We start from the raw sequence: 57,671 nt of genomic DNA on the forward strand, positions 1-57,671 counted from the left end.
GGCTGGCGGTAAATGATGATGAAAAGCTAAGATTGCAAAATGATTTAGGTGATAAAAATTTCATGTTATTACGAAATCATGGTGCATTAACTATGGGCAAGACCATAGGTGATGCTTTTATGCATATGTATGATTTAACCCGTGCCTGTCAGATACAGTTACATGTAATGGCAACAGGTATGCCACCTATTTATGCGCCACAAAGTATTATTGATGGCATTAAAGCCCAAGCAAATATTGTTCATCATGGCGAAACTGGCGGTCAAAAAGCGTGGCCAGCTATGCTACGTCGAGTTTATCGTGCTGATCCAACTTTCGCAGAGTAGTGCTAATCTTTTTGCTGTATAACCCAATTTAGGCGTCAAGAGTACTTATACCAATCCACATAAGAAAGTGCTCACTTAGCGAGAGTTTAAAGACTAATAGGCAAGGCTTTGATTGTAGATAATGGTTATTCCCTTATCAAAATCAATAACGTAGTATATTAGTCTTTAAAACTCGCCCTTGGGAATGTATGGGACATCATGATAACTTTACAAAATGAGTTAAATATAGAACAACTATATATTTACTCATTTTGTTTGTTCTAATGTCGTCCATATCATTCTAAGTGGTCACTCCTTTATGCGGAATGGTATGGATGACATTCGTCAACGCCGTGCTCTTTCCTTTAACTTGAATTATACCGCTGCAAGATGAGCGACTACTATCCAATAATTGAATGAATAAAAAATAAAATCGAGAAACAAATGAAAATAACTCACGTTGAAGTTTTTGATATCCATTGCCCTAAGCGCATTGGCTGGAATCCTGTTTTTATCCGTATTCACACCGATGAAGGTATTAGCGGTGTTGGTGAGGCGGGTTTAGCTTATGACTGGGGTCATAGTGCTGCTGCTGCCATGATTAAGGAAATCAGTGAAGCGATACTGATAGGGTTTAATCCTTTTAATACTGAGCTTTTATGGTCACGTATGTTACGCGAAAGTTTTTGGGGCTTAGGCGGCGGACCCGTTTTATATTCAGCGATGAGTGCTATTGATACCGCACTTTGGGATATTAAAGGTAAAGCGTTGGGCGTACCGGTGTATCAATTACTCGGCGGTAAGGTCAATGATAAATTACGTACTTATGCCAGCCAACTTCAATTTGATTGGGATACTGAAATCAAGAAATTAATTGAGCCTGAGGAATATGCTGAGGCGGCGTTAAAAGCCGTGGCACAAGGTTATGACGCGGTTAAAGTTGACCCCATAGTATATAACGCTGATGGTACTTCTTCCTTTGACCGCACTAAACTATTTACTAAGCCGCAAATGCGTCTATTTGGTGATAGGTTGCGTGCTATTCGTGCTGCGGTTGGTGAAGATGTTGATATTATTTTTGAAGCTCACTCTCTGATGGGCGCGGCATCAGCGATTCAAATGGGTAGAATTGTCGAAGAAGTCGGCTGTATGATGTACGAAGAGCCCGTTAATTTTTTAAACCCGGCAGTGCATAAAAAAGTAGCCGATAACGTTAATGTCCCCATGGCTGGTGGAGAACGCTTGTATCATAGATGGGATGTAAGACCTTATTTTGAAGATCAAAGCATTGATGTTTTACAGCCAGATATTGGTTTGTGTGGTGGTTTTACCGAAACGAAAAAAGTCTGTGACTATGCCGAGGTTTACGATATACGCATTCAGGCACATGTATGTGGCGGTCCTGTTGCAACAGCAGCCTCATTGCATTTAGAAACCGCTATTCCAAACTTCTTGATTCATGAGCATCATACCTATGCGACTAAAGATTGGAATAGAGAGTTATGTTTACAAGACCCACAACCGGTAGATGGTTTTTTCCAAGTAACTGAAGTTCCAGGTATTGGTATTGAACTTAACGATGTCATAGTGAAAAGATCGCCAAACGTGACGATAAAATAGCGGCTTTGTTGTAGTTTTGTGTTGTTGAGTAAACGAGTGAGACGCATAAACCCCTCCATGGGGCTCCATACAAGCATCAGGACAGTGTGCTCCTGCACTGTCTAGTAAGGTATATCCATATACCGTCATGCTTGTGATGCTCGCTCTTATCACATCAGCCAACACCTTCCTTTAAATCAGTGTGTTACATTATAGACAACAGTGTTCTACAACAGAGCCAAAATAGCCTATTTATCTTAGCTTTACTTTATAGCTAAACGGCTATATTTTATAAATATCAAGCGCATTGTCATACAGCAATGCGTTTTTTTCTTTTTTACTACACTGTTTAATCAAGGTGGACTCGAGAATATCTCGCCAATAGTCTTGATAGCTCTTGTTACCGAGCTTCTTACCTACCTTATTAGCGAGTAAACACAGCGGAAAATTACTGGCTAACATCACGCGTTCAATTGAAAACGCACCAATACAAAAGTTGCTAACCGCTGAGAACCAAGACATTTTATATTGTCGGTCGGTCATCTCCCAACCTGAGCACTTAATAAATACATTAGCGTATTTGGCTAGTGTAGTTATATGTTTTTGCCATAAGCGCCATGCATCACTATTGATCTCTGTTGGCGGGAAGCCGGCATGATTGATAATAAAGCTAAGCTGGCTATTATTGGCGATAGTTTGCTTTAATAGTGGCATGACTTCTTTGGCACTTTCATCAGCCAATGATAATTGCAGCTCAAAGACTAAGTCGGTTACTTCATTAAGGCGGGCAAAATTACTCTGAGTGTTGTGATTCGCTAAGGTACTATAAGCTTGCTCATCAAGAATATGGCGAACACCAATCATACTTGCGTGTTGCTGTAATTTGTCTAGCGTCTGGTTAAAGTCTAATGGTGTTGTTAATAGGTTGATGCTGGCAACTGTTCGACTCTTTTTACATGAGCCGCTTTCCATGGCTAAGTTATCAAGGTATTCAAGTTCACGCCAAGGTTTAGTATTGTCAAAGCCCGCTTCAATATGAACAAATCCCGCTAACTTTATTTTATCCTGGGTTAATGAACTGGTTAAATTATCAATAGCCAAGTCTTTAATAGTAAAATCGCGCTGCAGCAGAGACTTATCTGGCCAAAAGGGTGGGTTTTCACTGTTAAGCCAGTGATAGTCACCGAGTGAACGATTAAATAAATGTAGGTGTGGGTCAATGATATTAATAGTCATAGTGTTTAGCTTTGCAGTGTTTTAACTTTTTATATGCTAATAAAGGCTATTGTGCGGTATAGCCGCCATCAATCACTTGTAAACTGCCGGTGATAAATTTGGCCTTATCTGACGCTAAAAATAGTACCAATTCAGCAACTTCTTCTGGCTGCCCTAAGCGCTGTAGTGGTTGTAACTGTTCTTCTGCTCTATGCACAGCAGCTTTATCGGCACCTGATTTTTGACAATAGTTATCAATTGCTTGGTGATAAAGTGGTGTTTCAATAGTGCCAGGGCAAACGGCATTAGCACGAATGTTGAAAGCCGCATAATCAAGGGCAGTGGTTTTAGCGATAGAGGCTAGGGCACTTTTAGTTAAGTTGTAAGCAAACGAGTTATGCTTGGCAATTAGCGCCTGATCTGAAGCCATCAAGATGATGGCGCCATTTTTATTGGCTTTCATACTCGGTAAAACGGCTTTTATTGCCGCATAGGCACCCTTAACATTAATGCTAAAGACTTTATCTAAATCAGCTTCACTGGTGTTTTCTATATTGGCAGAAAAATGAATGCCCGCGTTAGATATCAAAACATTTATCGTGTTTTGCTCGGCAATATCATTAATTATTGCGGTTACTTGGGCTAAGTTGCTGACATCACATTGACGAAAATCACCGTGGGCAGAAGGGGATAAGTCTAAATTAAAAACTCGATAATCATTATCGACAAAGAGTTTTACCATACTTAAGCCAATACCAGAGCTGCCACCGGTGATCACACACACTTTTTTCATTAAATATACTCAATTAATTCAATTATGATAAATGATACCTGTAAGCTTAGTTAACTTCCATTAAGTTCAGTGTCATTATGTTCAGTTCCATTTACTTTGCGTGTATAATATTGGCAATTCGTTTAATGAGGTTTTTCCATGAGAGCTTGTGGTGTAGAAATTAAAAGTAATGATGCAATTATTTGTATCATGTCAAAAGAAAATAACTTGTATGATATTCCTCATACGCGGGTACAAAAAATTAGCCTTGATAACGCGGGTGATGCCGAGCAAGTGAAAAAATTTCAATTTGCTTTCGCTAAGTTGATGGAAGATTACCAAGTCACTCATGTACAAATTAAAGGTCGCGCTTTAAAAGGTAAATTTTCTGGCGGGCCTATTGGCTTTAAGATTGAAGCGGCTATTCAATTAATTAGTGAATTAAACGTGGAAATTTTAGCGGGTAGCTTCATTAAAAAAGAATTGTCGAAAAGCCAAGTGAATATCGATTTTCGTGATACTGGCTTAAAGCAATATCAAGAACAAGCCTTTACCACTGTTTTTGCTTATTTTGAAGCTCAAAATTATAGCAAAAAAATGGATTAAAACTTTATCGTGTGGTGAGTTATAAATTTGTTTTTTTGTGAATATTTTAAAGTAGTATTTTTAAAATTAAAATCAGATATGAAAAAAGCTTAGTGATTCACTTCACTAAGCTTTTTTTTTATTTATACTATTTAAAGTGTTCATAACATGATTTAATCAAACACCTGTTTTAAAATAAAAATTCAGACCTGTTTATTTTTATCAAACCCAAAAAAAGCCATTGGAGAAAGTCATGCCAGAGTATAAAGCACCGATCAGAGACATTAAATTTGTTATGCAAGAGTTGCTTAATTGCGATAATCATTATCAAAAATTAGGTTATGAAGATGCTAGTTTAGATATGGTTGATGCCATTATTAGCGAAGCAGCAAAATTTGCTGAGCAAGTCGTCGCGCCTATAAATCAAATAGGTGATGAACAAGGCTGTACTTGGACCGATGGTGAGGTGACGACTCCTGATGGTTTTAAAGACGCTTATCAACAATATGTTGCCGGTGGTTGGCCAACATTAGCACAAAGTGTTGAATTTGGTGGACAAGGTTTACCCCATTCATTAAACACCGCCATCACGGAAATTTTCTCTAGCGCGAATCATAGTTTTGCCATGTACCCAGGTTTAAGTCATGGCGCATTAGCGACCATTGAAGCTCATGGTAGTGAACAGTTAAAAAATCAATTTATACCTAAATTAGTTGCAGGTACTTGGACTGGGACAATGTGCTTAACTGAATCACATTGTGGAACTGATTTAGGCATGTTACGCACCAAAGCCGAGTTAAATGACGATGGTAGCTACTCTTTAACTGGCTCAAAAATATTTATTTCTGCCGGAGAACACGATCTATCTGACAATATTGTTCATATTGTTATTGCCAGGATCCCTGGCTCGCCAGCAGGTAGTAAAGGTATTTCGCTATTTATTGTGCCTAAGTTTAATGTTACAGACGATGGTGACATTAGCGAGCGTAATGCGGTTTCTTGTGGCTCTATTGAACACAAGATGGGTATTAACGCTAATGCAACTTGTGTGATTAACTTTGATGGCGCTAAAGGCTATTTAATTGGTGAAATAAATCGTGGCTTAAATTGCATGTTTACCTTTATGAATGTTGCCCGTTTAGGTGTGGCTACTGAAGGTGTCGCTGCTGCAGAGGCCTCATTTCAAGGCGCATTAGCTTATGCAAAAGATCGACTACAAATGCGCTCTTTATCAGGTGTGAAGAATCCTAATGGTCCAGCTGATGCCATCATAGTTCACCCCGATGTTCGTCGTATGTTATTAACACAGAAGTCTATTGCAGAAGGTGGACGAGCACTGATTGCCTATTTAGCGCAATTAGTAGATATCGGCCATGTAAGTACATGTGAAGAAGAAAAAGCAGCAGCAGAAACTAAACTCGCTTTATTAACACCTATTGCTAAAGCTTTCCTTACGGAACTAGGTTTAGAGTGTACCGGTCATGGAGTACAGGTTTTTGGTGGCCACGGCTTTATTAAAGAGTGGGGCATGGAGCAACTAATGCGTGATACTAAAATTAGTTGTTTATATGAAGGCACTACTGGTATTCAAGCATTGGATTTATTGGCTAGAAAAATATTAGGCTCTAAAGGAAAAATTCTCAAAGCTTTTGCCAGTGAAGTAACCATATTCTGTTTAGAGAATGCTGATGATGATGCCATGCAAGAGTTTATTCAACCCATTAAGAGCTTTGGTGGCGATTGGCAGAAAATGACCGAGAAAGTCGGTGCAAGAGCGATTAAAAATCCAGACGAAATTGGTGCTGCTTCTGTTGATTATTTGATGTATTCAGGCTATTTAACCCTGGCTTATTTCTGGGCTAAAATGGCAAAAGTTGCGCAAGATAAGCTAGCAGAGGGCTGTGAGGATGAAGCTTTTTATCAAGCAAAAATTAAAACAGCACGTTTTTATTTCCAACGTATATTGCCACGTGCCAAGGGCCATGCCGCTTGTGTTGAAAATGGTGCACAATCCATGATGGCATTGGATGCGGATGACTTCTCCTTTTAAGTCACCATATCGTTGCTAAATTAAGAAAAAAGGCGCTTATCGAATAACTTGATAAGCGCCTTTTATTATCTATCTATCTATCTATCTATCTATCTATCTATCTATCTATCTTTATATTGTTTCGTACATTAAAGCCCTAATACTTGCTTACCTTGTTTGAAAACGATATCAACTGGGATATTAGCCGCTTCTAAACGCGCTAAATCAGCAGCAAGAATTTCGCCAATCACGCCGCTTTCTTTCACTAATTTAACAACACCTTGATAATCACCATCGCCTTGCAGTGTTAAAATTAGTTTAGATAAGGAGTCTATTGCTGCGGTCATCTTGTCAACATTAATGCTATATAATCCTTGCTCATTACGGCTAAAGGCACCATGTTCTTGGAAGTAATTAAAACGCACCATATTCGCTTTACCATGAGCTGAGCTGGCACCAAAACGAATTGAACGGAAAATTCCAGCCATAAAGGTGGTGTAGTAATCTTCTAAGCTACCTTCAGTGATGGCACCTTTTTCAAGCAACTGACGAATCATGTATAAACCAAGGATGTCGGCTTTACCTTCTTCTAATGCCGAAGCATGCTCTTTGAGCGCTTGACGAACTGTCCCTTGACCATTAAGGGTGTTTTTAATGCCTAAGCCATGGGCAACTTCATGAAACATGGTATTGGCGAAAAAACCGGTAAAGGTGACGTTTTTACGCTGCTCTGGTACGATAAGCGTGTCAGCGATTGGTAACATGATGGCGTCAAACTTGGCGCGCATAGCATTTTTTAGCTGTAAACGTCTGGTGCCTTTTTTAAGTTGTACTTCTTCGTCATTTGGTAAGTTAATGGCGATAGTTTTGCTACCCGCATTAGAGTGACCGGCATAATAAATGACATCATAAGCATTTAGGTCAGCATCAGAGCCAGGTACTTCAGCTTTATACTTCTTTGGCACAGGTAAACCCTTTTGCAACTCAGGCAAATACTGTACGTATTTAGCCAGTTTCTCACTCCAGGCTAAATCTTTAATTAATACATATGACTCAAAAGAGGCGCGGTAACCATAAAGTTGATCTTCATAGCTCTCAATCGGTCCAATAACCACATCAATAGGGTTATTTTTCATATCCATCCAAGCGTAATCTGAGGCTTGATAGTCATCGGTACGTAATGCTTGTGCACGCATGATGAGATAATTAGCAAATTCTTTATCATCGGCAAACTTTGCCGCTTCATCAAGAATTGCCGCTGCGCGGGTTATTTTATCATGGTAAATTTCAGAGTAAGCGACAGTCATTAGCTTACCGTCGTTATCACGACGAACCACAGAATAAAGGCCTTTTTTATCGCTAAAGTCATGTTGCTCAAATTCAGACTTAGTCATATTAGCAGGGTAAAATTCAGCGCCGTGTGCTTTTGTTGATGTTTGAGTTAAAAATACTTTATCACCATCAAGACGATCCCAAGGACCGTAATTTACTTCGGCAAAGCGTCTGACATTTTCATCGCTAATGCTAGCTAAGAAGCTTTCTTTATCTTGTGAGAAAGCTTGCAGCCAAAACAAGTCATCCATTATTTTAGAGGCGTCAATAAGTAAAGCTAACATATGTTTCTGGTTGGTCGATAAATGGCTTAAATCAGCCGTAAGGGTGACTTCTTTGTATATATTTAAACGGTTCTCAAAGCCAGCAAGCAGTTCTGGCTGATTTTCCGCCTTTAGCTGTACTTTCTTATGGCTTGACGCTGTTTGTTCAATGGCACTGTTGTTAGCGCTACTAGAGTCATCAGAATTGTTACATGCGGTTAATGTGGTGCTAGCAAGTAATACCACTGCGGCAATTTTTGTTAGTTTTAGTGCTTTCATAGCAGGTCTCTATAAATAAGTTGCCTAGAGACTAAAAAAAAATGCTGCTGAGTGCAATAGCAAGGAGGAATTTAATCGCTTAACGCTAACGGCCTTTTGTAAACGTAAGTTAAAGAGAGCAAAAATTAAATCTTAAAAAGGGTAAGGCAAATTTTAGGCATAAAAAAACCGACCAAGGTCGGTTTTTTAATCATTCATCTAGATTAACTAGATGAAAGTAATTCATAAAACAATACAATTTAAGCAATAATTAAAGTGCTTTGATCTTTGCATTTAAACGGCTCTTACTACGAGCTGCTTTATTTTTATGAATAAGACCTTTACTTGCGTAACGATCTAAAATCGGTGTAACAGCAGCAAATTCTTTTGTTGCTACATCTTTGTCACCAGCTGCAATTGCTGCTAATACTTTTTTAACTAAAGTACGCATCATTGAGCGACGACTTGCATTATGTTGACGGCGCTTTTCAGATTGTCCTGCGCGCTTCTTAGCTTGCTTTGAGTTAGCCAAGGTGATCTCCTAAAAGATTGATTATAAGCTTAAATTTAAGGCGACGAAATATGCCTCTTTTTAAGTGGTTTGTCAAATGATTTAATTGTTTAATATCTATTTCAACGATAAAAAAGCAATTAAAAAGAATATGGTTGATGTTTACGACAAAAATCTTCGCCGATAGAACAAATCATGTTGTGAACAGCGGTAAGTATACATTGTTTAAATAGCTAAAATCATCACATAATACACATTATTTATTTTCGCTTTATTTTCGCTTAAGTGTTGCGCGATTAAACAACCAAAATGACCTTGGTTGGGGGATGTTTTTTTGAGTAAAAAGTTAATTAAATCAGGGTTGATTGTTAGTGTTATGACCTTGATTTCTCGGGTGTTAGGTTTAATACGCGATGTAGTGATTGCCAATGTAATGGGAACGGGGGTGATGGCAGATGTATTTATATTTGCTAATAAAATCCCTAACTTTTTTAGACGACTCTTTGCTGAAGGGGCATTTGCCCAAGCATTTGTACCGGTATTAAGTGAATATCGAGTTAAAGATGAACAGCAGGCTGAGCAGCATGAAGGTAAAAATAATCATGAGCAAACGCGTTTATTAATAGCGCAGGTCTCCGGTACCTTAGGTGTCATTATCACCGGGGTAACCTTGTTTGGTATGTTAGCGTCACCCTTGTTTGTTATGCTGTTTGGTTTTGGTTGGTTTGTCGATTGGTTTAATGATGCACCCGGTGGAGAGCGGTATACTCTGGCAAGTAATCTACTGAGTATTACTTTTCCTTACTTATGGTTTATTAGTTTTGCCGCGCTTTCAGGTGCAGTGCTAAATACTATGGGCCGCTTTGCCGTTGCTGCTTTTACGCCTGTGCTGCTTAATGTCGCCATTATTAGCATGGCTATTTTTGGTGCACCCTATACCGAGACGCCTGCCCACGCATTAGCTTGGGGGGTGTTTTTAGGTGGTTTAATACAATTTCTTTTTCAGATTCCTTTTTTGTACAAAGCTGGCATGTTAGTAAAACCGAAGTGGGCTTGGCATAGTGAAGGTGTTAGAAAAATAAGAAAATTGATTATACCGGCATTATTTGGTGTTTCAGTGACACAAATTAACTTATTACTTGATACTTTAATTGCTAGCTTTTTAATATCAGGTTCAATCAGTTGGCTTTATTACGCCGATAGATTACTTGAATTTCCACTGGGCTTATTTGGCATTGGCATTGCCACTGTGGTATTGCCTAGCTTGGCCAAGCTGCATAGTAAAAATAACCCCGCTGAGTTTAGCGCTACTCTTGATTGGGGCATACGCGTTATTAGTCTATTTGGTTGGCCAGCACTTGCGGGGTTAATGGTGTTAGCACAACCCATTATTATGGTGCTATTTATGCGCGGCGAGTTTAGCCAAAATGATGTTATGCAAGTATCTATGGCTTTATTTGCTTATTTGTCTGGTTTGCTAAGTTTTATGTTTATCAAAATACTCGCCCCAGGGTATTACGCACGCCAAGATACTAAAACACCGGTGAAAATTGGTATTAAAGCCATGGTTGCTAATATGATTTTTAACTTAATGTTGGCACCTTTTCTAGGTTATGTTGGCCTAGCGTTAGCCACGTCATTGTCAGCAACACTGAATGCTTGGCTGTTATATCGCGGTCTAAAAGCAGCGGGTGTCTATGAGCTATCAGCCAAAACTATGTTGTTTATTGGTAAATTAGTGCTGAGTGCCGGTGTTATGGCCTTGGTTGTTTATCAGTTATCCAGTGATTTTGATGTTTGGTTGCAGATGAGTTTTCTAGATAAGGTTAAACAACTAAGTCTTTGTATTATATCAGGTGTTGCTAGTTATCTGCTGATGATTGTTTTATTAGGCATACGATTTAATGACTTTACGATAGATAAAGGCGAAAAATAAGCTAAATAAAGTGTTTGAGCTACTGATTATTAACGCGCGCTGGTATATAATTTTCCGATTTATTTTATGCGAATGTCAACATTGAGATTCGTCGATGGCTTATTTAAGTCATAAGCGTCACGGTAAAGGGCAACATAATAGCTAATGCAGTTAGTTCGCGGTATACATAATATTCGATTACAAGATCATGGTTGTGTATTAACTATTGGTAACTTTGATGGCGTACATTTAGGTCACCAACAAGTAATTACAGCCTTGGTCAGCAAAGCTAAAGCATTAAATTGTGTAGCGGCAGTATTGGTTTTTGAACCTCAGCCACAAGAGCTTTTCTCGCCAGAAACAGCCCCAGCTAGATTATGTCGTTTACGTGATAAATATAACTTGTTAGCGAAACTTGGTGTAGAACGGCTTATTTGTGTAAATTTTAATACTAAGTTTGCCAATCAAAGTGCCCAGCACTTTATAGAAAACTTACTGGTAAAAAAACTAGGCATAAAACACCTGATTGTTGGTGATGATTTTCATTTTGGTAAAAATCGTACCGGTAACTTTGCCATGTTATGCCAAGCGGGCAAAGAGTACGGTTTTAATGTTTCTGATACTACCAGCTATAAAATGGCAGATTGCCGCATAAGTTCAACGGCCATTCGCCAAGCATTGGAGCAAGATGACCTAGTGTCAGTTAAGCAGATGTTAGGTAGGGAATACTCGATAATTGGTCGAGTGTTCCATGGCGATAAACGCGGTCGAAAGTTAGGTTTTCCCACCGCCAATGTCTTGCTAAAAAGGCGAGTGTCGCCACTCAGTGGGGTTTTTGCCGTGCTGGTCAATACCAATAGCGGACAATTTAAAGGTGTTGCAAATATTGGTGCTCGGCCAACCATTAATGGCGTAAGGCAACAACTGGAAGTGCATATTTTTGACTTTGATGAAAATTTGTACGGACAATGCATTGAAGTGATCGTTAAGAAAAAACTGCGGCCGGTGATTAAGTTTGACAGCCTTGAGGCGTTAACCGCGCAAATCCATCAAGATAGTGAACAAGCAAAAAAAGTATTAGCTTAAGGTTTTTTTATGCTGGATTTGCAATAGTTAAAAATAATATATTCAATAAACAGTTATAAATTTGGTTGATATTTATAGCGTTTCGTTAAATTTATCAGCCAACATAAACGGATAATGATTTAAATGAGTGATTACAAACAGACCCTGAATTTGCCAGCCACTTCCTTCGCTATGAAAGGTAATATGGCTAACCGTGAACCTAATATGCTCAAAGAGTGGGCGGCTAAAGATCTTTATGGCAAGATACGTTCAGCCAAAAAGGGTAAAAAGTCATTTATTTTGCATGATGGCCCTCCTTATGCCAATGGTAATATTCATTTAGGTCATGCCGTTAATAAAATTTTAAAAGATATTATTGTTAAATCAAAAACCTTATCCGATTTTAACGCTCCGTTTGTCCCTGGCTGGGATTGTCATGGTTTACCGATTGAGTTAATGGTTGAGAAAAAAATAGGCAAACCAGGCCATAAAGTTTCAGCGAGTGTCTTTCGTGAAAAATGTCGTGAGTATGCCGCTAAGCAAGTCAATGGTCAGCGTGAAGATTTCAAACGTTTAGGCATTTTTGCTGATTGGGATAATCCCTACTTAACCATGGATTTTGGCACTGAAGCGAATATTATTCGTTCGTTAGGTAAAATTGCTGAAAATGGTCACTTACATCAAGGTTTTAAACCTGTACATTGGTGTACTGATTGTGGTTCGTCTTTGGCTGAAGCTGAAGTGGAATATAAAGATAAACAATCACCCGCTATTGATGTCAAATTTGTAATTACTGATGAAACTGTTGCCGATAAATTTTCTCACCCAGAAGGTCATAAAGGCACGGGTGAAATTGGCATTGTTATTTGGACAACAACACCTTGGACACTTCCTGCTAACCGTGCGATATCCGTGAATCCTGAAGTAGAATATACCTTAGTGCAATGTGATGTTGAAGGTCAGCAGCAACGGTTAATTATTGCTTCAGATCTTGTTACCTCATGTATGGACCGCTTTGGTTTAGCTAAATATCATGCCTTAGGTTTCTGTAAAGGTCAGGATTTAGAATTAGTACAATGTCAGCATCCTTTTTATGATTTTACTGTGCCTATTATTTTAGGTGACCACGTTACCACTGATTCAGGTACCGGTTGTGTACATACAGCACCAGGTCATGGTGTCGACGATTTTGTCGTTGGCAAAAAATATGACTTAGAAATTGCTAACCCAGTGGGCGCTAACGGTGTATACCTTGAAGATACGCCATTACTTGCCGGTCAACATGTCTTTAAAGCCAACGCTAGTGTCATTGAGATATTAAAAGAAAATGGTGCTTTAGTGCATCATCACGCGATAGAACATTCTTATCCACATTGCTGGCGCCATAAAACGCCATTAATCTTCCGTGCTACGCCGCAGTGGTTTATCAGCATGGACAAAAAAGGTTTACGTCAAGATTCATTAAAGCAAATTCAAAAAACAAAGTGGATCCCTGACTGGGGTCAACGTCGTATTGAATCTATGGTTGAAGGTCGTCCAGATTGGTGTATATCACGTCAACGTACGTGGGGCGTGCCTATGGCATTATTTATTCATCAAGATACCGGTGCTTTGCATCCTCGCACCATAGAGCTGATCGAAGAAGTTGCTCAACGCGTTGAGAAGTCAGGCATTCAAGCATGGTTCGATCTAGAGGCCAGCGAACTTATTGGTGATGATGCGAAAGAATACATTAAAGTCCCTGATACCTTAGATGTTTGGTTTGATTCAGGTACTACGCATGAATCTGTTATCAAGGCGCGTGAAGAATTTGACGGCATTGCTGATTTATATCTTGAAGGCTCTGATCAACATCGTGGTTGGTTTATGTCATCCATGATTTCATCGGTAGCGATGAATGGTACAGCGCCATATAAACAAGTGCTAACTCACGGTTTTGTGGTTGACGCTAAAGGCCACAAAATGTCTAAGTCGTTAGGTAATGTTATTACGCCCTCAAGTATTACTAATAACTTAGGTGCTGATATTTTACGTCTTTGGACAGCATCAGTTAACTACACCCAAGAAATAACTGCGGGTGATGAAATATTTAAACGTCAAGCGGATGCTTATCGCCGTATACGTAATACCTCACGTTTCTTATTATCTAACTTAAACGGTTTTGAGCCAGCGCAACACAGTGTTGCCTTTGATGACATGGTGGCTTTAGATCGCTGGGTTGTTGATAAAGCCTCACGTTTACAAGATGATATTATTAATGCCTATGATGACTATGAATTTCATGTAGTAGTACACAAGTTAATGAACTTCTGTACTAACGAGTTGGGTGGTTTCTACCTTGATATCATCAAAGACAGACAATATACCGCTAAAAGTGATGGTAAAGCACGTCGCTCTTGTCAAACGGCAATGTACTTAATTGCTGAAGCAATGACCGCATGGATGGCACCTATCTTGTCATTTACTGCACAAGAAATTTGGCAAGCGTTACCGTTACCAGCAAGCGGTGAGCGTGATGAGTTTGTCTTTACTGGCGTTTGGTTCGATGGCTTATCAACTATGTCTGAGAGCACTGACTCTGCCAATGAGCTAGATAATGAATTTTGGACCGAGTTACTTAGCGTACGCACAGAAGTAAACCGTGCCTTAGAGCAAGCAAGAAAAGACAAATCAGTAGGTAAAACATTAGAAGCGCAGGTGACATTATTTGCCACTGAAACGTTAGCCGCTAAGTTAGCTAAATTGGGTGATGAATTACGCTTTGTATTAATTGCTTCAAAAGCAACGATTGTAATAGTAACGCAAGCACCTGAAAATGCGCTAGAGACTGAAATGGAAGGTTTGTGGTTATCAGTAGCACCAGCAGAAGGCACTAAATGTGAACGTTGTTGGCATGTCACTACCGATATTGGTGAAAGTGAAAAGCACCCGACAATATGTGGTCGTTGTATCACCAATATTGACGGTGCCGGTGAAACCAGGCAGTTTGCTTAATTGGCTCAACCGATTGCATTAAACTTAACTCACTAACATTAACGGGCTATTACCTCACCCTATTATTAGGAAAGGGTAATAGCCTATTTTATTAGGCTATTACCCTTGTGCTATATGAGATTAACTCAATTGAAAAAACTATTTAATGACACCGGATTACGTTGGTTATGGCTAACCTTACTCTGTTTAATCATTGATCAAGTCAGCAAGTATTGGGTTGCCAGTACGTTTGACTATCGTGAAACCTTGTCGGTGTTACCCTTCTTTAACCTAACTTATGTCCATAATACCGGGGCGGCCTTTAGCTTTTTAGCAGACCAAGGTGGTTGGCAGCGTTGGTTTTTCACTGGCATTGCCGCTATTGCTAGTATTATCTTTCTCGTATGGATGGCAAAAACACCAAAACAACAACGTTTATTAAGCATTTCTTTTGCTTTAATTTTAAGTGGCGCAGTCGGTAATTTAATTGATAGAGTTTTATTTGGCTATGTAATCGACTTTCTCGATTTTCATTGGAGCGGCTACCACTTTGCCGCCTTTAATATTGCTGACTCTGCAATTTTTATTGGTGCAGCATTAATGATTTTTGAATCCTTTACTAATAAAGAAGAGCAAAAGAATAAAACAAATAAGATAGAGAGTTAAAATGACTGAAGCAATGCAATTAAAAATTAAAAATGACTCAAGTATTCTTGTTCATATTACCATGAAGTTGAGTGATGGCTCGGCAGCTGATAGTACCAAAGTCAATAATAAACCCGCTAAAATTATTATGGGTGATAACAGTATTTCACCGGCCTTTGAAGCTGAGCTTATTGGCATGTCAAAAGGTGATTCAAGAGAGTTTACTCTTGTCGCTAAAGACGCCTTTGGTGAGAGCAACCCGGATAATATTCATTATATGGATATAGATAAGTTTACTGTTGATGCACCAGCCAAAGTAGGTAATATTATTACTTTTTCTCAACCCGGTGGTGAGTTACCCGGCATGATTAAAGAAGTTAATGGCAACTCAGTGACTATTGATTTCAATCACCCGCTTGCGGGACAAACAGTGACGTTTGTTATTGATTTAGTCGAAATTCTTTAGAGTATCAATATTAATATGTCTATGTAGTTTACTCAGGAACTCTTTATACACTGGGTCCCCGATTAAAACACCACGGGGATGACGATCCTGAGCCAAGTGCATAGGCATGAAATTAATGTTCAACAGACCTTAATTTAAAGGTCATTAAAAGGTAAGTATTGTGAATTATTTGGCTCTTGATGCCTCAACGGAAGCATGCTCAGTAGCGTTGCAAGTAAACGGTAAAATATTTTCTCGCTTTGAACTTTGTCCACAGTCGCATAGTTTACATTTACTGCCGATGATAGATGCAGTGCTTAATGAGGCGAATATTAAACTTGCAGAGCTTGATGGTCTTATATTTGGTCAAGGGCCGGGTAGCTTTACTGGCGTTCGTATTGGTGTTGGTGTTGCTCAAGGCTTAGCATTTTCTGCCAATTTACCTGTGGTCGGCGTGTCTAGCTTACAAGCTATGGCACAACTGGCCTATATAAAACATGGCCATAAACAGGTCATTGCGGCAATAGATGCCCGTATGTCTGAAGTGTATAATGGTTATTATGTGCTTGATGAAGATAATATTATGCAAGCGCAGCAAGCTGAAGCGGTTACTCCGCCAGAGCAATTAGCACAACACTTATCTCCCGTGGTAACCACACCTACATATGCAGTGGGTACAGGTTGGGATGCGTACTCTGAAAAGCTAAGTGAAAAGTTAAGTGAAAAATCAGGAGAGCAGTTATTTAGCTTGAAGCTGAATGACGGTAGCCCGGATATATTATTCCCGAGTGCTGAAGCTATGTTGACAATAGGTAAAATAAAATTAGCACAAGGGCTAGGCGTGGCAGCAGAAGATGCTCAGCCAGTCTATGTTCGAGATACAGTTTCCTGGAAAAAGCTTCCGGGTAAATAACCGTAGTAAACTATGACAGTAAATATGGCAGCAAAGTATGACTAGCACCCTGAAACATTCCTCAGCCAGCCTTTGGCAAAAATATCAGTTATATTTCCTCTTGGTGGCGGCCATTGTCATCAGACAGATCCCGCTCGTTTCTATCCCACTGAATTGGTTGGAAACATACTTTCATGAAATAAGTCATGGTATTGCTGCATTGCTTACCGGCGGTGAAATCATCAATATCCAGCTGTATGCTACGGGCGCTGGTTTATGTACTACCCAAGGCGGCTTAAGCTTCTTTATTACTTTTTTTGGTTATGCAGGAGCAACATTTTGGGGCTGGCTATTATTCAAGCTGGCGAATAGCCATCAACGTACAGCACAGATTTTTTCTGGCGTGATGATCGTTTTACTGCTCGCTTCAATCGTCTTGTGGGCAAGAGACTTGCTTACTATGATTATTATCGCAAGCTTAGCGGTAATGTTTGTGCTAAGTATAAAAATGCGTCGCTTATACTATTTACAGTTATTGTTAAAATTCTTTGGCTTGAGTATTTTATTAAACAGCTTATTTAGCCCAACGTATTTATTTGATGGCCGTGACTTAGGTGATGGTGCTGCTCTAGCCTCAATGACTATGGTGCCTGAGCTAGTTTGGGTGTTGATCTGGTGCGTGTTAGCCATTGCGGCGCTGTATTCCTTAATTAAAAGCAATCAAAAGTCTTATGCTTAAATCAAGGGCCTAACCCTTATGGCAGATACAAATAACATTGCAGCGCTTAGCTTTGAGCTAGACAGTTTAACGCTAAGTGCAATCACTTGTGGTAATAAGAATCAGCAACCAGTGCTATGCTTACATGGATACTTGGATAATGCCGCCAGCTTTTTACCTTTAATGCAAGAAATAGTGCAGCAAAAAACGCAAAAAAGTGATTTGCTGTCTGATAAGTATGTCATTGCGTTAGACTGGCCTGGGCATGGTCATTCAGATCATCGCAGTGTTGGTGCCCATTACCATTTTTTTGATTATGTTAGTGATTTAGTAGCTTTGTTTGCCCTTAATAACTGGCCAGCAATTGATATTGTTGCTCACTCAATGGGCGCTATGGTTGCCAGTGCATTTGCCGCCGCTTTTCCTGAGAAGGTAAAGTCACTGACATTAATTGACTCGTTTGGTTTTATTTGTGCCCCGGCAGAGCAAACGACTAAGCAGTTAAGGCAAGGTATATTAAGTCGAGTAAAGTCAGTTAAGCCTACTCGAACGTTTAGTGAAGATATTGCGGTTAAAGCACGGTTGCATGTTTCTGACTTAAAAGTTGACCATGCTAAGTTAATTGTCCAAAGATCACTTATCGAAGTTAAAGATCAGTCAGGCAACATAAGTGCTGTTGGTGAGGCTAGTGTTTTATATCGTTGGCGATCTGACCCGCGCTTACGGACTGTTTCACTTTATCGACTAAGCCAAGAACAAGGGCAACAACTTTTTAGTGATATAAAATGCCCGCTACAATTAATTTACGGTGATAAAGGCATGGATATGGTGGCTACCGGACTGGCTCATTTTTCTTCCTGCGTTAGTCATTTAACCACTAATAAACTGACAGGTGGGCACCATGTACATATGGAACAAACGGAAGAACTAGTACATTTGCTCAGTAATTTTTTTAGTAAAATTCAAACAAGCGTTTAAATTTTACTGGCGTAATGATGAAAATTTTGATAAAACAGTGCTATTAAAATAAGAGTTACTGTAAAAAATATAATTATTAGAAAGATTAATGCCTAATTACCTATTGAGGAAAGCCATTGTGGAAAGAATTTGGTTAGAAAAAAGTTACCCAAGTGCAGTGCCATTCGACATAGATGCTGATAAGTATCCATCTATTGCCGCCATGTTTACTAAATACTCGATTAAATTTAGTGATAAAACGGCATTCATTAATATGGGCGCTTCAATCTCATATGGAGAGCTTTTAGAACAAGCAACGGCTTTTGCTGCTTATTTGCAACAAGATTTAGGTTTACAAAAAGGCGACAAATTCGCCATTATGGTCCCTAACTGCTTACAATATCCCATCGCATTATTTGGTGCTTTGTTAGCGGGACTTACCGTTGTTAACGTAAATCCTTTGTATACTGCCCGAGAGCTTGAACATCAATTAAAAGATTCTGATACCAAAGCAATGTTAATCATAGAAAACTTTGCTAAAACGCTTGAAAAAGTGATTGATAAGACCTCAGTGAAACATGTGATTATGACATCACTGGGTGATCGCTTGGGTTTAGTTAAAGGTACTGTGGTCAATTGTGTAATTAAGTACGTTAAAAAAATGGTACCCGCTTTTAACCTGCCTGATGCCGTGCGTTTTAATCGTGCCTTAGCACAAGGCATGAAGCTTGAATTGACACCGGTTGAGTTGTGCGGAGATGATCTTGCCTTCTTGCAATATACTGGTGGCACCACAGGATTATCTAAAGGCGCCATGTTAACGCACCGCAATATGGTGGCAAACTTACAACAAGCGAAAGCGGCTATTTGTCCATTACTCGAGGAAGGTAAAGAGTTAGTAGTAACCGCTTTACCGCTTTATCATATCTTTGCCTTAACGGCGAATTGTTTAACATTCTATACTATGGGTGGTACCAATTTATTGATTACCAACCCAAGAGATATGCCTAATTTTGTTAAAGAATTATCCAAGTACCCATTTACCGCCATTACCGGCGTTAACACGTTATTTAACGGTTTATTGAATACACCAGGCTTTAGTGAACTTGATTTTAGTACACTAAAAATGTCACTAGGCGGTGGTATGGCAGTACAACGACCTGTAGCTGAGCGTTGGCAGAAAATTACCGGTACCCGCTTATTAGAGGGCTATGGTCTAACTGAATGTGCACCTTTAGTGTGTATAAGTCCTTATAACCTTGCTGCGTATGATGGCAGTATAGGTCTGCCTGCACCGTCAACTGATGTTAAAATCATGCGCGAAGATGGTAGTGAAGCAGATATTGGCGAGTCAGGTGAAATGTGGGTTAAAGGCCCGCAAGTGATGCTGGGTTATTACAAATGCGAGGAAGCGACAGACGAAGTGTTAAAAGATGGCTGGTTTGCTACGGGTGATATTGCCTTGATGGATGATAAAGGTTTCTTTACTATAGTTGATCGTAAAAAAGACATGATTATCGTTTCTGGTTTTAATGTTTACCCCAATGAAATTGAAGAAGTACTGGCCATGCATGAGGGGGTACTAGAGTCTGCTGCCATCGGTGTTCCTCATGAAGTTTCCGGTGAAATTGTGAAAATATTTGTGGTAAGTAAGTCCGATGATTTAACGGAAGAAATACTGATTAAACATTGTCGTGAAAACCTGACCAACTATAAAGTGCCAAAATTGGTTGAGTTTCGTAAAGAATTACCAAAAACCAATGTGGGTAAAATTTTAAGAAGAGAGTTACGTTAATTTCTCAGTTTTTTAACTACAGTAAATAAAGTACTCATTAATAAAAAAGGCAAGCTCATCGAGCTTGCCTTTTTTATTGGTAAATTTGCTCAATGTTTATCCAGTCCTTACTGGGCCTTTAAGGTTTGACCATTCACTTCAATGCTGTCGTTCGACATCAAATAAACATATAACGGCATAATAGCTTCTGGGCTAGCAATTTCTGTTTTATCTTCAGCGGGAAATGCACAAGAGCGCATATTGGTATTGGTAGCGCCTGGGTTTATTGCGTTAGTACGCAAATTGCTGGTATCGTATTCATCAGCGATAACTTGCATCATGCCTTCAGTGGCAAATTTTGACATGCTGTATGCTCCCCAGTAGGCGCGACCTTGATTACCAACACCTGAAGAAGTGAAAACCAAAGAGGATTTTGGTGCTAACAATAATGTTGGTATTAATGCTTGGGCCAGCAGATATTGCGCGGTAACATTTACTTTCATCACATCGTTAAACACTTGCTCATGAATTTGAGTAAAGGGCGTAAGTTCACCTAAAATTGAGGCATTAAGTAATGCGCCATCTAACTGACCAAATTGACTTACAATAGTTGAACACATATCAATATAGTTTTGCTTAGTGGCACCCTTTAAATCTAAAGGAATAATCGCAGGCTGAGCTAAGCCAAGGGCTACAATTTCATCATAAACAGCTTCAAGTTTACTAACCGTTTTACCCAGAAGAATTACTGTAGCACCAAGTTTGGCATAAGTTAATGCAGCAGTGCGGCCAATACCAGCACCAGCACCGGTAACTAGAATGGTTTTGTTGTTTAAACAAGCATCTTTTATTGAATAATTAAACATCTTAGATCTTTTCGCTGTGTGTGAGAAAAATACCTGTCTATTCTACTCGTTGACATTTTCATTGACGAGAAAAAAGTTTATTAACATGAAGAAACAACACAAAGTAAGACAAAATAATACAAAAAAGTAAAAAAATACTAGCACCTTGTGACATCTTGGGGTAACTTGAACTGGTCTAACTAGTTATTCAAACGTTAGTTTGAACTTTGGTTCAAAAGCTAAGATTTAAATAACTTTAACAACTATACATAATAAAAATTAAGGCATTGGGGAATTTAATATGAAAAAGCTAGCTCTCAGTCTTGCGATTATTAGCGCACTTGGTTTAAGTGCCTGTGATAGCGAAACTATCGAAGATGTACAAAAAGAAGTTGCCGATAATGGCTCAGCGGTTAAGTCTTTAGCTCGTATTGTTTTTGACCCTTCTAATGGCGTTTTATCCGTACCTAATGATTTGTTATTTTCAGGTAGCCAAGACGGCACGTTAAACTTCCCAGCAGAAAACTTGCTAGATGAAGATGGTAATAAAATACGTCCTGATTATTTGGATCCAACTGTTGTTTTGGGGGCACTTGATGGTTGGTCGGTGAGTAACCCTTTTGTACTTAAGATTGATTTTCCACAAGATTCTTCATTAGATGCAAGCTCAGTAATGAATCCAGCTTCTGTACGTATTTTTGAAACATTGATGGGGCAAGATGCAGGTTGTGAGGCAGTACCTCGTGGTGCTGCTTGTAAAGTGGTTAGTGAATTAACTTTTGGTGTTGATTTTGTTGCACAGGCAAAAGGCAATAATATTGTAGTTGCTCCCCTAAAACCATTCGCAGGTAAAACAAGTTATATCGTTGCATTAACAAGTAGTCTCCAAGACAGTAACGGCACCTCAATTGCAGGCTCAAATACGTATGAAGCCGTTCGTCAAGATATTACGATAAACCCATTAGCAACCGATGCTCAAAAGAGTTTACAAGGTGTTATCAATAGTTATGAAAATGCTATTGTCGATTTTGGCGCTGATAAAGACAGTTTGATTTATACTTTTGCTATGACCACACAGTCAACAACTGATTCATTAGTCGCTCTTAAAGGTTTAATGGCTAATAATGTGCCCGCAATGCTTGAAAATGCCATGAAAGGTATACCAACCATTAGTGTTAAAGATACGGGTATGTCTGTTGCGAATATTTTAGGCGATAGCATCCCGGATGAACTAAAACCTTTATATAGTGCGGCTAACTATATGAAAGGTTCAATAACACTCCCGTATTACCTTGCCATACCAACGGCTGAAAATCCTCTAGCACCTACTAATGATTGGTGGAAAGCTTTATGTGATTCAGGCGCAATGTTGGCTGGGTTAGCCGCAGCGAACCCTAGTGCAATTCCTGTTGAAGCTATAAGCCCAACTGATCAAGCTTGTATGGATATATCTGCTGCTCAGAATTTACCTGCGCCAGGTTTACGTGATTTAGGTATTGATGTTGAACGTCATATTACTAAATATAACCCTGTACCGGCAGCACGCACTAAGATGCCGATAGATGTTCAAATGACTACACCTAACTTAGACGTAGCAAATGCTGTTCGTGCTGGTTTGGGTCTTGATAAGTTAGTTAAACCTGAGGCTGGTTGGCCGATTGTTATTATGCAACATGGTTTGTCTGGCTATAAAGAACAAATGTTAGCCGTAACAGGCGCACTTTCTATATATGGTATTGCTACAATAGCAATAGATGCACCTTTACATGGTAGTCGTGGTTTTGACTTAGATGGTGATGGCAATGATGAAATAAATGGCAGCGATACCACGCTACATTACATTAACTTAGCTAGCTTATTAACGCTTAGAGATAATTTCCGTCAAACCATAGCTGATACTTTAGGTTTACGTCTAGGGATTAACTTTATCGGGGCAGTTGATACTAATGGTAACTCAGTTGACTTAATGTTAGATAAAAGCAATGTACATTATTTTGGTATGTCTTTAGGCAGCATCGTGGGGATAAGTATTACTTCCGTAGCTAATACTCCTTTAGACCCGCAAGTAGATGGACTTTTCAAGCTAAATACTGCTTCCTTATCAGTACCCGGTTTAATGTTAGCTAACTTTGGTATGGAATCTCCCGCTTTTTCTGGGTTGGTTAAGTCTAATTTAGTTTACAAAAGCTCTGCTGATTTCAAAGCCTTTGTTGATATGACATTTCCAAATGGTTTCACTCAAGATCAGTTAACAGCAACGTATGAAGCGTTTTACAGTGGATTATCCCCAGAAGAACAAGCTGGGCTGAACGCTGTTTTCGCAGAGTTTACTTTTGCGGCACAAACGGTTACAGATCCAGGTGATCCTATTAGTTATATCACTGATTTAGCTGCAAGCAATACCCCTATAATGTTAACCGAAGTTGTGGGTAATGGTAGTGATAACCTGCCTGACCAAGTAGTGATTAACACAACACCTAACACTCCTATGGGTGGCACTGAGCCAGCTATTGCATTATTAGGACTACCTAGTGTTTCAACTACATTGCAAGATGCAGAAATGCCGGTTTCTGGCGCTATCCGTTATACTTTTGGTCATCATGGCTCGGTGTTAACACCGGCGGCTATTCCTGGGGTGGCTCCTGATGCTGAAATGACAGCTAGGACGACAAAAGCAATGCAAAGCCAACTCGTTAGCTTTATTTTAAGTATGGGTCATAGTATTACAGTAACTGATGAAGATGTTGTAAAATAAGCTTTAGTAAAATTTAAGATAAAGCCCTCAGCTGAGGGCTTTTTTTTGTCTAATTTTTAAGTTTATTAACTGTAGTTTGCAAGCCAATAAAATAGTGTAGAATTACCAGCATTGTTTTTACCATTTTTTAACAATTAATCCTCAGGAGTCCTCTTGGAATTTTTATACGAATACGGAATGTTTTTAGCAAAAACTGTTACTTTCGTTTTGGCGGTAATTGCCATTATCATAGCCATTGCTGGTGCCGCGATGAAACAGCAACACAAAAAAGGTGAATTGGAAATCACCAATTTGTCTGAGCAATTTATCGAGACCGAAGAAGATATTATTCATGCCTTATTAACCAAGGAAGAATATAAAGAAAAAGAAAAAGCCGATAAAAAATTAGCAAAAGAAAAAGCAAAGGCCGATAAAGCAAAAGCTAAGTTAGCTAAAGCGGGCGAAGCCGAAGAGCCAAGTAAAGCCCATGTATTTGTTATAGATTTTAACGGCAGTATTGATGCTAAAGAGGTCAGCTCGTTGCGTGAAGAAGTGACCGCGATACTGTCTGTGGCCAAACCGACAGATGAAGTATTTATTCGCTTAGAAAGTGGCGGCGGTATGGTGCACGGCTATGGTCTTGCTTCCTCGCAACTTGACCGTATTCGCCAGCATAATATTCCATTGACAGTATCAGTTGATAAAGTGGCTGCTAGTGGCGGCTATATGATGGCGTGTGTAGCTAATCATATTATTTGTGCACCCTTTGCGATTTTAGGCTCTATTGGTGTTATTGCGCAAGTGCCAAACTTTAACAAATTACTTAAAAAGCATGATATTGAATTTGAACAATTTACTGCCGGAGAGTTTAAACGCACAGTGACTATGTTTGGTGAAAATACTGAAAAGGGCAAAGCAAAGTTTATTGAAGAGTTAGAAGAAACTCATGTGTTATTTAAAAACTTTGTGAGTGAGCGCCGACCTAGCTTAGATATTGCTAAAGTTGCAACCGGTGAACACTGGTTTGGCACTACAGCACTAGAGCTTGGCCTCGTGGATAGCATCCAAACCAGTGATGACTACTTACAAGGGAAAAGTAAAAGTCATAAAGTTGTCGCGATTAAGTATGAAATTAAAAAAGGCTTGGCCGAGAAGTTTTCTAAAGCCGCTTCATTGTCGGCAGAAAGTTTTATTGGTAAGCTGCTGCAGCGCAACAACATCTTTCCAGGGTAATACGTCACTCAGTAAGTAGCCTCCACTCAAATCACTGGCGGGTGAACGTGGTTGTGCTAAATTGAATTTAGCCGTTGATAAGATAAAAAAAGCCTTGCTGAGTTTACCCAGTAAGGCTTTTTTGTTGACTAGTCGCCAGTTATAACATGACTCGGTAGCTATATTTACCTTATAGTTAAACGAGTTGTTAGTTATCTTTTACGTGTTTAAAGTCTACCATCGTCAATGTTTTGACCGGCTTTTGCATCTAAATACATTTCATGGTCAAACTGACCTTCACTCTTAGCAATCACCACACTTACCATGCTGTCGCCAGTAACATTGACGGCAGTACGAGTCATATCAAGTAAACGGTCAACACCTATAATTAGCGCAATACCTTCAACCGGTAAACCTACTTGTTCTAATACCATGGCTAGCATAATCAAACCAACACCGGGAACACCTGCCGTGCCAATTGAGGCTAAAGTCGCGGTAAGAACAACGGTTAAGTAGTCAGCCAAGGTTAAATCCTGAGCAAAGACTTGCGCAATAAATACCGTGGCGACACCTTGCATAATGGCTGTGCCGTCCATATTAATGGTGGCGCCTAGTGGTACAGTAAATGACGCTATAGAGTTCTTAACGCCCATCTTCTTCGTTGCGGTTTCTAAGGTAACTGGGATGGTGGCGTTAGAGCTGGCCGTCGAAAAAGCAAAAATAGCGGTATCACGCATCTTCTTTAAAAATATCAACGGGTTTAAACCGGTCAATAGTTTTAGAATAATAGGGTAAGTGACAAAAGCATGGATCAATAAGACAAAGAAGACCACAAAGAAGTATTTTATTAAGTTACCAAAGGTATCGAGTGATACTGAAGTAAATAAGGTTGCTAATAGTGCAAAGACGCCATAAGGAGCGATATTCATTAAGATAGAGACTAGGCGCATAATTACGACACTTAGATCTTCAAATAATGCAGCAATGCGGTCACCGGCTTTTCCTGACAGTGCTATGGCAATACCAAAGAGTAAGGCAAAAACAATTATCTGCAGCATATTACCTTCGGCAAAGGCAGCAAAAGGGTTGGTGGGGAACATTTGAATAATAACTTGCGCTAAAGAAGGTGCTTCTTTACTAGTAAAACTGCTATTCGCTACCATATTTACGCCTTCTCCCGGAGCAATAAGTAAGGCAACAAAAATAGCAAAGCTAATAGCGATGGCGGTAGTAGCGAGATATAAACCAATGGCTTTACCACCAATTCTGCCAAGTTTACTGATATCTTTTAATGAGCAAACCCCGCACACCAGAGAGACAAAAACCAGAGGCACAACTAACATACGCAAACTGGACATAAATATTTGCCCTATGACCTCTAAAACACCATCAACGAGAAAACCTTTCAGAGATAAATCAAAGAAATAAAGGTTGATGATTTTGTCAGAGCCATTTGGCATCAGCCACTGTAAGAATGTTCCTAATAAAATACCGGCAACCATACCGATAACAATACGGCTAGTTAAATTGGATTTTTTGAGGGCAGGGGAAGTTGTTTGTTCAATGGTCATAGTGTCTATGTTACTTCAGCTAGGTTGTAATTTAAGTGGTAATAATTAAATATCTATTACGAGTGAAATTTTAAAGGCTTAGACTAGCAATTATTGAAGGGATTAAAAACTACTTTATTATCTATGTTGCGAAAGTGGCAATAAGTAAATAATGGTTAACTCATTATAGGAATGTAACTTTTTTTTAAGAACAAGTACCTTTTTGTGATTTATAAGTTAATATGGTTAAAGTATGTAAAATTAAAAATAAATTTAGGGAAGCTTTATGCAGTTACTTCGACGTTTAAGTTTTACCATGTTACTGATGTCGTTAATGACTTTAGTTGCCTGTGGTGATGGTGATGGTGATCTAACCGGAGGGAGTGATGGCGATGGTGATACAACTGATGCCGTAACCTTAACGGTTACAAAATCCGATGGTGATTTATCAGCAGCAAACCACATAACTATTACTGCAACTGTTCTTGATAATGGCAGTGCAGTGGCTAATAAAACGGTTACCTTTACCTTTGCTGTCGAAGGCTCAGCCACCTTTGATCCCGTTGCAGGCACTGCAACAACGGATGCTAATGGTAATGCAAGTATCAATGTGAAAGTTACCGATATGAAAGGCTCGGTGAGTGTTATTGCTTCCTATGGAAGTGTGTCAGATGATATTAGCTTTGATAGCAAAGGGGATGGCGTAAAAGTTATTGTCGGCGAGCCAGTGGCCGCTTCTATTAGTTTATTTGCTAGCTCACAACAACTCGCTTCAAGTGGCGCTCAATCGATAGAGTTATTCGCCATTGCTAAAGATGAAAATAATAATTTGCTCGAAGGCGTAACTATTCAATTTTCACCAGATTCAGGCGAACTTGGAAATATACTTGATGAAAGCGGTGACAGTTCTAATAAAACGGGGCCTGATGGTAAAGTGACTAAGAAACTATCAACTCAAATTGACCCGAGTAATAGAGTTATCATAGTAACAGTAACCAGTGGTGATATTACTGACTCACTAGCAATTGAAGTTGTTGGTACTACCTTGACTTTAACTGGCTCTGCCTCTTTAGCGCTAAATGATGAAGCTAGTTTCATAGTTAATGTTTTAGACTCTGATGGTAATGGTGTTGCTCAAACCGTTGTAGCGGTATCTGCAAGTAACGTTGATGGAATAACTATTCCATCAAGTGTAACTACAGACTCAGAAGGACAGGCTACGGTAAAGGTAACCGGTACTACGGGTGGCACTAACACAATAATTGTTACTGCTCTTGGTACCTCGGCCAGTCAAGATGTTTCAGTGCAAGCGGATTCGTTCTTGTTCACTAGTTTTAGTAATGGCGTTAACACGGTTAATCCTGCAAATACGCCTATTGTTCCTGATGTTTCTTTAATACAAACTGCCTCGCTAACGCTAACTTGGCAAAGAGATGGTGCCCCAGTAGCTAATGGTACCGATGTAACCTTTACCACTACTCGAGGTGTATTTACGGATATCAGCGGGACCCCTATAACAGGGGATGCCAAAACCGAAACTATCGATGGTAAGGTGACTGTATATTTAAAATCTACTGACGCCGGTCAAGCAATAATTACATTTGTTGGCTCGGATACTGTTGATGGTAACGCTATTGAGTTAACCAATCAGCTTGAATTTGAATTTTTTGCCGATACCGCAGCTACTATTAATGCGCAGGCATCACCTAACTCTATTGGTCCTGATGAACAAAAATCCACCATATCCGTGGTGGTTAAAGATGCTGACGGTAACCGCGTTAAAAATAAAAGAATTCAGTTTGTTTTAGAGGATATAAGCGGAGGTTCTATTTTTCCAGCAACAGCAGTAACTAATAGTAGTGGTAGCGCTTCAACTATTTACACCTCTAATAGTACCTCAGCCAAAGACGCTGTTGCTATAACTGCTAGTGTTGAAGATAACTCAGACATTAAAGATACGGTAACCTTAACCGTTTCTGATCGTGAATTATTCATATCGTTAGGTACAGGTAATCAAGTTGAAGAGCTAGGTACTACTGATTACGTTAAAGAATATTCAATTTTTGTTATTGATGCGGAATCCAATGCCGTTGAGAATGTTGAACTGACAGTGTCTGCTATTCCACAAAGTTATTATAAAGGTTTTTGGATGCCAACTTATGATGGTGACGACTTTGTTGTCTGGGCTACAGCCGGTGCTGGCTCTCAATCAAAGCCTACCATATTGCTTGCAACGACTAAGTGTGGTAATGAGGATGCTAACTTTAATGGTATTTTAGATGGTGTTGGTACAGATGCTAGCGAAGACTTTAATAAAGATGGTCAACTGACTCCCAAGAATATAGTGTCAGTAAGTGGTTCATTTATCACTGACACCGACGGTCGCTCCGTTATAAGAATAATTTACCCACAAAGTTATGCTCATTGGTTAGATGTTAAACTTGTTGTTTCAGGTAAAGTGACGGGCAGTGAAAGCGCAACTCAAACTATTTTCACCCTACCCGTACTGGCTGCACATGTAACAAATGAAAAAATATCACCTCCTCATCAAGGTCTTGGGCATAGAGGGCCGTTTGGCCTATCAAATGTCTGTAGTGATAATGTAAGCCAAGATCCGCTTTAATTAAGGGAGATTACTTCTTTAAAAAGGCTCCATCAGGAGCCTTTTTTGATCTGATAATCTTAAAATAAAGCTATTTAGCCATCTCTGCCAGTAAAAAGGCTGAAATCTCAGCACCTACTTTTAAAGTCTTTTCTTGTCCAGCTAGCCCTTGCCCAGAGCTATCAGTAAAAGGAGCTATCTCCATCATATCAGCGCCTGTTATCGGGTATTTAGCCGCTAACGCACGCAATATATCCATGGCTTCACTTGGCATTAAACCATCGGGCTCTGGCGTGCCGGTGGCACTAGCATAGCTTTCATCAATGGCATCAATATCAAAGCTTACATACAGCTCATCAATATTCTCATCTTTAAGTTGGTTAAGAATATTATCTATGGTTTTACTAATACCTTGGGCTTTAATGTCTTTTGCCCAATGCTGTCTTACGCCAAAAGTCTCTTCCCAGTGACTTTGTGGTCTACCACTCGAGCGGATGCCTATTTGAATTAAATGATGTTTTTCATGTAAGTCATCTAAAATATGGGTACACCAAGAGCCGAAACATAAATCAATACCTAAACGTTCTACCAATAAATCGGTATGGGCGTCAAAGTGGATAATGGCAGCTCGTTTACCTTGCTGCTTCTTCGCTTGTAAGTAGGCTTTGGTTAACGGATAACTTACACTGTGATCACCACCAATACCAAAAATACCTTTTTCAGGGAATTCAGCATAAAAGTCATGTAAAACATCTTCAGTAATAGTTAATGGGCTAACAGCATATTTGCTGTGTTCATCTTGATAAAGTGCTTTGCGACAATTAGCTATTGTTGCTTCATTTAAATATTTGTCAGCAAGTAAATGTGGAATAACACGAATATCACCCATGTCAAAAGCGGTCAATTCGGGGTAGTTCTCTAGTAAATTAGCACGTAAAAATAACGGCCCCCAATTAGCGCCACGTAAAATACCGCCACCACAATCGGACGCTATACCTAAAATAATCGCTTTAGATGCGTCTGGCAGCTTATTTAACGATGCTTTCCATAAATCATCAACACCAACCGCTTGTCCGAAAATAGTTTGATGTAATTGCTCCTTACGCTCTTTAGCGGTATTTACGGTAAATACGCCGTTGCCCGGAGGACACAAACAATTGCTAAGTTTGTGATAAAATTCCGATGTAATAGTTGTCATTTGAAGTCTCTGTTTGATTGTTTACTTGGATCATCAGTTGATGCAGGTGACCCTTAATACGTTCATAAATTAAATTTTTTAACAATATGCTCTTATGTTTTATTGTAAAGTCTATTATGATTGCCGCTAAAAATAGGCAAGGTGTGCCTTAGCGCACAGTGTTATCAATAAATGCCTATTATAGCTAAAACCCCTATGTGGGTGAATAGCATTCCCTGATAAGAAAATAATTACTTGTCAGTTTGCATATTTATAGATATACCTATAGATAGTTATGCAGAGAATAATTTTTAAATAAGATGTTTTTTTTATCGCTAGCAAGGTCATAACAAGTACGCTCGCACTTTGTTAACTAAATTAGCGTTTGAATAAAAAGGCAAAAATAATTTGCCTTTTTCGAAGGATTATAAATTTTTATGGCAAAATCACTGGTTATTGTCGAGTCGCCAGCCAAAGCGAAAACAATTAATAAATATTTAGGTAAAGACTTTATTGTAAAGTCGAGTGTTGGTCATGTCCGTGATCTGCCACACAGTAGTACAGGTAAAAAAGTTGCTGCTAAGTCTCCGGCTGAAGTGCGCAAGATGGCGCCCGAAGCAAAAGCTAAATACAAAGCTAAGCGTGATAAACAAGCGCTGGTTAATCGTATGGGTATTGATCCAGAGAATAACTGGGCGGCAAATTATCAGATACTGCCAGGAAAAGAGAAAGTTGTTAGTGAACTGCAAAAACTGGCAGAAAAAGCTGACATTATCTATCTCGCGACCGATTTGGATCGCGAGGGAGAGGCGATTGCTTGGCATTTGAAAGAGATTATAGGTGGCGATGAGAAAAAATTTCGTCGTGTTGTTTTTAATGAAATAACCGAAAGCTCAATTCAACAGGCGTTCTCAACTCCCGGTGAATTGAGTATGCCGGGTGTTAATGCCCAACAAGCTCGACGATTTTTAGATCGCGTGGTTGGCTTTATGGTTAGCCCGCTGCTATGGAAAAAAGTTGCTCGTGGCCTATCAGCTGGGCGAGTTCAATCGGTCGCGGTGAAACTCGTGGTTGAGCGTGAACGTGAAATTAAAGCGTTTGATCCCAAAGAGTTTTGGGAAATAGCTGCTGATACTCATGCCAGCACTGGCGAAGCATTAGCGTTAGATGTTACTCATGAAAATGGCAAAGCATTTAAACCAACCAATAAAGCGGATACTGATAAGGCTCTAGCGATACTTAACAGCGCCGACTATGCGGTAAGTAAGCGAGAAGATAAACCGTCTAAAAGTACGCCGTCGGCACCATTTATCACCTCCACACTACAGCAAGCAGCAAGTACTAAGTTAGGTTATGGCGTAAAGCGTACCATGGGCTTAGCGCAACGTTTGTATGAAGCGGGGCATATTACTTATATGCGTACTGATTCAACTAATTTAAGTAAAGACGCAGTAGAAATGTGTCGTAGCTATATTAGTGATAATTTTGGTGATAATTATTTACCGGATAAAGCTAAGGTGTATGGCTCAAAATCTGGCGCTCAAGAGGCGCATGAAGCTATTCGTCCCTCTAATGTAAAACTAGTTGGTGCTTTCATTGAAGGTGTTGATGCAGATGCTAAAAAACTATACGAGCTGATTTGGCGCCAATTTGTTGCCTGTCAAATGACAGCAGCGCGCTACGCTGTTAGTACACTAACCATAAGTGCCGCTAGCTTTGATTTGAAGGCCAAAGGTCGGGTTATGCAGTTTGATGGTTGGACCAAAGTTCACCCACAATTAAGTAAAGGTGATGATAAACATTTACCAGATTTGAAAGTCGGCGAAACACTAACATTAGATAACTTAGCTGCAAGCCAGCACTTTACTAAACCCATTGCTCGTTTTGGCGAAGCATCTCTGGTTAAAGAATTAGAAAAACGCTCAATTGGCAGGCCATCAACGTATGCGTCTATTATCTCAACCATACAAGATAGAGGCTATGTACGTTTAGATAAAAAACGCTTCTATGCTGAAAAAATGGGTGAAATAGTCTCCGATAGTTTATCAATTAGTTTCGAAAAACTAATGAGTTATGATTTTACTGCCAATATGGAGCAAGAGCTTGATGGTATAGCGGAAGGTAAGCTCAACTGGAAAGATGTACTTGATGACTTTTACAAAAACTTCAGTAAAAAGCTAGCCATTGCTAATCTAGAGTCTGCTGATGGTGGTATGCCAAATAATAACCCAGTATTAACGGATATTGATTGCCCTACCTGTCAACGTAAAATGGGTATTAGAACGGCTTCTACTGGGGTGTTTTTAGGTTGCTCAGGTTATGCCTTACCACCGAAAGAGCGTTGCACTACAACAATGAACCTAACGCCCGGTGAAGAAGCGGTTAGTGTGCTAGCTGAAGATCAGGAAACTGAAGCATTAAGAGCTATGCATCGTTGTACAAAGTGTAATACCGCAATGGACAGCTATCTTATCGATGAAACCAGAAAGTTACATGTATGTGGCAATAACCCTATTTGTGATGGCATTGAAGTTGAGCAAGGGACATTTAAAATTAAGGGCTATGATGGTCCTATTTTGGAATGTGACCGTTGTGAAGCAGAGATGGAGTTAAAGTCGGGTCGTTTTGGCAAGTATTTTGATTGTACCAATAGCGAATGTAAAAATACCCGTAAATTATTAGCCAGTGGTGAAGCTGCGCCACCTAAAGAAGACCCGGTACAGTTACCTGAACTAGAGTGTGAGAAGTCTGATGCACATTTTGTCCTTCGTGATGGCGCTGCGGGAATCTTTTTAGCCGCGCATACTTTCCCTCGCTCTCGGGAAACCAGAGCACCGAAAGTGGCTGAGCTAAAACGCTTTAGAGATAGAATTTCAGAAAAATTCTATTATTTAGCTGATGCACCAGCAGAAGATAATGAAGGGAATTTATCGGTAGTACGTTATAGCCGTAAAACTAAAGAACAGTATGTTATGACCGAGATTGCTACTGATGAAGGCAAGCCCAAAGCAACAGGCTGGACCGCAAAGTATATTGACGGCAAATGGGTCGAAGATATTCCTAAGAAGAAAGTAGCGAAAAAGAAAGCTGCGAAAAAACCAGCAGCTAAAAAAACGGCAACTAAAGCTAAGAAAGAAGATACAAAATCAGCCTAGAGAATTTATTCTAGTTTGAAGACAAAAATAGATACCAAGTGGTATCTATTTTTTTATCTGTATTTTAAGTCCAGTTCAGTGCGTTAATCTAGTTGCTCTAATTCATCTAATACTTTTCTTGCTTGTGCCAAAGTACAGTCTGTTTGTGCCATTAAAGCGGTGACAGTAACCTGGTCCAGTCGAGCAGCAAGCTGTAAAAGGTTTTCATGGCTTAAGTATTTATATTCTTTTCTAAGTAGCTTGGCAAGCCACAGCCAACTATCTTCATGCTCTTGCTCGATAAATTCAACGATGGCTTGTAATTGATTAAAATTAGCTTTTAGTTGCCAATTCCTTGAGCGGCCAATACGGCTTAGTTCACCGCCTAATTGTCTTATATGAGCTTTTAAGATGTATGCTTTCATCGTGCGTCGAAGAAAGCTCGGCAAGCTAATGCTGTTGATTGTTGCTATGGGGATTTATGTCTTGAATAGTAAGAAATAAGCCAGCTATATGCTGGCTTATAAATAATTTACCACTTTTTCTTCGGTTGGAATAAAATATCTAATTCGCTTTCTTCACTTTTTGCTTTCTTCGCCGCATCTTTAGCATTGGTGTGTTTCAAGGCATCAGTAATGTCTTCTAATTTTTGTGAAATTTCTGCATGCTTTGCGGTAACATAATCATTTTTAACTGGGCTATTGATTAACGTTTGTAAGGCTTTCTCAAAATATTGTCTGGCAGAGCCAAGCATCTCTTTATTAAAAGCTTGGCTACCACGCTTAATTAAACTTTCTATATTAATTTTTAGTTGCATGGCCGCTAATCGTTGATCTTCTGCCGTAAAAGTCTGTGCATCTAAAGCACCTTTGCTTTGCTCCGATTTAATTACAACGCGTAATTTTTTTATACACTGTAAAATGCCAACCAGTTGCTGCTCATTATCGGGTAAGATAAAACTATCGTCCATGTCAGTCTGATTATCAGCTAGGTCTTCCGATGCTTTTAATCGAGACTTTAATTCTTGAGCTCTTTTTTTTATGCCTTTGACTTCAGGCATAAGTTCTTGCATCGTTTTAGCGGCATTTAAGCTGCGGCGGTTTAATATCTTGACGATAGTAGGGTTACTAGGTAGGTTTGCCAAATTGAAAATCAACTCTTCATTTTCATCAATAATCGCTTTTTGTTTGGCGACTTTAATGCGTTTTTCAGCTTCTATTTTTTCTTTATGTTGTTGTATTGAGGTTACCACCACAACAAAAACAATTAAGGCGATAATTAACCCAACAATAATAGCAATCATCTAAGATTCTCTTGAATAAATAAACTACTAAGCAGTTTACAAAAAATGTTTTGTTTAGCATAGAGCTAGTTGCATATTTAGTTTAAAAACTGCTGAAAAAAGTGGATTTATAACAGACAGTTTAGCGGAGTGAAAATATTATTTGTTGAATTTAGCCGAAGTGGTAATTTTTATTTACAAAAATCAATAAATTATTATGGAATAAATGATTGATTAAGTATATTATTTTAGTATAAGAACGTTACCAACCTTGCATTTATTAATGCTATTGAGTATTTATATGAAGTTACAGCAACTGCGCTACATCGTTGAAGTATTAAACAATAATTTAAATGTTTCTGCCACAGCAGATAGTTTGTTTACTTCTCAGCCCGGTATATCTAAACAAGTAAGAATGCTTGAAGACGAGTTAGGTATTCAAATATTTGGTCGTAGCGGTAAGCATCTAACTCATGTCACGGAAGCCGGTCAAGATGTCATTGATATTGCAACGCAAATCCTGTCAAAAGTCGAAGCTATCAAAGCCGTTGCCCGCGAGCATACTCAGCCGGATGAAGGTAAATTACGCATTGCTACCACACATACACAAGCTCGTTATGCTTTACCTGATGTTATTCAGGGCTTTATTAAAAAATATAGTAAAGTTTCATTGCAAATGTCTCAAGGCACGCCCGCGCAAATAAGTGACGCGGCCGCTAAAGGCGATGCAGATTTCGCCATAGCAACAGAGTCGTTACACTTGTACAACGATTTAGTCATGTTGCCTTGCTATCATTGGAATCGGAGTATTATTGTTCGTCCTGATCATCCTTTAGCGAACAAAAAAGATATTACCATAGCCGATATTGCTAAATATTCGCTGGTGACTTATGTTTTTGGCTTTACCGGCCGTTCTGAGCTCGATGCTGCCTTTGATGCCGCTGGAGAAAAACCTCAAATTGCTTTCACAGCGACAGATGCTGACGTGATTAAAACCTATGTGCGTTTAGGTATTGGTGTCGGTGTGATTGCTTCCATGGCTATTGATAAACGTATCGATAGCGATCTTGTGGTCATTGATGCGAGTCATTTATTTAAAGCGAGTACAACTAAAATCGGTTTTAGGCGAGGCAGTTTTTTACGTGGTTACATGTATGACTTTATTGAGCGATTTGCTCCACATCTAACTAAAGATATTGTCACTCGTGCTATGTTATTGAAAAATAACCATGAGGTTGACGAATTCTTAGCGGATATTGAGTTACCGACACGTTAAGATGATTTAGTAACACTGGCAATAATAGCTTATTGCTAGCGTTACTCGCATCATGGCGGTTAACAGCCAGAAAACCTTATCAATTTTCAGTCAGCTCTTCGCTATGCTCGACATCAATTTTTACACCATCAATTGCGCAAACACCTACCCAGCTAGGTATTTTGTAATGACCTAGTCATTCAGTATCTATATCTAGATCTATATCTGTTTCAGAAATATTAGCCCCATATATAGTGTAACCAAGGTAATTAGCCTGTCCTAATTTTTATCGTGGTAGCATTGCATGAGTTTAAAATTCACATTTCCCTTAAAAAATCGCAATATCTTTAAGAAAAGTTTTTACTGCAATGATGCTAGCTTCTTCAAGCTAGCAGTGGGAGAAAGACGTTCAGGTTAACTAGTATGAAAGTATAAAGACGCAATAAAATAGGCGGGAAACTATACTCATTAGTGATTATCGCCACTATTTTGAATCAAGATAAGTGTAAACTGTATCAATGTTAACCTTGCTTTAACGAGCGTTGTGCGGTTCATTGCTTAAGGGGGAAATAAAAAATATTCTTGCTATTAAGTTGAAATATATTAATTTTTAGAAAATGTGCTACTTTTAATGTTAAGCACAATAAAAATAAAGGTGGATTTATGGCAACTGAAAATGCCCTGTATACTATTTTGACTGAAAAAATAAAACAAGACACCCTTGTACTGCCGACCTTACCAGAGATAGCATTAAAAGTAAGAAGTGCTGCCGATGATCCTGATATTAACTTGCATGAAATGAGTGATATTATTGCTCAAGACCCAGCATTATCTCTAGGTATGCTTAAAGTGGCTAATAATGCTATTTTAGGACGAAGTATAAAAGTTGAAACGGTTCCACAAGCAGTAACTCGTATAGGCTTAAGGCAGATAAAAAGTATTGCCACGGCGATGGCAATTGAGCAGGTATTTGTATCACATAATGATGTGGTAACCATGTATATGAACAAAGCTTGGTTAAAAACCATTGATATTGCTTCGGTGGCGGTAAGTTTAATGGCTATGTATTTAAAAGAGCATAAACATACTTCACTTTCTTTAGATACTATTACCTTGGCGGCACTTGTACATAATATTGGCGTATTACCAATTTTAACTGAGGCTGAAAATCACCCCGATATTTTTGCTAATCCGACTTTTTTGAAGCAAGCCATTATTAAGTTATCTGGGCGAATTGGCGGAGATATCACCCGCAGTTGGGGTTTTTCTGAGGAGTTTACTCTCTTGGCAGAAAGTTGGAGCGACTTAACGATTTTACCTACCGAGGTACACTATTTAGATTTCATTCGTGCTGGGGCTATTTATCATAATGTCTTTAAAAATGAGTCAACTAAAGAGGCACTGTTAAGCAGTTATACTAAGAAAGGAATCTTACCTGATGTGGATTACATGGACAGTGATGAATTCAAAGAAAAATGTGATGCGGTAAGAGCTATGTTTATTTAGCTAGTCAATATTTTATATAAAAGAAAGTGGTGTCATTGAGTATAAGAAGAGGGCGATATAATATCGCCCTCAATGGTGTCAATTAAATTTTAAGGCACTCTTGTAAGGCACAATATTAATCTTTTTCTAGAGGATCCGTTGTTTTCATGGAAAATTCAGCTAAAAGATCGATAATAAAACGGTTTAGCTCGCCAGCCATTAAGGCAAAATCAGCGTCAAGTTTAGCGACTACGTCATCGCTATCAATATCATCATTTTTTTCTTGTATAACATCAAAAAACTTAATTCGCTTAATGGCTAAATCATCACATAAAATAAAGGATAAAGATTCATCCCATTCTAGGGCTATTTTAACCACGTATTTATCCGCATCTAAATGCGCTTGAATTTCATCTCCTATTAGATCTTGATTTTTTACCCTAACTACCGCGCCATCATCACCTAAAGCGTTAAATTCGGCTTCCATACCTAAAGTAAACTTGCCACCTAAACTTTTTTCGCTTAGCCAAGTTGTCATGGTTTCATCGACACAAATATCAGGATCAAAGCTGGTCACAGGCAAGGTGCCAAGTACTTTACGTAATAATGCTAATAAATCTTCTGCTTTACCACGTGAACTTGAATTAATGACAATGATATTATTTACTGGGCTGATATAAGCGTGTGTATCGGTAATACGGGAAAAAGCACGAGGCAGTAATTCGAATATAATATCTTCTTTAAACTGCTCCCGCTCTTTTTTTGTAGCGCCGCGGCCTTGCTCTTGTTCAAGTAAATTAACCTTCTGTTCTACCATATCTTTGATAACAGGCGCTGGAAGTATTTTTTCTTCTTTACGAGCGCAGATTAAAAAATTATCGCTGGCGCTATGAACACTCGAGTCACCATGCTTGCCTAAAGCATTAATCCAACCAAAGTGTGCTAGTTCTGTCGAGCCTAATGGAGTAAATAGGTGTTCCGATAAGTGTTTTTCTAAGTCTTCCTCTGACCATTCAAATGGGCGAGTAAAGGCAAAAAAGTATAGGTTTTTAAACCACATAAGTAATTCCTAGGCTGATAAGGGCGTATTTTGGCGATTATCATACCTGAATTATGCTATTTAGGCAGCAAGCTTTTTAACTATACCTCATATCTGGGAAGGTGATGCGATACCTTAAACCTTTACCTTCTGCAGAATATACATCGATAGAGCCATTAAGGGTGTCTATGACAAGATTTTTGATAATATGAGTGCCTAAACCGGTACCCCCGTTGTTTGCTTGAGTGGTGTAAAATGGCTCAAATATCCGCTCAAGCTGCTGCTCATTAACCCCGACACCATTATCACGATAAAGTATCACTAGCCTTTGCTGTTCTACGGCAATATCAATAGTCATTTCACCGCGGTTAATATTTGGAAAACCATGAGAAATAGAATTGATAATTAAATTGATAATAATTTGCGCTATAGCCCCTGGGTGGGTATATATTTCAATATGTGGATCGCAATGAACTTTGATACTATGGTTGGTTTTCTTTAATTTAGGATGAATTGAATGAATAATTTCATCAAGGTATTTAGCAACATTGATTAATCTCACTTTGTCATTAGTTTGATCAACAGCGACCTGTTTAAAGCTGGTGATCAATTCTGCTGCTCTTTGTAAGTTATTTGAAAGTAGTTCAACACATTGCCCAGCATTATCAATAAAGCTGTCGATAGTACGTTTAGACAGTTTTTGCGCATTGATGTCTTGTTGAAATTTATGGATGATATCTGAGAGGTAACTTGCTGAGGTAATACTAATACCAATGGGGGTATTAATTTCATGAGAAACTTCAGCACTCAGCAAGCCCAGTGAGGCCATTTTTTCGGCTTCTAACAGCCTATCTTGAGCTCTACTCAATTCTATTATCGAAATTTTTAAATCTTTATTGGTCGTGATTAACGTGGTTTCGGTTTTACGGCGACGGTTGTTTTCTGCTTTTAACTGATGCTGCTGAGCCAACATATCCTTTTGTTGTACTTCCATTCGTAATAAGGTGCGGCTTAACGTCGACGTTTTTCTTGCCACCTCTTGTTCAAGTAACAAGTTTTGCTCATCTAATTTATCATTGGCTAAATTTGTTTCTCGTTGCGATAATGCCAGCTTGTCTTTAAATGCAACCAGCTCATCGATAAGGTTGTTATAAGCATCTTCTAGGACATTCAGCTCATTTCTTTCATTATTCATACTATGAAATTTAGACGCTTCAGGGTCATGTAAATCAAGTTGCTTCATTTGGTCGGTGAGCTCTTGTAGAGGCTCAGTTAATAACTTGGTAAAAGCCAATGAGAATAAAAAGATCAAAAACGCCGTTTTTACAATAGCGTTGCCGATAAGAAAGTATATGCCTACTTCTATCCGACCAAATATAACATCATTACTCGATAATAAAGTAACGGTACCAACGGTAGTTGTTCGGCCTGAAAATTCAAATATTAATGGGAAAGAGTGTCCAAATAAACCTTCACTAATAGAGCTTATACTTTGATGTTCGCTATAGCTTTCTTGGGCGGTTGAGGACAGGGTAAGTACTTCGCCAAGTTGAGTGATAACTTTATTAGCTTCATCCGTTACTGTGATTCCCTTAATCATAGGGATGGCGATTAGGCCTTCAGATATATCAATAGCTTGTTGGGTATTAAGCTCCCAAACTGCGCGAGTTAAACTGCCACTAATGGTTTTCTGTAAGGTCAGTAGCTCACTATTGATATGACTCTTGGTATTAAAATATTCAGCAATAATTTGAATGCCCGTAACACTGAAGGTCAAAATAAAATAAACAGAGAGTACTTTTGATAGCAGCTTACGAGATATACTGGTTATTTTCATATCAGTTATCTTTTAGGTGATTTATAGGAGCTTATTGTTAATTCTAGTAAATCAATTTTAAAAGTGCGCGAAATTAAAATTTATGGTCTAAAATTATGTTAATTAGTTAATTTATCCAATTGAAACATTATTTTATATAAATAGATACTATGGCAGTTAGAGGTGTTATTTATAAAGTTAATCTTACGGTTGTAATAAAAGTGCAATAAAGATCTTGTAGGCTACTCACTATTAATCAGTCATCTTACTCCCCATTTATTATTTAGATATACTCGTGAAACAGATTAAAGCCTTAGGGCAATAACGATTTGTTTTCTATTAACTATGCCAATGTTTGCAGCCGATAAAGTGCTAACGAAAGCCTAAGGCAATAAAATGAGTTATCTGTTTTTATGGGAAGTTTACTATTTTTATTATAAGAAACGGAAGAAAAAATCGCCATATTATAATAATCAAACAGTCATTAATAACTAATAACTCAAGGTTTAACAAAATGAATTTTTCTAAAAAAGTACTACTAGTCTCAATGTTTTATACTGCGACTGTACCTGCCATGGCTGCATCTGTAGATATTTATGGTAGAGCTGATGTTTCAGTACAATCATCAGATGATGGTGATGGTAGATTTACTGAAATTAAAAGTAATGCCTCACGACTTGGTTTTAAAGGCACTCATGAACTAAGTGAAGGTCTAGAGGTGGTATATAAAGCTGAATTTGAAGTGGATATAGATGGCGATGGCGAGACCTTTAAGACGCGTAATCAATATATCGGCTTACGTGGTTTTTTTGGTGAAGTTTTACTCGGTAAAAACGACACCATGTTAAAGCAGTCACAAGGTAAAGTGGATATATTTAGTGATTATAATGGTGATATCAAACACCTTTGGGTAGGTGAAAACCGTTTAAGTGATACTATTAGTTATAAATCGCCCAAATTTAAGGGTTTACAGTTTGGTCTGACTTATATGGCTGAAGACGCAGTATATTCTGATGAAGAGAAAACCATTAAGGCTGAAGATGCTTATTCTATGGCAGTATTTTACGGTGATAAAAATTTAAAAAAATCAAATATCTATGCTGCAGTTGCCTTTGATTCTGATGTCAAAGGAAAATCAAAAGATGGCGCAGTTTCAGGGCACTTTGAAACCATGCGCGTTACCGTGTCAGGTAAAATTGCCGGTGTCACCTTAGGTTTAATGTTGCAAAACCAAGAAGAAATTGCAACGGGTGCTGAAATGGATGGTGTGATGGTTTCAGCCAAATATTCTTTTGATAACATTACCTTAAAAGGGCAGTTTCAAGCAGCAGATCATAAAGTCGGTGACAGTCGTAATGGCATAACTGCGGGTATAGATTACAAACTTGCGAAAAGCACTAAACTTTATGTTTTTTATACTAGTTTTGATTTAGATAGCGCCAATGATGAAGATTATTTAGCTGCGGGTATTCAGTATAAGTTCTAAATTTTAATAGTATTGTTAATGCTTAGTTAATAATTATCAGTTAAAAGTCGCGTCAGCGGCTTTTTTTGTGTCTATAGGCTTGCTAAAGCATTAAGTTTGCTTGATAATTTTCTTTTTGTCATAAAACTGTCACTTAACTTCGGCACAATAAGCTATCGAGTATGACCGTTTGTTAATATTAGTTTACTAGCAGAAGGTTCCATCAGTTATTCATATTATTAGGATGTATACATGAGTCGGAATATATTAGTCGTTGAGGATGAAACCCCTATCAGGGAAATGATTTGTTTTGTATTAGATCAAAATGGCTTTAATGCTATTGAGGCTTGTGATATCGAGCAAGCCCTAGCTAAAATTCATGAACCCTACCCTGATTTAATATTACTTGACTGGATGTTGCCTGGTGGCACCGGTGTATCCTTGGCAAAAAAACTAAAGCAAAATGAATACACTCGTAACATCCCTATCATTATGCTAACAGCCAGAAGTGATGAAGATGATAAAGTAAAAGGTTTTGAGGCAGGAGTTGATGACTATGTGACTAAACCTTTTTCCCCTAAAGAGCTTATTGCCCGTATTAAAGCCGTTATTCGTCGTGTTTCACCAACGTCTCTTGAAGAGGAAGTTGACTTTCATGGTCTCAAGCTCGATCCCGTTTCTCATCGTGTTGCCATCAACGGAAGGAGTTTGGATCTAGGGCCGACCGAGTTTCGATTATTACACTTTTTTATGACCCATACTGAAAGAGTATATTCACGAGAACAGTTACTTGATAATGTCTGGGGCACCAATGTTTATGTGGAAGATCGAACGGTTGATGTGCACATAAGGCGTTTGCGTAAAGCTATTTCAGGAGAAGGTCATGATGATTTTGTTCAAACTGTACGCGGTGCAGGTTACCGCTTTTCTAGTAAATTAAAGAAGTAAACATTCTATGGTTTTTTTGATGTTACAAAGTAATTAGGCAAGCATGTATTTTCGTTTATCTTTTAAAAACATAGTTTCTCGTTTCTTCGCCATACTGATTGCCAGTGCTTTTGTCGGCTGGTTATTTGACCTTGTGCTGTTAGTTATGCTTGCCAGCAGCATATTTTTATTACTATGGCATTACCATCATCTCTTTAAATTAATTAAGTGGCTATGGCAATCTAAGGCATTGTCTCCGCCGCAAGCAAATGGTGTATGGGGCTATTTATATGATGGTCTATATCGTCAAGTGAAACAGCAACGTAATAAACAAAAGCAGCTCAATGAAAAAATCCGCCGTTTCCGTGATGGTGCTGAAGCACTGCCCGATGCGGCATTAATGTTATCAGAAGAATTAACCATCGAGTGGGGTAACAAAAAAGCACAGCGGCTTTTGGGGGTTAGATGGCCGGATGACTTTGGTCTGCGCATAGATAACTTGTTACGCGCGCCAGAATTCGCTGATTACTTAGCCTTAGAAAATTTTGAGTCTCCTTGCCTGTTAATTTCTCCTCTACACCCAGCAGTACAATTAGAGATACGTATTATGGCGTATGGCAGCGAGCATGTGCTCCTCTTGGCAAGAGATATTTCTAATATTCAGCGTTTAGAAGATATGCGTCGAGATTTTGTTGCCAACGTCTCCCATGAACTAAAAACACCTTTAACCGTCGTTCGCGGTTATGTTGAAATGATCCAAGCTTCAAAGGCTTCATTTGAGCCTCATTGGCAAAAAGCATTTCAGACTATTGAAGAGCAAGTATCTCGCATGGATCGTCTGGTTGAACAATTACTCAATCTAGCGAAAATAGAGAATAATAGTAATGATGAAAAACAATGGGTAGATATGGCGCAATTAATTACTACCTTGGTTGATGAGGTCGCTTGGCTTAATCAGGATAAACAGCATGCAATTACGTTAGATATTAGCAGTAATGTTAAAATTTGGGGTGCTGAAACTGAGCTTAAGAGTGCTTGTGCTAATCTTTTATCTAATGCTATTGCCTATACTCCGCCCAATGGCTGCATCAAGGTTAGTTGGCAGTTACAAGACGATAAAGCTATTTTTTCCGTTAAAGATAACGGTGATGGTATTAAACCTGAACATGTAAATCGATTGACCGAACGCTTTTATCGTATAGATAAGTCCAGATCTAGAGATACAGGTGGCTCTGGTTTAGGCTTAGCAATAGTGAAGCATGTTTTACAACACCACCAAGCTGAATTGGTTATTAATAGTCATTGGGGTAAAGGCAGTGAATTCTCAATTTGTTTTGATCAAAGTACTTTGTCGGATACTGCGCGCTAGCTAAGATTGAAGGTGAATATTACTTTATAGTTACCGTCATAATTTTGTCATAAAACATCTATATAACTGTCATGTTAACTTCGTATAGTGTGCATAATCAATCAGTTCAAACTCTTATTGGAGACACCATGAGTTTTAAAAAAATTTTAAGTATTATTAGTTTATCAAGTCTAGTTAGTTTCTCTGCTCTCGCGCTCGATGACAACTTACCAGAATATAAAAAAGTTAGCGGTATATCGGGCAATGTATCTTCAGTTGGCTCTGATACATTAGCCAATATGATGACTTTTTGGGCCGAAGAGTTTAAGCGTACTTATCCAAACGTGAATATACAAATTCAAGCCGCCGGTTCCTCAACTGCGCCACCGGCATTGACTGAAGCCACAGCAAATTTAGGGCCGATGAGCCGTAAAATGAAAATGCGAGAAATTGAATCTTTTCAAAAACGCTATGGTTATAAACCTACTAGAGTTAGAGTCGCTATTGATGCTTTAGCTGTTTTTGTTCATAAAGATAATCCGTTAAAAGGGCTAACAATCGCTCAAGTCGACGCTATATTCTCAAACAATCGTAAATGCGGAGCTAATAAAGATATTGACCGTTGGGGAGACCTTGGTTTATCAGGAGCTTGGACAGGCAAAGATATACAATTATATGGTCGAAATTCTGTTTCGGGTACCTATGGCTACTTTAAAAAGAAAGCGTTATGTAAAGGGGACTTTAAAAATAGTGTCAATGAGCAACCTGGTTCAGCATCGGTCGTTCAATCCGTATCAGCCTCACTGAACGGTATTGGTTACTCAGGTATAGGTTATCGTACCTCTGGAGTCCGAGCTTTACCTTTAGCTAAAAAAGGCAAAAACTATATTGAAGCTAATATGGAAAATGCCATTTCAGGAAAATATCCGTTATCGCGATATTTGTATGTATATGTAAATAAACATCCTAATAAGTCGCTGCCACCTATGGAAGCTGAATTTTTAAAAATGATACTGTCTAAATCAGGTCAAGCCATTGTTGAAAAAGATGGCTATATCCCCTTGCCAAGTGCCGTTGCGGCAAAAGAGTATAAAAAGCTCGGCTTGCTATAATATTCACCAAGGGTACTTTTTTGATAAAGCGAACTTTTAACTAAGTTCGCTTTTTTTATTTTCTCTCTCTCTGGTATAACCCCTACAATATGTACTACTTCTTGTCAGTTACTTTAGCCGCGGTTAAAATATAGATAATTATTATGTTTCATTGATATAATGTAAAACAGCTTTTGTTGTTGCTTATTTGAAGGGAAGGTATGGAAATTATTTTAGCAAATCCTCGTGGTTTTTGTGCAGGTGTGGATAGAGCCATTAGTATAGTGGAACGCGCTTTAGATTTATTTGGTGCGCCTATCTATGTTCGTCATGAAGTTGTCCATAACAAGTTTGTTGTTGATGGTCTAAAAAAACGCGGCGCTATCTTTGTTGATGAGCTTAGTGAAATACCTGATGATAATACCGTTATTTTCAGTGCACACGGTGTCTCTAAAGCGGTTAGAGACGAAGCTAAAGCTAGAGCATTAAAAGTATTTGATGCTACTTGCCCCTTAGTCACTAAAGTTCATATGGAAGTGTCTCGTGTCAGCCGGAAGAATATCGAGTGTATTCTTATTGGCCACGCTGGACACGCTGAAGTGGAAGGTACTATGGGACAATATAGTAGTGACTCTGCGGGTATTTACTTAGTTGAGTCAGCGGAGGACGTGAAAAACCTTGAGGTTAAAAATCCGGAAAAACTCTATTTTTGTAGCCAAACCACCTTATCAGTAGATGACACCATGGATGTTATCTCTGCACTTCATGCTAAATTCCCGTTAATAGAAGGCCCTAGAAAAGACGATATTTGTTATGCCACTCAAAACCGTCAAGATGCGGTCCGTGAAATAGCCAGTAAAGTTGATCTTATGTTGGTGGTCGGTGCAAAAAATAGCTCTAACTCCAATCGTCTAAAAGAACTAGCGAGTAAAATGGGGGTGACTTCTTATTTAATTGATACCGCAGAAAACATTGAAGCTGACTGGTTAATCGGTGTTGAAAAAGTGGGCGTGACCGCTGGCGCATCGGCACCTGCAGTGTTAATTAAGCAAGTCGTTGAAACCTTAAAAACCTATGGTGGTCGTGAGGTTATAGAACACCCAGGTAAAGAAGAAAGTATTGTATTTGCAGTCCCTGCAGAATTGCGCTAGTCTTAATTTACTAGTTGAAAGTAAAATAACTTGTTATGTTAACACTATGTTGTAAATTTTATTCACATAGTGTTAATGTACAGTGTCGGTTTTAATTGGATAACATCAACCAATGTTTAATCATTGATGAAGTGCTTATAAGTGTTTGGGCTATGATTAAGTGAGTTAAAGCCGTGAGTAGTCGCTGTACACATTAAAAAATAATGATGAAGTGTTAGAAAAACTACTCTTAGTGAGTTGTGCTGTTTGTATCCCAAGGTACGTCTGTGTTTCTTGTACATATACAGTATAGCTAAATAATAGCCATGGACATGGTGGGGTAGTTAATCATGCTAACAATTTCTTCATTTTATTACTCTCAAATATGTATTTTTAATATTGAGTACACCCTAAAAAAATCACTCTATTTCCCATCGTTTTCTCTAGTTATTATTTCTTTTATTTATCAATTTTCATTCAAACAATCGTTACTTTCTATTTATACCAAAACGATTAAACAATTTAAGTGGAGTAATCTTTATGATGGGCAAGACAATAAATAAATTCTCATCGCCTCGAATAAAAAAGCAACAAGGCATGAGTTTTATAGAAGTACTTATTGCTTTGGTTATTCTTGTTACTGGAATTTTAGGCGCAGTTGCCATGCAGATAACAGCTAAGCAAGGTAGTTTTGATGCAATGCAGCGCTCCCTTGCTTCAAGCTTAGTACAAGATATCATTGCCCGAATGCGTGCACAAACACCATCGATAGACCCAGGTTTAACACTAAGTGAATATGTAAAAAATGATTATGCTAAGGGTGACGGAGTATATAAAGGTGATGCTAGCGTTGTAAATATGATTGATAATGACCGGTATGAATGGGAATTAGCACTTATGGGAGGAAATGTTACTACAAATGATGGTACAAGTGTAGGTGGTTTAGTTGGTGGCAGGGGGTGTATAACACTAAGTATGGATGAAGATGGTAATACCATTGAAAATGCTTATACAGTTGTTGTTAGTTGGCAGGCAAAAAGCAAGACGACAGATAGTGCGGTTATTAATTGTGGTGTTAGCGGCGCTAAGAGGCGACAAGTAGTAGTACAGACCTTTATATATAATATTTAACATAGTCTCAACTGTAAAAGCTAACTCGCTGTTGACAGTGATGGAAAAGGAACCTGATAAGTATGCACGCTAAGAATAGGTACGACGTAGTTAAACTACCAAGCCAAGCAGTAAAAGGCTTTACCTTGGTTGAGCTGATGATCAGTTTATCTGTTGGCTTAGTTTTATTTGCTGGAGTTATGAGTGTTTTTGTTGGTATGCGGACAACAGCGGCGGAAACCTCTACCTATGGAGAGTTACAAGAAAATGGACGCTTTGCCATTAGTGTACTCACAGATGATTTATTAAGACAAGATTTCTGGGGCGATTATGCCGGGCGATTTAGTACTAGTAACCTTATAGGCTTACAAGCTGCTCCAGGTAATGATTGTATTGGCGGAGGGGTTAATAATGCAACTTTTCCTCTCGCGATTGGCCACTTTAGAACAATCTGGGGGCAAACACTTATTGCAGGATCGCCAAACCCTTTAGGTTGTTTTACTACTCCGACAGGTACTCGTACTAAAGACGGCTCTGATGTTATTCAACTTAAGCGAGTGATTGGCACTCCTGTGGCGGCAACGACTCCAGGAAACTATTACTTGGACACTAACGTCATGCAAGGTGGTATTTATGCTCAAGGGCAACCAGTGCCTGTATTGGATAATGCTCGCACTTGGCAATATCAACACCATGTTTACTATGTCAGAGAAGAGAAAGTAGGTAATGACTATGTACCAGTATTAATGCAAGGGCGTTTAGCAAATCTTAGTATGAGCTTTAACCCTATTGTTGATGGCATTGAAGTGATCCGTTTTATGTATGGTATTGATACGAATGGTGACGGGGTAATTAATGCCTATATTTCAGCCGATAATATGAGCGAGGCTTTATGGGATAATGCTGGTGGGGCGAGAATTTTAGCGGTTAAAGTTTATGTGCTGGCGCGTAGCATTTTACCCGATTTTAAATATCAAAATAACAATACTTATCAGATGGGCGGCTTAGCACTAACCGTAAACGATAATTATCGTCGTTTACTTTTTAGTTCAACAATAACTTTATATAACGCGAGAGTAAACTAATGACAATACTTAAGAGAAGCTCTCATCGGCAATATCCTACTAGTTATCTTGGTATTGAACGAGGTAAACAACGTGGGGTAGTCTTAGTGGTTTCACTCATCTTCTTAATTGCGCTAACAGCAGTTGCCTCAGCCTTAATGTTAAATACCACCACTGATATGAAAATGTCTGGGGCGAGTGAAATGCAAGTCGTTGCTAACCAACAGGCTTTTGGTGCTATGGATGAGCTTATTTTTCGACAAGTCCAACATGGCGTTGGTCAAAAAAATGACTTTGCCCTGCCTATTAGTAACTTTGCCGTAGATAAATCCGTATTAGCTGATTTAACCAGTAGTAATGCCGATGGTAATATAACTTCTGCTAGTATAGGCTTATCAAATAACCCCTTGATACTCGAATATCCTTGTCCTCACTCAAGGAACGCTTCTTCTGTACAGGTGTTTACTTGTAACATACTCAGGGTGCAAATAACTAAGCAATATGGTCGAAATAACACTAGTACAGTACAAGTTAATTCAGGGATAGCTCAGCAATTATTAAAATAGATGCTAGGCATTGAGGAAATGTATGAGGATTATAAAATGAATAATTTTTTAGCGAAAAGCCTGTTGGCGTTAATGCTCGCTACAGCATCTGATATAACGTTAAGTGAAGATATTGATCTTTATATTAGTGATGTTGTTCGACAGGCTGGTAAGAGTACTAAGGTACTGATTATTTTTGATACTTCAGGCAGTATGGGTGATGTGCATACGGTATCAGCTAAATTTGACCCTGAACTAACATATCCGGCAACTGATTCAGCTCATGCTTATCTGGATCGAGCCCTATATTTTAATAAGGGTGGAATTGATAATAACACCACAATTCCTAGCCACCACAATGATGCTCGCAGGTTTGATGCTGTTATTAATAGCTGTAAAAAGTCAATAGATATTTTAGCTGTCGAAGGTTACTATACTGGTCATATTCGAGAATATACCTATAAGGGGCACAAGGGTACTTGGGGTGAAATTCGCGATAATAACAGCTTAAGTGGTATTGAAATAATAGACTGTGAAGATGATGCTTATATAATTGATAGTGAAGGCGTTGTTGATCTCGGGTCTACATATAATGCCGAAGGCCTGCTTCCTGGCTATCCCGTGAACGATCTAGGCACTAAAAAATCCCCCATATCCCATAACCCGCTGAAGACCACCACTAATGTTGACTGGGCTTCAGCGAGTTATGTTACCTTATATACGGCTAAATATCTACGCTGGTATCACGGTCAAACTGTGGGTAATCTTACAGAAACGCTTATGGATACAGCCATAACAAGTATCAGCGGTGTTATAAAGACCACTCCGTCAGTTGACTTCGGTCTAGAGTTATTTAACTTTAATGCCGGTGATGGTAGTGCTAGTGGTAATGGAGGCCGTATTGTTTTAGGCATCCAAAAAATGACTACATCCAATAAGGCCGATTTACTCAACATTATAAATAACCAAATAACTCCGAATGGAGCAACCCCGCTTTGTGAATCTGTTTATGAAGCCTCACAATATTTTGCTGGTGCAGGGGTAGAGTTCGGTGATGATGATATCAATTATCCTTCTTATAATTATCATAAAAACATACCGCCACCGGACACCGATATCGTCAAGTCAAACGGTGATTATCTCAGTCCTTTCAATAACTGTGCTTCGAGTATTGCTCATATTATTCTGATCACTGATGGTGTACCGACTAATGATCATAGAGCGGATAGTAAAATTACTGCTCTGAAGACCAAAGTGCTGCGTGTTGATAGCAATGGCACTCCTGTTTATGATGCCAATGGTCAGCCTATTTATGATGATAAAAATTTCATTGGAAGCTCATACCATTGGAATAACTATAGTAAGGATGATAGTTACTTACCAGCGCTAGCAGGCTGGATGAGTGAATACGATATAAATACAAATTTAGATGGTAAGCAAACGGTAGTTACTCATACCATTGGCTTTAGTGGTGGTGCGGATGCTGCAAGATCTTTACTAGTAGAAACAGCAAGACAAGGTAAAGGGGAATATTTCCATGCTGATAGTGGTTTGCAACTAACACAAGCTTTAATCAGTATTCTTAATAGATTACCGCAATCTAATGATCGTTTGGCTTCAGCCTCGGTGGCGGCTAACAGCTTTGATAGAACACAAACCCTTGATTCTGTTTATTATGCTATGTTTGAACCGCAAACTGGGGCTCGTTGGCAGGGGAATTTGAAAAAATATAAAGTCAAGGATGGCAAAATAACCGGCGTGGGTGGTACTGAGGCAATTTGTGAAGTTAATGATCGCAACACATTTTGTCAAAATGCACAAAGTTTTTGGTCACCTCAAGTTGATGGTGATATTGTTGGTAAAGGAGGTGTGGTGGCGTGGTTTAATAGTCAAAAACCAAGTGATAGAACGCTTTACATGGATGGTGGCGTCGGGTCCTTAATTACATTTGACCGGACAAACCTTGAGGCTGCTTTTACTGATGCCGATACCGGCGTGGTGAGTTTGGCCGCTATGTTGGGGGTGGCTGATCTTGTTGACAGTAATGGTGACTCGATTGAAAGCGCCGCTGTTGATGAGATGCTTGCTTGGGCAACCGGTGCTGATGTTGATGATGAGAACAATGACAACGAATTTGATGACATGCGAGCCGATGTTTTTGGTGACCCACTACACTCCAAACCTTTAGTGGTTAACTATGGAACGAGTATACGTATTGTGATTGGTACTAACTCAGGTGCCTTGCATATGTTTAAAGATAGTGGTGCCACAGTAGAAGAAAGTTGGGCATTTATGCCAAAAGAATTCATCCATAATATAAAACCTTTACGTGATAATTACGCATCTTCGAATAAAGTCTACGGTATTGATGGTGAAATTACATTGCATTTATATGATAAAAATGGCAATGGTAAAATAGACAGCGGCACCGATAAAGCATGGATTTTCTTTGGTTTACGCCGAGGGGGCAGCTCATATTATGCTTTAGATATTACCACACCAGATGCACCTAAGTTGATGTGGCATATTGATAGTGGTACAGATGGTTTTGAGGAACTTGGTCAATCTTGGTCACAACCTAAAGTCGGTTATTCAGCACTTAATACTTCAGGTGACACTGCTAGCCCCGTGCTCTTTATTGGTGGTGGTTATGATGTTAATAAAGATAGTGACGGCTTAGCAACTTCTGATACTAAAGGTCGAGCAATTTACATGCTTGACGCAGAAACCGGCAACATATTGTGGAGTGCGTTACCTCAGAATGGTACTACAGTCTTTCCAGGCTCTCATAGTATAGCTTCTGCTATCGGCTTGCTTGATAGTACCGGTAATGGCTTAGTTGATCGCTTATATATTGGAGATACGGGTGGTAGTATCTGGCGAGTTGATATGCCAGATGATGAAACAAAGCATATTTCAGTATTTGAGTTGGCTACATTTGGGGGGGGAGATGATGATCAGCGCTTCTTTTATGAGCCGACAATTGTGCGAGCACTTATTTCTGAAATTATAGAAACAGAGGTTTCTGATGGTCAAGGCGGTAAAAAAACTATCACAGTTCATCAAGAGATCCCTTATGATGCTGTTTTAATTGGCTCAGGAGATAGATCAGACCCTTTAGGTACTGATACTTCGGACACTCTCTATATGATTAAGGACAGTAATATAATCACTCAAACATTTTCTGATAGTAGTACTCCTCCGGTCCCTACGGCAGGATTTACTAAAGATGATTTATATCCCTATACCTATGATCCTTTTGGAAATGCTTCCACCCCACAAGCAAAAGCAGACTTGCAACTGTTGGTAAGTAAAAAATCGGGTTGGTATATCGATTTATTACAAAGTGGTGAAAAAGCCACTGCAGCGGGGTTAGTTATTAATGGCATTGCTTATTTTACTACTTACACGCCTGCGCCTGATGGAACTATTATTGATTGTAAACCACCGGAAGGAAGTGGATGGTTATATGCGGTAGATCTTGCCTTAGGTATTAGAAAGAACTTGTACCTTCAAGATGTGCGTGATGATGATAACCGTGTTTATAAAATCAATAATGACTGGTTGGGAGCGCCTACTTTAATTGTGATACCTGAAAGTGATGGTGACCCAACGACAGTGGATAAAGCTAAAGGAGATATTATTGTTGGTGATGAGGTCATTAATGTAGGTTTTTCTTTAGGAACTACACGCACCTATCTTTATAGTACGGAGAACCAATAATGCCGCAAAATAAGGCGATAGTTAAAAAGCAACAAGGATTTACCCTGATAGAATTAATGATTGTTGTTGCCATTATTGGTATTTTAGCCGCCGTGGTTTATCCCTCTTATGCTGATTTTGTTGTGCGTTCAAACAGGGCTGAGGCACAACGAGAATTAATGCGTTTAGCTAATTTACAAGAGCAATTGTTTGTTGATAGACGCAGTTATAGTGCCGATATGACAGACTTAGGCATGTCAGCCAATCCTTATGTGACCGAGAGTAAAAATTATAGTATTAGCTCTGTGGTTGCTAATAACGGCACCACCTTTATTTTAACTGCTACAGCACAAGGTAGACAGAGTAGGGATACTTATTGCCCTAGTTTAACAATCAATGAAGCCGGGCAGCAAGGTGCTAATTCACCGACTTGTTGGGAGAAATAATATGATTAAAGTTCATTTTACTTTTTGTGGTGTTGCATTTTTTTCTATGTCAGCATTATTATTATCGTTTACTGTAATAGCTGAAAAAAACCATCAACAAAAGTATGAAGCTGTCTTGGGCAAACAAATGCAGGTTAAATGTTTTGTGGAGTACCAAGGTGGTGGTGATGATATCCGTTTTGTGATGGGTCGTTTTAACAAACCAAGCCAGGCAATGAAAATGTTGCAAGGTAGGAAAGTGGGTAAACACAACACTCAAAAGACCGTATATAAAGTCAAGCAGTGTGTACAAGAGCATGAGCGCTTTAGCAGTGCAAAAGCGAGGCAGTTAGATAAAAGTTTGTTCAGGTAAACGGCAAAGCTTAAGGTAAGTTAATAATGTCGATTAGAATAGCCCTGTATTATTAGATGGGGCTTTTTTATTTGAGATATGCACATTACCTCGACATGTTAAATATTTGACCTTGCCTGAACTTAAGGACCTTGATGTTAGCAGCCGGATATAATGCATACTAACGCCTAATAGGTTAGAGAAAAGATACTCGTTTGAATACAGAACGCTGGTAATATTTAGGTGACTATTATGGGCAAATAACATTCCCGCCGTTCCTGAATTCATCATGACCGTCATTATTAGCATCAGTAGTGACATAAGTTCGTCCGGAAATTGATAAAACAATAGCCCGTCCGAGACTCTTGTCATTTTGTGGGCAGTATATAAAGATGCTTGCAGCAGTGGTTAACGTACCTGTTGGAGCAAACCTTATACTGGTTTGACCCGCATAAGTAATGGTGTCACCGGCTGTAGTCGCTGCCTTTATTTTTACTAGAGTATCAGGCGCTAAAGGATCGTCTGTATATAGCCCGTTGTTATCTAAATCAATAAATGCAGTCAATTCATTTTGCCAGTTTGTCGTGCAGACACCATTTTCTAGTGGACAAATGATAACATTTTGCTCCATCGTTATTGCACTATTTCGAGCTGAAAGCACTAAACGATTAAGCTGACTTATTTCATTATCAATACGCATTTTCACTAAAAAAACAGTCATACTAGGAATTGCGATAGTGATCATGATAGCGGCTACGGCAATAGTTATCATGAGTTCAACGAGTGAAAAACCTTTTGAACTATTATTATAATTAACTTTTTGTGGGTTATTAGATTTAATGAGAAAAAATGGCATGATAAAGACCCAAATGCTACAACGACTCTATTATTTATAACACTTTCCTTTAACTCTCGCTAGTGCTATATATCGTTGAGGTTAACGATATATAGCCCCATACAATGTTATTGCCGTCTATAGCGCACTACTGGGAACGCTAGTCGGACTGATATGCTCTATCGGATAGCAGCCTAGCACTTTAATGAAGTTAGTATGTGGGGTCATCTCGTTAATTGCTTCTTGCAAGGCAAAACTCTTTAAATTAGCTTCGACATCAATATAAAACATTTCTTCCCATGGGCGTCCTTGGATAGGTCTAGACTCAAGTTTGCACATGTTAATGCCTTTTTGCTTAAGGACTAATAAGCATTCTACTAAGGCGCCTGATTTTTGACCGGTAGACAAAATAATCGCAGTTTTTGCTGGAATTTGTTCTGCCACGTCAATTGCTTTTCGAGCAACTAAAATAAAGCGAGAGTGATTTTCTATTTGGTTGGCAATAGAGTGCTCTAAAGCGTGCAACTGATAAAGGTGGCCACCTTCTTCGCTGCCAATTACCGCAATGGTTTCATCTTGCAACTTAGCAACCTGCGCCATGGCATCGGCAGTACTATCACAATACTCAATACGAATACCAGTTTGCTTATCTAAGAAATTACTGCATTGGGTAAAGGGTTGCCCATGGGCATATATGGTTTTTATTTTATCTAAGCTAGTGTTTACCGACGTTAGCAGACAATGTTCTATCGGCTGAGTTATTTCACCCACAATAAATAGGTTAGTGTGTTGCAGTAAATCATAAACTTCGTTAATACTACCTGAGCTGGTATTTTCTATAGGCAACATGCCGTAATCAACTTGCCCTGATTCAACTTGATGTAATATGTCAGAAAAACGTTGGCAACCTGATTCAATGATTTTCTCTGCTCTACGGGAAAAATAGCGATGGCTGGCAAGATAGCTATATGAGCCTTTATCACCTAGGAAGGCTACGCTAACGGTTGGCACTTGAATATCAGGATTAGCCAGTGTTTGTAAGTAAGCTTGTTGATTTAAAACCGAGTCTTCAATAATAGTTTGAAATACACTGGTAACATAGTGAGCATCTAAACCTAAGATTTTACCTTGCTTAATTAAACGTATTAAAAGCTCTTGTTCGCGTTGTTGATCTCTAATAGGGCGGATTTGTTGCACTTTACTCTTCGCGACACTAAGTGTTAACGCCCGACGTTTTGCCAACAAAGCTAATAAATCTTGATCTAAAAGCGTTATTTCTTGTCGTATTTCATTTAAATCTAACTTTTCGCTCACTAGTTTACCTTTTTATTGTTGATTGACTGTTTACTTTGAGTAGTTACTCTAGCTAGCTTAGCTAAATAGTGTCAACTGTTTCTTTAGACGTTTTTGTTTGTCAGTAGTGGTTAAGGTATGCATTGAAATATTATGGCAAAGCTGCATAAGGTAGCAATAGCCCAGACTATTGATCTTAATAGGCCAATATTTAACAAATAGAAAAGGTTATAGAGCACTCGTGCAATTATATGGACAACAGCCAACACCAGTATTGTTGGTTGGCTATTGTTTGTTGCTAGGGCTAAAAGAAGTGCGGGGGAAAAAAGAATAACTGACTCAAAAGCATTTTGATGGGCAGCGAGGGCACGAGCACCAAATCCGGTGAGTTTGCTTTGCTGCTCTCTTGGGTGATTATTGTTGTATCCGCCAAGTTTAGCCATGGCAAAAGCTACTGGGATTTTTGCCAGTAGTGGTAAAAACAGTGCTAAAAACAAGCAAATAATTAATATAGTCATAGTTTATCTCTTTATTAAATTGTGAACATAGTGCCAATATTGTCTTCGTAATTAAACACTACTTAATAGCTAAGTAAGGTCAACTTATACTGCGTTTTTCCCGGTAAAAATGGCGAAGCTATACCTTGTTCCCAGTCACTATGTCCCATGCCATAATACGGACTCCAAGGGTGACCTGATTGGCTAGTTGGCATATGAAATATACCATCAATTTCGTGCCCCGGTGATACCACCATACGTTCAGAGGCACCAAAGGCTTTTCCTTGTACCCTTGGCATATAGCTATCGCCAGCTAATGCTTCACTTGGCATATCAAGCCAATAATTTAATAGCGGCAGGGCACTACTTAAGGGGTGTTTTATCGCCGAACTGTTTTGTTGCCCCCAGGTCGCAGCATTGAGTGGCTGGTTAGTCGACATATCACTAAGGGTTAAGGTTAGTGCCTTAGTAAACAGCTCTTGCCAGCTGTTTTCCCCTAGCATGATGAAGTTATTGGGTTGTTCATTAATAAGCTGCCATAAGGGCACTTCAATTTGGTGGCGAATACTTTTGAAATTAAAAGCGTTATCAATATTTTTTAAACTGGTATTCAATTCGAAAAAAACACTATCTCGAAGGTTAATTCTAAAGTTACGCACTAAGCGATAACTCACAGAGTCAATGCTGGCTCTTAATACCTCGGGTTTTGTTAACAAGGTTTTTACTTGCGCAAAGTTATTATGCTGGGCAAGTACTTGTTCGGTTAACACGGTCTCAAGAATAAACTGCTGCCAGCGTTGTAAAAAAACGGCTTCATCATCTAGGCCTATTTTAAGTAGCGCTTGTTCGTCAAACTGTTCTTGGGCGAGTAAATTATCTCTAATTTGCTTTGCACGAGCACCGAGGGCATAGCCACCATTGCCAAGTTTTTCATACATTTCACCACCAACGACACGGGAATTCGCCGTCCATAGTCTGTGGTTTTCTGGATTTTCAATGCGAGGATAGTCTGAAGGAATTAAATAGCCTTGCCAGCGATTATCCCCTGAGCTCCATGATTGAGGTGTTTCACCAACGGCGCCTTTTTTGATAGGGATTGGTCCCATAATGGTCCAGCCAATAGCACCGTCTTTATCCGCGACCAATATATTTTGCGCAGGGATACCGGAGCGAGCCGCAATATCTAACGCCTGCTCAACAGTTTTTGCTTGCTCTAATTGAGTAGCCGTTAAGTTGACTGCTTCCTTATCGTGGGCAACCCAGCGATAGGCCAGTGATTTCCCTTGATGGTTTTTCCCAATAACAGGCCCCCAAATTGTTTCCTTTACCGTGATCGCTTGGGCTTTTTGTCCTTTAATGGCGATTACCTGTCTATGAAAGGTAAAGTCTTGATAGCCAGTTGGCGTTAAATATTGGCTGTCATCAGCATTAGTGGTTAGCACAATCACATCACTATAGTCGCCGTAGCTATTGGTAAAGCCCCAGGCAATATGACCATTGCTA

The 57,671-nt window shown here is 39.0% G+C and carries 45 protein-coding genes (2 of these 45 cut by a window edge); 30 read left to right on the forward strand and 15 right to left on the reverse strand.

Annotated elements, in window-relative coordinates:
* Together CMT41_RS04685 and CMT41_RS04690 are read left to right on the forward strand one after the other, a co-directional pair.
* Window positions 1-326, forward strand: the 3' portion of a protein-coding gene (locus tag CMT41_RS04685) for a class II aldolase/adducin family protein (protein WP_058026490.1). It extends 445 nt beyond the left edge of the window; only the last 326 of its 771 coding nucleotides appear in the window; its start codon lies off the left edge, out of view; its stop codon occupies window positions 324-326.
* A gap of 423 nt (window positions 327-749) precedes the next feature.
* Complete coding sequence (locus CMT41_RS04690) at window positions 750-1,925, forward strand: mandelate racemase/muconate lactonizing enzyme family protein (protein ID WP_057180026.1); 1,176 nt, start codon at window positions 750-752, stop codon at window positions 1,923-1,925.
* Window positions 1,926-2,186: 261 nt separating this feature from the next.
* Here the strand turns inward: CMT41_RS04690 and CMT41_RS04695 are convergent, their stop codons facing one another.
* Window positions 2,187-3,140 (reverse strand): amidohydrolase family protein, encoded by a 954-nt coding sequence (locus CMT41_RS04695; RefSeq protein ID WP_058026491.1) that lies wholly within the window; start codon window positions 3,138-3,140, stop codon window positions 2,187-2,189.
* Between the two features lie 46 nt (window positions 3,141-3,186).
* Complete coding sequence (locus CMT41_RS04700; protein WP_057830630.1) at window positions 3,187-3,912, reverse strand: SDR family NAD(P)-dependent oxidoreductase; 726 nt, start codon at window positions 3,910-3,912, stop codon at window positions 3,187-3,189.
* Window positions 3,913-4,050: 138 nt separating this feature from the next.
* Between CMT41_RS04700 and CMT41_RS04705 the strand changes: the two genes are divergently transcribed.
* Together CMT41_RS04705 and CMT41_RS04710 are read left to right on the forward strand one after the other, a co-directional pair.
* A complete protein-coding gene (locus CMT41_RS04705; RefSeq protein WP_057180029.1) occupies window positions 4,051-4,497 on the forward strand; it encodes a DUF3010 family protein in 447 nt (148 codons plus the stop codon).
* A 232-nt stretch (window positions 4,498-4,729) separates the two neighbouring features.
* Window positions 4,730-6,526, forward strand: coding sequence for an acyl-CoA dehydrogenase C-terminal domain-containing protein (locus CMT41_RS04710; RefSeq protein ID WP_058026492.1), 1,797 nt, complete (start codon window positions 4,730-4,732; stop codon window positions 6,524-6,526).
* Window positions 6,527-6,654: 128 nt separating this feature from the next.
* Here CMT41_RS04710 and CMT41_RS04715 read toward each other — a convergent pair whose 3' ends face one another.
* The gene (locus tag CMT41_RS04715) at window positions 6,655-8,379 is read right to left on the reverse strand and encodes a dipeptidyl-peptidase 3 family protein (RefSeq protein WP_058026493.1); all 1,725 of its coding nucleotides are present in this window, start codon (window positions 8,377-8,379) and stop codon (window positions 6,655-6,657) included.
* A gap of 250 nt (window positions 8,380-8,629) precedes the next feature.
* Window positions 8,630-8,890, reverse strand: a complete 261-nt coding sequence (gene rpsT / locus CMT41_RS04720; protein WP_057180032.1) for a 30S ribosomal protein S20 — start codon at window positions 8,888-8,890, stop codon at window positions 8,630-8,632.
* A gap of 313 nt (window positions 8,891-9,203) precedes the next feature.
* Between rpsT and murJ the strand changes: the two genes are divergently transcribed.
* The 9 genes from murJ (at window position 9,204) to fadD (ending at window position 20,274) form a co-directional block, all read left to right on the forward strand.
* Window positions 9,204-10,805, forward strand: coding sequence for a murein biosynthesis integral membrane protein MurJ (murJ, locus tag CMT41_RS04725; RefSeq protein ID WP_058026494.1), 1,602 nt, complete (start codon window positions 9,204-9,206; stop codon window positions 10,803-10,805).
* 144 nt (window positions 10,806-10,949) lie between these two features.
* The gene (gene ribF / locus CMT41_RS04730) at window positions 10,950-11,870 is read left to right on the forward strand and encodes a bifunctional riboflavin kinase/FAD synthetase (protein ID WP_057180034.1); all 921 of its coding nucleotides are present in this window, start codon (window positions 10,950-10,952) and stop codon (window positions 11,868-11,870) included.
* A 123-nt stretch (window positions 11,871-11,993) separates the two neighbouring features.
* Window positions 11,994-14,843 carry an isoleucine--tRNA ligase gene (ileS, locus tag CMT41_RS04735; RefSeq protein ID WP_058026495.1) on the forward strand — a complete coding sequence of 950 codons (2,850 nt, stop codon included), beginning with the start codon at window positions 11,994-11,996 and terminating at the stop codon, window positions 14,841-14,843.
* 129 nt (window positions 14,844-14,972) lie between these two features.
* Window positions 14,973-15,488 (forward strand): signal peptidase II, encoded by a 516-nt coding sequence (lspA, locus tag CMT41_RS04740; protein ID WP_058028138.1) that lies wholly within the window; start codon window positions 14,973-14,975, stop codon window positions 15,486-15,488.
* 1 nt (window position 15,489) lies between these two features.
* Window positions 15,490-15,933: an FKBP-type peptidyl-prolyl cis-trans isomerase gene (gene fkpB / locus CMT41_RS04745; RefSeq protein ID WP_058026496.1), complete on the forward strand. Its 444-nt coding sequence runs from the start codon at window positions 15,490-15,492 to the stop codon at window positions 15,931-15,933.
* 160 nt (window positions 15,934-16,093) lie between these two features.
* Window positions 16,094-16,825, forward strand: a complete 732-nt coding sequence (tsaB, locus tag CMT41_RS04750) for a tRNA (adenosine(37)-N6)-threonylcarbamoyltransferase complex dimerization subunit type 1 TsaB (protein WP_058026497.1) — start codon at window positions 16,094-16,096, stop codon at window positions 16,823-16,825.
* Window positions 16,826-16,862: 37 nt separating this feature from the next.
* Window positions 16,863-17,543, forward strand: a complete 681-nt coding sequence (locus CMT41_RS04755; protein WP_057180038.1) for a M50 family metallopeptidase — start codon at window positions 16,863-16,865, stop codon at window positions 17,541-17,543.
* Window positions 17,544-17,561: 18 nt separating this feature from the next.
* The gene (locus CMT41_RS04760; protein WP_058026498.1) at window positions 17,562-18,500 is read left to right on the forward strand and encodes an alpha/beta fold hydrolase; all 939 of its coding nucleotides are present in this window, start codon (window positions 17,562-17,564) and stop codon (window positions 18,498-18,500) included.
* 118 nt (window positions 18,501-18,618) lie between these two features.
* On the forward strand, window positions 18,619-20,274 hold the full coding sequence (gene fadD / locus CMT41_RS04765; RefSeq protein WP_057180040.1) for a long-chain-fatty-acid--CoA ligase FadD: 1,656 nt from the start codon (window positions 18,619-18,621) through the stop codon (window positions 20,272-20,274).
* A gap of 107 nt (window positions 20,275-20,381) precedes the next feature.
* On the opposite strand, the gene CMT41_RS04770 is transcribed toward fadD, so the two are convergent.
* Window positions 20,382-21,119 carry a YciK family oxidoreductase gene (locus CMT41_RS04770; RefSeq protein ID WP_058026499.1) on the reverse strand — a complete coding sequence of 246 codons (738 nt, stop codon included), beginning with the start codon at window positions 21,117-21,119 and terminating at the stop codon, window positions 20,382-20,384.
* Between the two features lie 280 nt (window positions 21,120-21,399).
* On the opposite strand from CMT41_RS04770, the gene CMT41_RS04775 reads away from it, so the two are divergent.
* Window positions 21,400-23,853, forward strand: coding sequence for a VolA/Pla-1 family phospholipase (locus tag CMT41_RS04775; RefSeq protein ID WP_058026500.1), 2,454 nt, complete (start codon window positions 21,400-21,402; stop codon window positions 23,851-23,853).
* A gap of 153 nt (window positions 23,854-24,006) precedes the next feature.
* Window positions 24,007-25,065: a protease SohB gene (gene sohB / locus CMT41_RS04780; RefSeq protein WP_058026501.1), complete on the forward strand. Its 1,059-nt coding sequence runs from the start codon at window positions 24,007-24,009 to the stop codon at window positions 25,063-25,065.
* 206 nt (window positions 25,066-25,271) lie between these two features.
* On the opposite strand, the gene CMT41_RS04785 is transcribed toward sohB, so the two are convergent.
* Window positions 25,272-26,615: a dicarboxylate/amino acid:cation symporter gene (locus CMT41_RS04785; RefSeq protein ID WP_058026502.1), complete on the reverse strand. Its 1,344-nt coding sequence runs from the start codon at window positions 26,613-26,615 to the stop codon at window positions 25,272-25,274.
* A 265-nt stretch (window positions 26,616-26,880) separates the two neighbouring features.
* Here CMT41_RS04785 and CMT41_RS04790 point away from each other — a divergent pair, with 265 nt between their 5' ends.
* Complete coding sequence (locus tag CMT41_RS04790) at window positions 26,881-29,217, forward strand: Ig-like domain-containing protein (protein WP_057180045.1); 2,337 nt, start codon at window positions 26,881-26,883, stop codon at window positions 29,215-29,217.
* A gap of 70 nt (window positions 29,218-29,287) precedes the next feature.
* On the opposite strand, the gene CMT41_RS04795 is transcribed toward CMT41_RS04790, so the two are convergent.
* Window positions 29,288-30,394: an arginase family protein gene (locus CMT41_RS04795; protein WP_058026503.1), complete on the reverse strand. Its 1,107-nt coding sequence runs from the start codon at window positions 30,392-30,394 to the stop codon at window positions 29,288-29,290.
* A gap of 416 nt (window positions 30,395-30,810) precedes the next feature.
* On the opposite strand from CMT41_RS04795, the gene topA reads away from it, so the two are divergent.
* Window positions 30,811-33,528 (forward strand): type I DNA topoisomerase, encoded by a 2,718-nt coding sequence (topA, locus tag CMT41_RS04800; RefSeq protein ID WP_057180047.1) that lies wholly within the window; start codon window positions 30,811-30,813, stop codon window positions 33,526-33,528.
* Between the two features lie 83 nt (window positions 33,529-33,611).
* On the opposite strand, the gene CMT41_RS04805 is transcribed toward topA, so the two are convergent.
* Both CMT41_RS04805 and CMT41_RS04810 read right to left on the reverse strand, forming a co-directional pair.
* Window positions 33,612-33,956, reverse strand: a complete 345-nt coding sequence (locus CMT41_RS04805) for a ribosome recycling factor family protein (RefSeq protein ID WP_257721033.1) — start codon at window positions 33,954-33,956, stop codon at window positions 33,612-33,614.
* Between the two features lie 83 nt (window positions 33,957-34,039).
* Complete coding sequence (locus tag CMT41_RS04810; RefSeq protein ID WP_057180049.1) at window positions 34,040-34,810, reverse strand: FeoB-associated Cys-rich membrane protein; 771 nt, start codon at window positions 34,808-34,810, stop codon at window positions 34,040-34,042.
* 280 nt (window positions 34,811-35,090) lie between these two features.
* Between CMT41_RS04810 and cysB the strand changes: the two genes are divergently transcribed.
* Window positions 35,091-36,065, forward strand: coding sequence for an HTH-type transcriptional regulator CysB (gene cysB / locus CMT41_RS04815; protein ID WP_057180344.1), 975 nt, complete (start codon window positions 35,091-35,093; stop codon window positions 36,063-36,065).
* A gap of 642 nt (window positions 36,066-36,707) precedes the next feature.
* Window positions 36,708-37,550 carry an HDOD domain-containing protein gene (locus CMT41_RS04820; RefSeq protein ID WP_057180050.1) on the forward strand — a complete coding sequence of 281 codons (843 nt, stop codon included), beginning with the start codon at window positions 36,708-36,710 and terminating at the stop codon, window positions 37,548-37,550.
* 115 nt (window positions 37,551-37,665) lie between these two features.
* On the opposite strand, the gene rdgC is transcribed toward CMT41_RS04820, so the two are convergent.
* Both rdgC and CMT41_RS04830 read right to left on the reverse strand, forming a co-directional pair.
* Window positions 37,666-38,589 (reverse strand): recombination-associated protein RdgC, encoded by a 924-nt coding sequence (gene rdgC, locus CMT41_RS04825; protein WP_058026505.1) that lies wholly within the window; start codon window positions 38,587-38,589, stop codon window positions 37,666-37,668.
* Window positions 38,590-38,665: 76 nt separating this feature from the next.
* Window positions 38,666-40,405: a sensor histidine kinase gene (locus CMT41_RS04830; RefSeq protein ID WP_058026506.1), complete on the reverse strand. Its 1,740-nt coding sequence runs from the start codon at window positions 40,403-40,405 to the stop codon at window positions 38,666-38,668.
* Window positions 40,406-40,898: 493 nt separating this feature from the next.
* On the opposite strand from CMT41_RS04830, the gene CMT41_RS04835 reads away from it, so the two are divergent.
* The 11 genes from CMT41_RS04835 to CMT41_RS04885 all read left to right on the forward strand — a co-directional run bounded on the left by CMT41_RS04835 (window position 40,899) and on the right by CMT41_RS04885 (window position 53,564).
* Entirely contained in the window at window positions 40,899-41,870 is a 972-nt protein-coding gene (locus CMT41_RS04835) for a porin (RefSeq protein WP_058026507.1), read from the forward strand.
* A gap of 231 nt (window positions 41,871-42,101) precedes the next feature.
* Window positions 42,102-42,797, forward strand: coding sequence for a phosphate regulon transcriptional regulator PhoB (gene phoB, locus CMT41_RS04840; RefSeq protein WP_058026508.1), 696 nt, complete (start codon window positions 42,102-42,104; stop codon window positions 42,795-42,797).
* Between the two features lie 43 nt (window positions 42,798-42,840).
* Entirely contained in the window at window positions 42,841-44,145 is a 1,305-nt protein-coding gene (gene phoR, locus CMT41_RS04845) for a phosphate regulon sensor histidine kinase PhoR (protein WP_057180055.1), read from the forward strand.
* Window positions 44,146-44,273: 128 nt separating this feature from the next.
* Window positions 44,274-45,236, forward strand: a complete 963-nt coding sequence (locus tag CMT41_RS04850) for a PstS family phosphate ABC transporter substrate-binding protein (protein WP_057180056.1) — start codon at window positions 44,274-44,276, stop codon at window positions 45,234-45,236.
* 200 nt (window positions 45,237-45,436) lie between these two features.
* The gene (gene ispH / locus CMT41_RS04855) at window positions 45,437-46,366 is read left to right on the forward strand and encodes a 4-hydroxy-3-methylbut-2-enyl diphosphate reductase (RefSeq protein ID WP_058026509.1); all 930 of its coding nucleotides are present in this window, start codon (window positions 45,437-45,439) and stop codon (window positions 46,364-46,366) included.
* Window positions 46,367-46,885: 519 nt separating this feature from the next.
* On the forward strand, window positions 46,886-47,476 hold the full coding sequence (gene pilV, locus CMT41_RS04860; protein WP_058026510.1) for a type IV pilus modification protein PilV: 591 nt from the start codon (window positions 46,886-46,888) through the stop codon (window positions 47,474-47,476).
* Window positions 47,477-47,538: 62 nt separating this feature from the next.
* Window positions 47,539-48,540, forward strand: coding sequence for a PilW family protein (locus CMT41_RS04865; RefSeq protein ID WP_058026511.1), 1,002 nt, complete (start codon window positions 47,539-47,541; stop codon window positions 48,538-48,540).
* Window positions 48,540-49,085 (forward strand): pilus assembly PilX N-terminal domain-containing protein, encoded by a 546-nt coding sequence (locus tag CMT41_RS04870; protein ID WP_057180060.1) that lies wholly within the window; start codon window positions 48,540-48,542, stop codon window positions 49,083-49,085. Before CMT41_RS04865 ends, CMT41_RS04870 begins: the two co-directional genes overlap by 1 nt.
* A gap of 36 nt (window positions 49,086-49,121) precedes the next feature.
* Entirely contained in the window at window positions 49,122-52,787 is a 3,666-nt protein-coding gene (locus tag CMT41_RS04875; protein WP_198149787.1) for a pilus assembly protein, read from the forward strand.
* Window positions 52,787-53,212 carry a type IV pilin protein gene (locus CMT41_RS04880; protein WP_057180062.1) on the forward strand — a complete coding sequence of 142 codons (426 nt, stop codon included), beginning with the start codon at window positions 52,787-52,789 and terminating at the stop codon, window positions 53,210-53,212. Before CMT41_RS04875 ends, CMT41_RS04880 begins: the two co-directional genes overlap by 1 nt.
* A 1-nt stretch (window position 53,213) precedes the next feature.
* Entirely contained in the window at window positions 53,214-53,564 is a 351-nt protein-coding gene (locus CMT41_RS04885) for a hypothetical protein (RefSeq protein WP_058026513.1), read from the forward strand.
* Between the two features lie 229 nt (window positions 53,565-53,793).
* On the opposite strand, the gene CMT41_RS04890 is transcribed toward CMT41_RS04885, so the two are convergent.
* The 4 genes from CMT41_RS04890 to CMT41_RS04905 all read right to left on the reverse strand — a co-directional run.
* Window positions 53,794-54,399 (reverse strand): GspH/FimT family pseudopilin, encoded by a 606-nt coding sequence (locus CMT41_RS04890; protein WP_057180064.1) that lies wholly within the window; start codon window positions 54,397-54,399, stop codon window positions 53,794-53,796.
* A gap of 117 nt (window positions 54,400-54,516) precedes the next feature.
* Window positions 54,517-55,692, reverse strand: coding sequence for a chorismate mutase (locus CMT41_RS04895; protein ID WP_057180065.1), 1,176 nt, complete (start codon window positions 55,690-55,692; stop codon window positions 54,517-54,519).
* 110 nt (window positions 55,693-55,802) lie between these two features.
* Entirely contained in the window at window positions 55,803-56,189 is a 387-nt protein-coding gene (locus CMT41_RS04900) for an MAPEG family protein (RefSeq protein WP_057180066.1), read from the reverse strand.
* 62 nt (window positions 56,190-56,251) lie between these two features.
* A protein-coding gene (locus CMT41_RS04905) for a penicillin acylase family protein (RefSeq protein WP_058026514.1) crosses the window boundary here: on the reverse strand, window positions 56,252-57,671 show its 3' portion. Its footprint extends 1,025 nt past the window's final position; the window shows 1,420 of its 2,445 coding nt (coding positions 1,026-2,445); the start codon falls outside the window, past its right edge — the gene reads right to left on this strand; its stop codon occupies window positions 56,252-56,254.

This window comes from Colwellia sp. MT41 (assembly GCF_001444365.1).
In the GTDB taxonomy this organism is placed as follows: domain Bacteria; phylum Pseudomonadota; class Gammaproteobacteria; order Enterobacterales; family Alteromonadaceae; genus Colwellia; species Colwellia marinimaniae.

Excerpts from the sequence above, each read along its gene's own strand:
- CMT41_RS04690 (WP_057180026.1), top strand. The coding sequence starts at position 750 with ATGAAAATAACTCACGTTGAAGTTTTTGATATCCATTGCCCTAAGCGC.
- CMT41_RS04695 (WP_058026491.1), bottom strand. The coding sequence starts at position 3,140 with ATGACTATTAATATCATTGACCCACACCTACATTTATTTAATCGTTCA.
- CMT41_RS04700 (WP_057830630.1), bottom strand. The coding sequence starts at position 3,912 with ATGAAAAAAGTGTGTGTGATCACCGGTGGCAGCTCTGGTATTGGCTTA.
- CMT41_RS04705 (WP_057180029.1), top strand. The coding sequence starts at position 4,051 with ATGAGAGCTTGTGGTGTAGAAATTAAAAGTAATGATGCAATTATTTGT.
- CMT41_RS04710 (WP_058026492.1), top strand. The coding sequence starts at position 4,730 with ATGCCAGAGTATAAAGCACCGATCAGAGACATTAAATTTGTTATGCAA.
- CMT41_RS04715 (WP_058026493.1), bottom strand. The coding sequence starts at position 8,379 with ATGAAAGCACTAAAACTAACAAAAATTGCCGCAGTGGTATTACTTGCT.
- ribF (WP_057180034.1), top strand. The coding sequence starts at position 10,950 with ATGCAGTTAGTTCGCGGTATACATAATATTCGATTACAAGATCATGGT.
- ileS (WP_058026495.1), top strand. The coding sequence starts at position 11,994 with ATGAGTGATTACAAACAGACCCTGAATTTGCCAGCCACTTCCTTCGCT.
- fkpB (WP_058026496.1), top strand. The coding sequence starts at position 15,490 with ATGACTGAAGCAATGCAATTAAAAATTAAAAATGACTCAAGTATTCTT.
- CMT41_RS04755 (WP_057180038.1), top strand. The coding sequence starts at position 16,863 with ATGACTAGCACCCTGAAACATTCCTCAGCCAGCCTTTGGCAAAAATAT.
- CMT41_RS04760 (WP_058026498.1), top strand. The coding sequence starts at position 17,562 with ATGGCAGATACAAATAACATTGCAGCGCTTAGCTTTGAGCTAGACAGT.
- CMT41_RS04770 (WP_058026499.1), bottom strand. The coding sequence starts at position 21,119 with ATGTTTAATTATTCAATAAAAGATGCTTGTTTAAACAACAAAACCATT.
- CMT41_RS04775 (WP_058026500.1), top strand. The coding sequence starts at position 21,400 with ATGAAAAAGCTAGCTCTCAGTCTTGCGATTATTAGCGCACTTGGTTTA.
- CMT41_RS04785 (WP_058026502.1), bottom strand. The coding sequence starts at position 26,615 with ATGACCATTGAACAAACAACTTCCCCTGCCCTCAAAAAATCCAATTTA.
- CMT41_RS04790 (WP_057180045.1), top strand. The coding sequence starts at position 26,881 with ATGCAGTTACTTCGACGTTTAAGTTTTACCATGTTACTGATGTCGTTA.
- CMT41_RS04795 (WP_058026503.1), bottom strand. The coding sequence starts at position 30,394 with ATGACAACTATTACATCGGAATTTTATCACAAACTTAGCAATTGTTTG.
- topA (WP_057180047.1), top strand. The coding sequence starts at position 30,811 with ATGGCAAAATCACTGGTTATTGTCGAGTCGCCAGCCAAAGCGAAAACA.
- CMT41_RS04810 (WP_057180049.1), bottom strand. The coding sequence starts at position 34,810 with ATGATTGCTATTATTGTTGGGTTAATTATCGCCTTAATTGTTTTTGTT.
- cysB (WP_057180344.1), top strand. The coding sequence starts at position 35,091 with ATGAAGTTACAGCAACTGCGCTACATCGTTGAAGTATTAAACAATAAT.
- CMT41_RS04820 (WP_057180050.1), top strand. The coding sequence starts at position 36,708 with ATGGCAACTGAAAATGCCCTGTATACTATTTTGACTGAAAAAATAAAA.
- rdgC (WP_058026505.1), bottom strand. The coding sequence starts at position 38,589 with ATGTGGTTTAAAAACCTATACTTTTTTGCCTTTACTCGCCCATTTGAA.
- CMT41_RS04830 (WP_058026506.1), bottom strand. The coding sequence starts at position 40,405 with ATGAAAATAACCAGTATATCTCGTAAGCTGCTATCAAAAGTACTCTCT.
- CMT41_RS04835 (WP_058026507.1), top strand. The coding sequence starts at position 40,899 with ATGAATTTTTCTAAAAAAGTACTACTAGTCTCAATGTTTTATACTGCG.
- phoB (WP_058026508.1), top strand. The coding sequence starts at position 42,102 with ATGAGTCGGAATATATTAGTCGTTGAGGATGAAACCCCTATCAGGGAA.
- phoR (WP_057180055.1), top strand. The coding sequence starts at position 42,841 with ATGTATTTTCGTTTATCTTTTAAAAACATAGTTTCTCGTTTCTTCGCC.
- CMT41_RS04850 (WP_057180056.1), top strand. The coding sequence starts at position 44,274 with ATGAGTTTTAAAAAAATTTTAAGTATTATTAGTTTATCAAGTCTAGTT.
- ispH (WP_058026509.1), top strand. The coding sequence starts at position 45,437 with ATGGAAATTATTTTAGCAAATCCTCGTGGTTTTTGTGCAGGTGTGGAT.
- pilV (WP_058026510.1), top strand. The coding sequence starts at position 46,886 with ATGATGGGCAAGACAATAAATAAATTCTCATCGCCTCGAATAAAAAAG.
- CMT41_RS04865 (WP_058026511.1), top strand. The coding sequence starts at position 47,539 with ATGCACGCTAAGAATAGGTACGACGTAGTTAAACTACCAAGCCAAGCA.
- CMT41_RS04870 (WP_057180060.1), top strand. The coding sequence starts at position 48,540 with ATGACAATACTTAAGAGAAGCTCTCATCGGCAATATCCTACTAGTTAT.
- CMT41_RS04875 (WP_198149787.1), top strand. The coding sequence starts at position 49,122 with ATGAATAATTTTTTAGCGAAAAGCCTGTTGGCGTTAATGCTCGCTACA.
- CMT41_RS04880 (WP_057180062.1), top strand. The coding sequence starts at position 52,787 with ATGCCGCAAAATAAGGCGATAGTTAAAAAGCAACAAGGATTTACCCTG.
- CMT41_RS04885 (WP_058026513.1), top strand. The coding sequence starts at position 53,214 with ATGATTAAAGTTCATTTTACTTTTTGTGGTGTTGCATTTTTTTCTATG.
- CMT41_RS04890 (WP_057180064.1), bottom strand. The coding sequence starts at position 54,399 with ATGCCATTTTTTCTCATTAAATCTAATAACCCACAAAAAGTTAATTAT.
- CMT41_RS04900 (WP_057180066.1), bottom strand. The coding sequence starts at position 56,189 with ATGACTATATTAATTATTTGCTTGTTTTTAGCACTGTTTTTACCACTA.